The sequence below is a fragment of the Massilia sp. 01N410 genome (genome assembly GCF_056399665.1).
In genome coordinates this window covers 1-57671 of record NZ_JBFTRV010000022.1, presented here as the reverse complement: position 1 = coordinate 57671, position 57671 = coordinate 1, and the positions used below count along the sequence as shown (strand labels likewise).

Annotated in this window: 40 protein-coding genes and 5 pseudogenes (1 of these 45 running past the window's edge); 15 read left to right on the top strand and 30 right to left on the bottom strand. The window is 63.6% G+C overall.

Annotation, left to right across the window (positions count from 1 at the left end):
• From AC1DOP_RS23195 to AC1DOP_RS23155, 9 genes and pseudogenes are all read right to left on the bottom strand, one after another.
• Positions 1-1097 carry the 5' portion of an AAA family ATPase gene (locus AC1DOP_RS23195; protein ID WP_477253613.1) on the bottom strand. The gene continues 112 nt to the left of window position 1, outside the view, so only the first 1097 of its 1209 coding nucleotides appear in the window; it begins with the start codon at positions 1095-1097; its stop codon lies beyond the left edge, outside the window.
• Positions 1097-2764: a right-handed parallel beta-helix repeat-containing protein gene (locus AC1DOP_RS23190; RefSeq protein WP_477253611.1), complete on the bottom strand. Its 1668-nt coding sequence runs from the start codon at positions 2762-2764 to the stop codon at positions 1097-1099. Before AC1DOP_RS23190 ends, AC1DOP_RS23195 begins: the two co-directional genes overlap by 1 nt.
• 38 nt (positions 2765-2802) lie before the next feature.
• Complete coding sequence (locus AC1DOP_RS23185) at positions 2803-3774, bottom strand: hypothetical protein (RefSeq protein ID WP_442124796.1); 972 nt, start codon at positions 3772-3774, stop codon at positions 2803-2805.
• Between the two features lie 109 nt (positions 3775-3883).
• Entirely contained in the window at positions 3884-4876 is a 993-nt protein-coding gene (locus AC1DOP_RS23180; RefSeq protein WP_477253608.1) for a helix-turn-helix domain-containing protein, read from the bottom strand.
• Positions 4877-5103: 227 nt separating this feature from the next.
• A complete protein-coding gene (locus AC1DOP_RS23175; RefSeq protein ID WP_477253606.1) occupies positions 5104-7527 on the bottom strand; it encodes a TonB-dependent receptor in 2424 nt (807 codons plus the stop codon).
• A gap of 90 nt (positions 7528-7617) precedes the next feature.
• Positions 7618-7968, bottom strand: a complete 351-nt coding sequence (locus AC1DOP_RS23170) for a DUF4870 domain-containing protein (protein ID WP_477253604.1) — start codon at positions 7966-7968, stop codon at positions 7618-7620.
• A gap of 85 nt (positions 7969-8053) precedes the next feature.
• Positions 8054-8353 carry a hypothetical protein gene (locus AC1DOP_RS23165; RefSeq protein WP_442124792.1) on the bottom strand — a complete coding sequence of 100 codons (300 nt, stop codon included), beginning with the start codon at positions 8351-8353 and terminating at the stop codon, positions 8054-8056.
• A gap of 76 nt (positions 8354-8429) precedes the next feature.
• Positions 8430-8735 carry a hypothetical protein gene (locus AC1DOP_RS23160; RefSeq protein WP_477253602.1) on the bottom strand — a complete coding sequence of 102 codons (306 nt, stop codon included), beginning with the start codon at positions 8733-8735 and terminating at the stop codon, positions 8430-8432.
• Between the two features lie 193 nt (positions 8736-8928).
• Positions 8929-9904: pseudogene (locus AC1DOP_RS23155) on the bottom strand (IS481 family transposase).
• Between the two features lie 77 nt (positions 9905-9981).
• On the opposite strand from AC1DOP_RS23155, the pseudogene AC1DOP_RS23150 reads away from it, so the two are divergent.
• Positions 9982-11131, top strand: a pseudogene (locus AC1DOP_RS23150) (IS3 family transposase).
• Between the two features lie 15 nt (positions 11132-11146).
• Here AC1DOP_RS23150 and AC1DOP_RS23145 read toward each other — a convergent pair.
• From AC1DOP_RS23145 to AC1DOP_RS23110, 8 genes and pseudogenes are all read right to left on the bottom strand, one after another.
• A complete protein-coding gene (locus AC1DOP_RS23145) occupies positions 11147-11884 on the bottom strand; it encodes a TetR family transcriptional regulator (protein WP_477253600.1) in 738 nt (245 codons plus the stop codon).
• 367 nt (positions 11885-12251) lie between these two features.
• The gene (locus AC1DOP_RS23140) at positions 12252-13172 is read right to left on the bottom strand and encodes a LysR substrate-binding domain-containing protein (RefSeq protein WP_477253598.1); all 921 of its coding nucleotides are present in this window, start codon (positions 13170-13172) and stop codon (positions 12252-12254) included.
• Positions 13173-13181: 9 nt separating this feature from the next.
• On the bottom strand, positions 13182-15044 hold the full coding sequence (locus AC1DOP_RS23135; protein ID WP_442124394.1) for a CocE/NonD family hydrolase: 1863 nt from the start codon (positions 15042-15044) through the stop codon (positions 13182-13184).
• Positions 15045-15061: 17 nt separating this feature from the next.
• On the bottom strand, positions 15062-16504 hold the full coding sequence (locus tag AC1DOP_RS23130) for a YfcC family protein (RefSeq protein WP_477253595.1): 1443 nt from the start codon (positions 16502-16504) through the stop codon (positions 15062-15064).
• Positions 16505-16522: 18 nt separating this feature from the next.
• Complete coding sequence (locus AC1DOP_RS23125) at positions 16523-19291, bottom strand: TonB-dependent receptor (RefSeq protein WP_442124396.1); 2769 nt, start codon at positions 19289-19291, stop codon at positions 16523-16525.
• A gap of 251 nt (positions 19292-19542) precedes the next feature.
• A pseudogene (locus tag AC1DOP_RS23120) lies at positions 19543-19716 on the bottom strand (IS3 family transposase); the annotation flags it as partial.
• Between the two features lie 48 nt (positions 19717-19764).
• Complete coding sequence (locus AC1DOP_RS23115) at positions 19765-20130, bottom strand: glyoxalase superfamily protein (protein WP_477253593.1); 366 nt, start codon at positions 20128-20130, stop codon at positions 19765-19767.
• Between the two features lie 287 nt (positions 20131-20417).
• On the bottom strand, positions 20418-21137 hold the full coding sequence (locus tag AC1DOP_RS23110) for a substrate-binding periplasmic protein (RefSeq protein ID WP_477253591.1): 720 nt from the start codon (positions 21135-21137) through the stop codon (positions 20418-20420).
• 320 nt (positions 21138-21457) lie between these two features.
• Here AC1DOP_RS23110 and AC1DOP_RS23105 point away from each other — a divergent pair, with 320 nt between their 5' ends.
• Together AC1DOP_RS23105 and AC1DOP_RS23100 are read left to right on the top strand one after the other, a co-directional pair.
• Entirely contained in the window at positions 21458-24775 is a 3318-nt protein-coding gene (locus AC1DOP_RS23105) for an MHYT domain-containing protein (protein WP_477253589.1), read from the top strand.
• Positions 24772-25782 carry a response regulator gene (locus AC1DOP_RS23100; protein ID WP_442124400.1) on the top strand — a complete coding sequence of 337 codons (1011 nt, stop codon included), beginning with the start codon at positions 24772-24774 and terminating at the stop codon, positions 25780-25782. Before AC1DOP_RS23105 ends, AC1DOP_RS23100 begins: the two co-directional genes overlap by 4 nt.
• 17 nt (positions 25783-25799) lie before the next feature.
• On the opposite strand, the gene AC1DOP_RS23095 is transcribed toward AC1DOP_RS23100, so the two are convergent.
• The 5 genes from AC1DOP_RS23095 to AC1DOP_RS23075 form a co-directional block, all read right to left on the bottom strand.
• A complete protein-coding gene (locus AC1DOP_RS23095; protein WP_442124401.1) occupies positions 25800-26951 on the bottom strand; it encodes a glycosyltransferase family 4 protein in 1152 nt (383 codons plus the stop codon).
• A gap of 26 nt (positions 26952-26977) precedes the next feature.
• Entirely contained in the window at positions 26978-28096 is a 1119-nt protein-coding gene (locus AC1DOP_RS23090) for a glycosyltransferase family 4 protein (RefSeq protein ID WP_477253586.1), read from the bottom strand.
• On the bottom strand, positions 28093-29034 hold the full coding sequence (locus AC1DOP_RS23085) for a GDP-mannose 4,6-dehydratase (protein ID WP_442124403.1): 942 nt from the start codon (positions 29032-29034) through the stop codon (positions 28093-28095). The genes AC1DOP_RS23090 and AC1DOP_RS23085 overlap by 4 nt, the downstream gene beginning before the upstream one ends.
• Position 29035: 1 nt before the next feature.
• The gene (gene gmd, locus AC1DOP_RS23080; protein ID WP_477253584.1) at positions 29036-30079 is read right to left on the bottom strand and encodes a GDP-mannose 4,6-dehydratase; all 1044 of its coding nucleotides are present in this window, start codon (positions 30077-30079) and stop codon (positions 29036-29038) included.
• Between the two features lie 342 nt (positions 30080-30421).
• A complete protein-coding gene (locus AC1DOP_RS23075; protein ID WP_442124405.1) occupies positions 30422-32734 on the bottom strand; it encodes an NADP-dependent malic enzyme in 2313 nt (770 codons plus the stop codon).
• A 178-nt stretch (positions 32735-32912) separates the two neighbouring features.
• Between AC1DOP_RS23075 and thiL the strand changes: the two genes are divergently transcribed.
• Entirely contained in the window at positions 32913-33887 is a 975-nt protein-coding gene (thiL, locus tag AC1DOP_RS23070) for a thiamine-phosphate kinase (RefSeq protein ID WP_477253582.1), read from the top strand.
• 30 nt (positions 33888-33917) lie between these two features.
• Here thiL and AC1DOP_RS23065 read toward each other — a convergent pair whose 3' ends face one another.
• Both AC1DOP_RS23065 and AC1DOP_RS23060 read right to left on the bottom strand, forming a co-directional pair.
• On the bottom strand, positions 33918-36494 hold the full coding sequence (locus AC1DOP_RS23065) for an EAL domain-containing protein (RefSeq protein ID WP_442124407.1): 2577 nt from the start codon (positions 36492-36494) through the stop codon (positions 33918-33920).
• 10 nt (positions 36495-36504) lie between these two features.
• Positions 36505-38511 carry a sensor histidine kinase, YfiR-like protein-associated gene (locus AC1DOP_RS23060; protein ID WP_477253579.1) on the bottom strand — a complete coding sequence of 669 codons (2007 nt, stop codon included), beginning with the start codon at positions 38509-38511 and terminating at the stop codon, positions 36505-36507.
• Between the two features lie 232 nt (positions 38512-38743).
• Here AC1DOP_RS23060 and AC1DOP_RS23055 point away from each other — a divergent pair, with 232 nt between their 5' ends.
• From AC1DOP_RS23055 to AC1DOP_RS23045, 3 genes are read left to right on the top strand one after another with little or no spacing between them, the layout of a single operon-like run.
• Positions 38744-39226, top strand: coding sequence for a CinA family protein (locus AC1DOP_RS23055; protein WP_442124409.1), 483 nt, complete (start codon positions 38744-38746; stop codon positions 39224-39226).
• A 4-nt stretch (positions 39227-39230) separates the two neighbouring features.
• Positions 39231-40154, top strand: coding sequence for a metallophosphoesterase family protein (locus tag AC1DOP_RS23050; protein WP_477253577.1), 924 nt, complete (start codon positions 39231-39233; stop codon positions 40152-40154).
• A 19-nt stretch (positions 40155-40173) separates the two neighbouring features.
• A complete protein-coding gene (locus AC1DOP_RS23045; protein WP_477253575.1) occupies positions 40174-42984 on the top strand; it encodes a M16 family metallopeptidase in 2811 nt (936 codons plus the stop codon).
• A gap of 14 nt (positions 42985-42998) precedes the next feature.
• On the opposite strand, the gene AC1DOP_RS23040 is transcribed toward AC1DOP_RS23045, so the two are convergent.
• Positions 42999-45704, bottom strand: coding sequence for a TonB-dependent receptor plug domain-containing protein (locus AC1DOP_RS23040; protein ID WP_477253573.1), 2706 nt, complete (start codon positions 45702-45704; stop codon positions 42999-43001).
• Between the two features lie 176 nt (positions 45705-45880).
• On the opposite strand from AC1DOP_RS23040, the gene AC1DOP_RS23035 reads away from it, so the two are divergent.
• The 3 genes from AC1DOP_RS23035 to AC1DOP_RS23025 all read left to right on the top strand — a co-directional run bounded on the left by AC1DOP_RS23035 (position 45881) and on the right by AC1DOP_RS23025 (position 49235).
• Positions 45881-47869: a polysaccharide deacetylase family protein gene (locus AC1DOP_RS23035; protein ID WP_477253571.1), complete on the top strand. Its 1989-nt coding sequence runs from the start codon at positions 45881-45883 to the stop codon at positions 47867-47869.
• Between the two features lie 74 nt (positions 47870-47943).
• Entirely contained in the window at positions 47944-48267 is a 324-nt protein-coding gene (locus AC1DOP_RS23030; RefSeq protein ID WP_442124414.1) for an ArsR/SmtB family transcription factor, read from the top strand.
• On the top strand, positions 48264-49235 hold the full coding sequence (locus tag AC1DOP_RS23025) for a cation diffusion facilitator family transporter (RefSeq protein ID WP_477253569.1): 972 nt from the start codon (positions 48264-48266) through the stop codon (positions 49233-49235). Before AC1DOP_RS23030 ends, AC1DOP_RS23025 begins: the two co-directional genes overlap by 4 nt.
• Positions 49236-49266: 31 nt before the next feature.
• On the opposite strand, the gene cysK is transcribed toward AC1DOP_RS23025, so the two are convergent.
• From cysK to tcdA, 3 genes are read right to left on the bottom strand one after another with little or no spacing between them, the layout of a single operon-like run.
• Positions 49267-50199 (bottom strand): cysteine synthase A, encoded by a 933-nt coding sequence (gene cysK / locus AC1DOP_RS23020; RefSeq protein WP_477253567.1) that lies wholly within the window; start codon positions 50197-50199, stop codon positions 49267-49269.
• Positions 50200-50226: 27 nt separating this feature from the next.
• Positions 50227-50733: an FKBP-type peptidyl-prolyl cis-trans isomerase gene (locus AC1DOP_RS23015; RefSeq protein WP_442124417.1), complete on the bottom strand. Its 507-nt coding sequence runs from the start codon at positions 50731-50733 to the stop codon at positions 50227-50229.
• Between the two features lie 36 nt (positions 50734-50769).
• Positions 50770-51699 carry a tRNA cyclic N6-threonylcarbamoyladenosine(37) synthase TcdA gene (gene tcdA, locus AC1DOP_RS23010; protein WP_477253565.1) on the bottom strand — a complete coding sequence of 310 codons (930 nt, stop codon included), beginning with the start codon at positions 51697-51699 and terminating at the stop codon, positions 50770-50772.
• A gap of 102 nt (positions 51700-51801) precedes the next feature.
• On the opposite strand from tcdA, the gene pdxH reads away from it, so the two are divergent.
• Positions 51802-52989, top strand: a complete 1188-nt coding sequence (gene pdxH / locus AC1DOP_RS23005; protein WP_477253563.1) for a pyridoxamine 5'-phosphate oxidase — start codon at positions 51802-51804, stop codon at positions 52987-52989.
• Between the two features lie 45 nt (positions 52990-53034).
• On the top strand, positions 53035-54282 hold the full coding sequence (locus AC1DOP_RS23000; protein ID WP_442124420.1) for a class I SAM-dependent methyltransferase: 1248 nt from the start codon (positions 53035-53037) through the stop codon (positions 54280-54282).
• A gap of 83 nt (positions 54283-54365) precedes the next feature.
• Here AC1DOP_RS23000 and tnpA read toward each other — a convergent pair.
• Positions 54366-54743, bottom strand: a pseudogene (gene tnpA, locus AC1DOP_RS22995) (IS200/IS605 family transposase); the annotation flags it as partial.
• A 21-nt stretch (positions 54744-54764) separates the two neighbouring features.
• Here tnpA and AC1DOP_RS22990 point away from each other — a divergent pair.
• A pseudogene (locus tag AC1DOP_RS22990) lies at positions 54765-55975 on the top strand (RNA-guided endonuclease InsQ/TnpB family protein).
• Between the two features lie 38 nt (positions 55976-56013).
• Here AC1DOP_RS22990 and msrA read toward each other — a convergent pair.
• Entirely contained in the window at positions 56014-56547 is a 534-nt protein-coding gene (msrA, locus tag AC1DOP_RS22985; RefSeq protein ID WP_477253560.1) for a peptide-methionine (S)-S-oxide reductase MsrA, read from the bottom strand.
• Positions 56548-56668: 121 nt separating this feature from the next.
• Here msrA and AC1DOP_RS22980 point away from each other — a divergent pair, with 121 nt between their 5' ends.
• Both AC1DOP_RS22980 and AC1DOP_RS22975 read left to right on the top strand, forming a co-directional pair.
• Positions 56669-57169: a flavin reductase family protein gene (locus tag AC1DOP_RS22980; protein ID WP_477253558.1), complete on the top strand. Its 501-nt coding sequence runs from the start codon at positions 56669-56671 to the stop codon at positions 57167-57169.
• 131 nt (positions 57170-57300) lie between these two features.
• The coding region (locus tag AC1DOP_RS22975) for an acyl-CoA dehydrogenase family protein (protein ID WP_477253556.1) at positions 57301-57671 on the top strand (371 nt) is incomplete at its 3' end.

The window sequence follows — 57671 nt, the reverse complement described above, 5'->3', positions numbered from 1 at the left end:
CGCATGACCCTGGCATTGCCAAAATTCGGATCGCCGGCGGCGAGCAGGCGTTCCGTGATCTGGAGGAGCAAGCCCTCGCCTTCGCTGCTGAGCCGGTAGCCATGCGTATTGGCCAGGCACTGGAAGATATGCGAGAGTTCGAAAGCCGAGTAGTCGTCGAATTCGATATAGCGGGTGAAACGGGATGCGAGGCCCGGGTTCGATTCGACAAATTGCGTCATCCTGTCCGTGTAGCCCGCGACGATGACTGCCAGCCGGTTCCGGTTGTCCTCCATTTCCTTCAGCAAGGTATCGATCGCTTCCGGGCCGAAATCGTTGGTGTTCGCTCCCACGAGCGTGTACGCCTCGTCGATGAACAGCACGCCGCCATACGCTTCTTCGATTTTCGCCTTGGTTCGCTGCGCGGTCTGGCCGATATAACCGGCCACCAGATCGGAACGCTGCACCTCGACCACATGCCCTTTTTCGAGTAGACCGAGTGCGGCATACAGTTCACCGACCAGCCGCGCGACTGTCGTCTTCCCAGTCCCCGGGCTGCCGGTGAAGACCAGGTGCAGCGACACCGGTGTCCAACCCATTCCCGCTTCGCGCCGGCGCTCCTGCGCCCGCACCAGGCTGGCAAGCTTGCGGATCTCGGCCTTCACCGATTTGAGACCGGTAAGGGCATCGAGTTTCGCGAGCAGGCCTTCGAAATTCAGCTCGCCCTGGCGGCCGATGACCGGCAAGTCCTGGTCCCCGAGAATCAGGGGGTCTGCCTGCGGCTGGGTGCGCAGGCGCCCCGCCTGGCGTTCGATCGTGGCGTCGAGATAGCTCCGCACGTCGCGCGCATTGCCAAAGTGCTTGCCCTTTGTACGCACCATCTGTTCGAAGGTATGGTTGGCGCGCATCGTGGCCTCTGCGGTCAGGCGGAACTGGCGCGAAGTGACCATGGAGGCGAATATTTGACAGAGCTCCGCCGCGGCATAGTCGGGAAAATCGATGTAGCGATTGAATCGCGATTTCATCCCCGGATTGGCGTCGAAAAAGGACCGCATTTCCCTTTCGTAGCCCGCGACGATCACCGCCATCGTACCGCGCCGGTCCTCGATTTCCTTCATCAGGGTCGTAATGGCCTCGGACCGAAATCTCGCGGCGAGTCCGGCACATAAAGCGTATATGCCTCATCGATGAAGAGAACGCCATCTTTGGCCGCGTCGACGATCTTGCGGGTCTTTGGCGCGGTCTCGCCGATGTGCTGGCCAACGAGCCCGCTGCGTTCGGTCTCCACGAGCTGTCCCTGCTTGAGGAGGCCCAGGGCCGCAAATATCTTGCCGATGATGCGCGCCACGGTGGTTTTGCCTGTGCCCGGGTTTCCCGTGAAGACCAGGTTCAAGGCGATGACGTTTGCGGCGACGCCCGCCTCTGCGCGACGGCGCTCGGCCTCGACCAGGTCGATCAGCTTCGACACTTCACTCTTCACCGACTCAAGCCCCTGGAGCGCATTGAGTTCGGTCATTGCGACAGCCAGGGCCATATTGTCACGCAAGTCGCAGTGCTGCAGGTCGATGCCGGCTTCGGGATCGCGGCTCAACCTGCCGGCGGCATGGCCGCTGATACGGCAGTTGATGGCTTTGATCTGGGACTTTCCTTCGGCCAGCAGCCCATATCCCTTACCGCCGTTGAGTACGCAATCGAGCAGCTTGAGCTGGGCGGAATCCTCGGTTTCCACGTTCGCGCCGGCAGTGAATTCGATCGACGTTCCGTTGACCGATGCAACGCTCTCGTTCCTCAGCCACAATCCGTTCGAATTGGTGTCGGCGATACGTCCACCCGACATGGTGAGCTTCGCTTTCTCGGTCGCGACCACGGCCGGATATTTGGGCCCGCCACCCAGCAATTCGCAATCCGTGAGCGTGGCCTGGGCGGTTTCACGCACCCAGACCGCGCCCTTGGCGCCGCCGCTTATCCGGCATTTGGACGCCTTGAGGCTCGCTTGCTGCTGAAGCACGAATCCCGTTTCGCGACCGTCGCTGAGGTCGGCGTCCGTGACCTCGACCTGCGCATTGCCTCGCAGGCTCAACGCCACCTGCACCGCTCTTTCGATGTGGAGCGTGTTGATCGACGCGGTCGCATTCCCCTCGACGACGATTCCGCCGCCGGTGGACTTCAGGGCGCGCACGTTGGCCATGACATTCCCGCGCAGGCTCAAGGCAGGTTTTGCCGTGTTGTCGATCGTGACCTGCTCGATCGACAAACCGCCAGTCCCGTCCGCAACGATGGCGCCGCCAGCCAGGATCACGCCTTTCATCTCCGCGTTCGCATGCTGTAGCGACAGGGTGTCGCCGTTCGCACCATCCCAGCGTACGTTGTGCATGTGCAGGCTTGCAGGCTTGCCTGCTGCGCCGACGGCCCGGATCTCGCCTTTGCCGTGGCCCTGCCGGATCGAGATCCGGCCATTGGACCTTACTGTCAGCACGACGTCGGGGGTGAAGATGCAATGCTCGAAGTTCGCCTCGCACCCTTCCAGTACGAGGACTGTCGACGCGATCGTTACCTCGCGGAAGGCTACCTGTGCAGCGCCGCCGATCTTGATCGGATCTCGCAGGACCACGGATTCGCCGGGTGCGCGGGGCGCAAGTGTGATGGATTTGTCGAGGTTCAGTTCCGTGCCGGACTGCCGATGTTCGGATGCGATGCTCAGCGTCTCTCCAGACTCGACCTTGAGCAGCGCTTCGCTCAAGGTCTTGGGGGAGAACAGGCCATAGCCGACTTTTCGAATGCGCATGGGTTGGTAAGCGAGAGCGTATTTCAAGGACGAAGAAATCAGTCTTTCTGGGGGAAGAATTCCCTCTGAGCCGCCAGCAAGGAGGTATGTGCCATCGGCTCTTCCTTCATCCGGTCGACAGTGAAGAGGATGCGCCTGGACTTGGGATCCTCTACCGCGAGCCCATCGACGACGAAAAATGTCACGTAATCGGAATTACCCATCCCGGCATTCGATCCAACGACATGTCCAAGATAATAAGTCGGCAATTGGACCATGTTCCCATTGCCATACTTCGACTGTTCCCTCAACGGTGCCAATGCCGCCTCGATTGCGCGAGCTTCGGCTTCGCTTTTCGGCGTATAGAAATGCGAACCGGTATTGCTGTATTCGCCGCCAATAAACGTTGCGCCCCAGGTCTGGCGGGGATGGTTTTTCCCGTGCGGCTTCTCCCATGCGAACGACGATGTATCGGGTATGCCGAAGTTGATTTCGAAACGGTTTTTTTCCGCGTCATACCGGCCCAGACTGACCATTTGCTGGTTTTCGTTCTCTTTCGAGAAATAGAATGCATGGAGTTTTTTCTCCTGCGCCTCGCGGTAAGCTTTTTCCAAAGCCGGCTTTTGCTGCTTCACGATATCCGCACGCTTGAAGCTGTCCTGCTCTGCACGGTACTCTTCAAGGTAGTCATAGGCGAGCAGGGCGTCATCCCGTTTCGCGCCGGACCAGAACAGCTGGCGATACTTGTAGGCTTCGGCGGCGATGGCTTCGTCACCCGAGACCCTGAAACCACTCGAGACATTCTTGACCTGATACTGATCGAACGGACGCAGGGGTTCACGTGCCAGCAGGACATTTCCGTAATCGTCACGCCGGATTTTTTCGCTCGAAACCACGGCCGAGCTTTCGGGCTTTGCTTGATTGTTTTCTTTTTTGGCGCATCCCGACGCCAGGGCAAGGGTCAGGCCGATGCCGACGAAGAGATAGCCGGTACGAATTCGAATAGCGGATTGTGCAGATTCAGGAAACATGTCATTGATTGCATGGTTATCGATATGCAATCATATGAAGCGAACAATCCCGCTACAATAGAACACATGTCCCATGCCATCGTGGAACATGCGGCAGCGGCAGCTTGTCTCAGGCTGGAGCAGCCATTGCCGCGGCCAGGGCTGTCTTGTTCGACACGCCGAGCTTGCGATAGACCGAATGAAGCTGGTTCCTCACGGTGGCCGGCGCCACGTCGATCAGTTTTGCAATTTCCTTGTATTGCATTCCGCGCACAGCGAGCATGGCAACGCGCGATTCGGCGGCGGTAAGACCAGCGCTCCTGTTTTCGATCTTATTTATTTTCAGGCAAAGCATCCCATTCAATATTTCGGCACGAATTGCAATTTTCTTTCCGACGAATACTTTTGCACTGGCCGACTCAAGCGCGTCCATCAGGGGGCGCGGCAGGAAAGGTGGACTCCATTCCCGCCATTCGGTCTGCAGCAATTGACTCGTCTCGTCGTCGACGAAATACACCTGTCCCATCAACGAGCTGAGAACCATCGCGCTGGATGCCGGCACACTTGCCGCAGCCGATTTGAAACGCCGGTTGATCTCCCTGGCCTGTATGAAATGGGGAATAAAAACATTGGCATCTTCTTCCTGCTGGGCCGTATAGCCGTTCCGGCTGTTGGACCGCCACAAGCCCAGTGTCGGCACGGCGCAACCGAATGTTTTTTCAGACACAAAAGCAAGGGAATGGGCGGTTTCGTATTTGCGGCAATACGAGAGCACATGCGGGTCGCGTGCGGTTGCTGCGATGTCGGCGACGACGCTCCGGCCACGCTGCCGAAATGCACTGACCAGCGTATCGTCCTGACTGGTCAGGGCGCCATTTTGCGCCAGGGCCTCCTGCCCCACTGCCGCGCTACGGTCTTGAAACCGTTCGATCGGCGTCGACTCGAGATACAGGGTCTGGACGACAATCTTGCCGGTTGCCGCGACCTGCAGGTCGGCCAGGGCGCAGGCATCGAAGGCGACCACTTGTTTCATTTCCTGCAGCGCAGATTTGTTGAATTCCGCCAGACTGCAGTCCTGTGCGCGCTCATAGATGCCAATCAGTGATTTATTAAGCGCATGCATTTCGGCTCATTGACCCGGACAGTGTTTGTTACTGATCCCGAACGACTACGACGTCGTATCTTGGCAGTCCTGAAAAACTATTTCACTAAAAACAAGTGAAGATAATAATTCAATAATATCATTCTTGCTAGTAGATCATGCTCATTGCCTGCAAGTAGATATCACGGAGCCGCCCACCCGTAAATGGCAGCCATTGGAAGAGCATCGGTTTGCTCGGCCGGCGGGATCTACAGGCGCCCGCGCAACTCGAGCGCGATCGTGCGCGGCCTGGTGGCGTAGGCATAGGGTGAGCCGACCACCGCGCCCAGCGTGCTGACCGTCAGATACTGCTTGTTGGTCAGATTGTTCACGACCAGGCCCACGCCCCAGTTGCCGGATGCTGCCGACCAGCCAAGGCGTGCATTGACCTTCTCGCGCGCCACGCCGGCACTGCCGCCAATCGTGCAGGTGCCTTGGGCTGTGGTGTCGGCATTGCAGCGCTGTTTGCCGATGTAGCCGAGCATCGTGTTGAAATCCGCCGTCCCTCCCCACAGCGGCCAGCGCGCGCCGGTGCCGACACTGGCGCTCAGGCGCGGTGCGCCGGCTGGCTGGCCGTCCAGCCTGACGCCGGTCGGTGACACGTAATGCGCATACGTCTGGTCGAGGTAGGCCAGCGTGCCGGTCAGGCGCCAGATGTGGCTGAGCCGCCACTGCGCCCCCAGTTCGGCACCGGTGGCGCGCTGATCGCTGTTGACGACCTGGTAGCTGGGCACGCCGGCCGAGGCATTGGAGGGCACCAGGGTCAGGCTTTGCAGCTTGGTGAAATCGTAATGGAAGACCGAGGCGTCGTAGGACAGGCCCAGCGATCGCACCTGGCCTTTGATGCCGATTTCGGAATTCGTCACCAGCTCCTCGTCATAATGCCCATTCACGCCCACGGCGTCGAAGCCGCCCGCCAGATAGCCCTTGCTCCATGACGCATACGCCATGTGGTCTGGCGCCAACCGGCGGTCCAGCACGAGGCGCGGGCTGAAATTCCGCCAGCTTTTCGATGACGCGAACGGCATCGTGCTCGAGACCGCGTTGTTGAACTCGACATTGCGTGCGACGACTGCCTGCAACGATGACGCCTGTTGCGGCGTCAGCAGCCGCGTCGCGACCGCGGTCGAAAATAGCTTCGCCTGTTGCAAAACGGCGAGGCGGGCATCGAGTTCGGGAGCAGTACGCGGCGGGTTGTACCAGCTGAACCGTTTATCGTCGCGCGTGAAGCGGCCGCCGAAGCTTAGCCTGGTGGTCGGACCGATGCGCCAGATCGCATCGCCGTACACCGCCCAGGCACGATATGCGCCTTTGTCGTGGATGCTCTCGCGCCATGGCAGCCCGGCCAGGCTCAGCCCCTTCAGCGCCGTGTTGCCGGTAGCGGCGCCAAGGCCTTGGGACAAGCTGGTCAAGGTGGCATACGGCGCGATGCCGGCGGCGTGGCTGATCAGTGTATCCAGTGAACTGGTGGTCACATCGACGTTTTCCATCTCGGTGACGCGCTCGCGGTAGGCGCTGACGCCAGCCACCCAATCGAGCACGCTCGTCTGGCCATTGAGCTTCAACTCCTGTTGCCAGGTCGAGTTCGACTCGATATTTCCGGTGCCGAGATAAGCGGCCGGATTCGCCGAAGCGTCGTTATCCATCCAGTTCTGGGTGTTGAAATGGCGGTAGGCGCTCATGCTGCTTAGCGTCGCGAAGCGTAATGGCACCGTGACGCGCAAGGTGACGCCATCGAAGGTGCGCGACTGCAGGCTTGGCGAAGCGTCGTTGAACAACGGCTGCTTGAACAGGTCGGCCGGGGCTGCCGGTCGTCCGAAGTCGATCTTCCCGGCGTTCAGGGAAAACACTGGCGGCCCGGATTCGCGCATCACTTCGTGTTCCCAACCGAGGATGGCGTCGACGTCGTCGCCCTTCCAGCGCAGTGCGACGCGCAGGCCCCGGTCGCCGTCGTCGCCCATGCGCCTGCCGTCGTAGTTGTTACGGACCCAGCCGTCGTCCTGCTGGCCGATCGCCGAGATGCGCAGCGCCAGTCCTTTGGCCAAAGGCGTGTTGTAGACCGCTTCCGCAAAGATGGCACCGCGCGGGCCGCCCCGTACCAGGCCGGTGGCTTCGCGCCGGTCGACCGGATCGTTGCTGACGATGAGAATCGCACCGGCCGCCGCATTGCGCCCGAACAGCGTGCCCTGCGGTCCTTTCAGAACTTCCACCCGCTTGATGTCGTTGAAGTTCAGGACCGAGCCGCCGGTCTTGCCGGTGTAGACGCCATCGATGTAGATACCCACCGGCGAATCCGTACCGATACCGAAGTCCTGCGTACCGATACCGCGCAGGTAGATCATCGGGCGGGTCGATTGCGCCATGTCGACCGACAGTCCGGGCACGAAGGCGTCCATATCCGCCAGGTTGCTCACGCCGACGTCCCTGAGCGTATCGCCCGCCAGCGTCTGCATGGCAATCGGCACATCCTGGATCTGCTGGCTGCGGCTCTGGGCGGTCACGGTCACCACAGGCGTGCCGTCCTGGGCGTGAACGATGTTCGGCGCGGCCGTGGTCATGCCGAGGGCGGCGAGCGCGCGGCCGACTACAAGGACGACCCTGCGTAAGGGCACGCGCCGTTGACTCGACTTCACTGGATTCCTACGTTTGGTTTAATAATGAAAACTTAATATTTCAAGTTTCATATCATACCATCGGAAAGACAGCAAAATCTATTGCATTGCCTAGGCCTTGACGAAGCGAATGGTCAAGGGATAACGGTAATCGACGCCATTGCTTGCCTTCACCGCCGCCATGATCGACAGGATCAGATTGGCCAGCATGACAAACCAGATGAGGAAGAGACCAATCAATATGAACGACAGCACGAAACACATGAAATAAGCGATCATCAGAGTCAACTGAAAATTCAGGGCTTCGCGTGCATGATGAACGGTGAATTCATCATCCGACCCTTTCTTGATCAGGTAAACGACGAGCGGGGCAAGCCAGCTGAAAAAAAGGCCGCCGATATGGACCAGGATCGCAACCGTTTTATCCTGGCGAACGACACTGGAAGCTGCTGTATTTTGCATACGAATCCTCGTTATAGTCTTCTGTTATTGTTCGAATCTTTCGGGCGTGACACGCGTCGGATACCGCCCGATTCCCGCGACCCGGTCAGTTCGTAATCACCCATCCGTCGCTGGCCTTCACGAATCGCGCGGGCACGATCTTTTTTCCGCCCTTGCCGCTGAGTTCGATATCGCAACGATAGGCATTGTCACCGTCGTCCTTGCAGCCGATTTTTTTCACCTCGGGCACCTCCGATTGGAAAGAGCCACCAAAACCGATATTCGCCATCTGGCGATTGCTGTCTTCGACGGATTTCTTGACCGCCTTGTTCATGTCGCTTTCGGATGGCCCCTTCCCGCATCCAGCCAGGGAAATTGCCGCCACAAGTACAAGCATTTTCTTCATCGAGTTCTCCTACCAGGATTGGCCGAGTCATTGATCGGCGGCTTCCGAAACCATCAGTACATTGACCGCTTTGATATCAGGCTTTCGGCGTGCAGGTCGGCGGATTGACGATCCCGGCGCTCAACAGATTCCCGCCGTTGAGCGTGCAGGAATACTCCTTCTTGCCGCCCACCCTCACCACGACAAAGGTATTGGTGCCTTCGGTGCGGCGATTGATCAGGGTGACCGCGTCGGGGCTGTAGCCGAGCGTTCCCGCCACTTTCGACTGGATCTCGCTGTCGGAGATGAAATTCGTCTTTTCAGCGATGGTCGAGCATGCCGAAAGCATTGCGAGCATCGCGAGGATGCCTGCCGATCGACGGATGGTCGGAGACTGGTGCATTCGAATATCCTTAAAATTGAATGGTGACGATTCAGCGCGTGCGCGACCTGCGGTTCTTTATCAGAAAAATCATGGCGCAAAGCGCTGGCTGCTTGTCGGATTATAAATTTCCGATCTCGGCGAGCATATAGAACACATGTCCTAAATGGTCGTGATCTTGCGCCGCTATTCCCGGACACAGCCTGATGCTTAGTTAGCTGTCGAGTCCCGTTTGATCATAGACGCATTTGACGAATAACTCGGGCCGCTTTTGTTGCCATTCCTTGAGAGCGAGGATAGGCGTTTCGCTGCCGATGGCGCGTTGTGGAATATGGTGGTTGTACAGCTTCAGACAGTTCAGCAAAGTGGCCTGCAGGTCGGCCCGGCTATCGAAACGGGTCTGCTGCAGCAATTCATTGATGCGCCCGTTGAAGCGCTCAACCATGCCATTGGTTTGCGGGTGGCGCGGCGGCGCCAGGCGATGTTCGGCGGGCAGAGCTGCGTAGGCGACGTCGAAAGCATGCTTGCCGCTGGGTTTCTTGTCTTTGGTGGCGAAACGGTCAGTAAATTGCGAGCCGTTGTCGGTGAGGATCTTGCGGATCTTGATGGGCGAAGCCAACTTGAGCCGACGCAGGAAATCGACGCTGCTCGCCTCGGTCATGTCGCCGTAGATGTGCATGAAAACTCAGCGCGTCGCACGGTCGATGGCGGCGAACAGGTAACGTCGCGAGGTCTCGTCCGGCATCTGCGGTAGGTACTTGATGTCGATGTGGATGAAACCGGGTTCGTAGTCCTTAAAGGTCTTCTTCGGCGTGATCTTCTCTCCCTCGGCCGTCGCAATCAAGTCCGTCAGGCGACATGCCTTCACGCTTTAGCAGGCGCGCAATGCCCGCGCGTGAGACGGACGGATTGATGTACTGCTTGGTAATGAACAGCAGGTCGTCGAGCGGCAGGAAGAGCGACTCGCGCAGTGCCAGGACAATGGATTCCTGGGCTTGGCTCAAGGTCGTATGCAGCGTGTGAGCGCGGTGCGAGCGATCCTGTACGTCATCGCGTCCCAACCACTTCTGTGCAATGGCTCGCGTGATGTTGAAAACCCTGGCGGCTTCTCTGGAAGACAGGCCCGAATCCTTGATCTCCTGGCAGATCTTCGGTGTGGTGCGGGCCTGCGGATGAATGCGTGAACTCATGCTGCCAACTGCTCCTGTGAATCGCCACCACTACGCTAGATACTCCTGAGTCATAATTCTAGCCAAAAGGAGTCAACATGAGTGGAAAGCGGTACACGGAAGAATTCAAGATCGCGGCGGTCAAGCAAGTGACTGATCGTGGACACCCAGCGGCCGAGGTGGCCGAGCGTCTTGGGTGAGCATTCATAGCATTTATGCCTGGACGAAGCTTTACAGCGTCCCCGAGGATGAGCGCAAGGCGCAGGACGCACAGGCCGACGAGGTAAAACGCCTGAAGGCCGAACTCAAGCGCATTACCGAGGAGCGCGACATCTTGCGAAAGGCCGCGGCGTACTTTGCCAAGGCGTCAGGGTAAGGTACGCCTTCATTCATCAGCATCAAGCGATGTTTTCGGTTCAGTGCATGTGCAAGGTGCTGAAACTTCATCCCAGCGGTTACTACGCCTGGCGCGCTAACCCCGAAAGCCTGCGTGCAAAGGAAGATCGGCGACTGCTCGGACACATCAAGCAGTCGTGGCTGGAAAGTGGCGCGGTGTACGGGTATCGCAAGATCTTCGACGATTTGCAAGAACTCGGCGAACGGTGCGGCATCAATCGGGTTCATCGCCTGATGCGCCGCGAAGGGATTCGATCTCAAACTGGTTACGCCAAGCGCAAGTACAAGAACGGCGGCGCGCCGTGCGTCGTGGCGCAGAATCATTTGCAGCGCCAATTCGATGTGATCGAGCCAAACAAAGTCTGGGTAACGGACATCACGTACCTGCGCACTTACGAAGGCTGGCTTTATCTGGCCGTGGTGATCGATTTGTTTTCACGCCAGGTCATCGGTTGGTCAATGAGTTCGCGTAGCGACAAAGAGCTGGCAATGAGTGCTTTATTGATGGCGGTATGGCGTCGAAAGCCGACAGCCGCAGTGCTGGTACATTCCGATCAAGGAAGTCAATTCAGCAGTTACGACTGGCGCGACTTCCTCGAATCACACAACCTGGTGCAGAGCATGAGCAGGCGCGGTAACTGTCACGGCAATGCAGTCGCCGAGAGCTTTTTCCAACTGCTGAAGCGAGAGCGGGTTCGCCGCAAGGTCTATGCTACGCGCGATGAAGCCAGGCAGGACGTCTTTGACTACATCGAGATGTTCTACAATCCGAAGCGGCGCCACAGCTTCAATGAACGGCTGTCGTCAGTCGAGTTTGAAAAGCGGCATTTTTTTCGGCTGCAGAGTATCTAGGAAAATGGTGGCGATTCAGTGCCCATCCGCACTGTGCGCCACAACGGCGCCTCCAACCAGCTGAAAATCAAGGCAACCGCATATCAATTCCGTTGGGCCAAGGCTCCTGGTGGAACGGATTACGAGGTTTGCAGGTCGCACGGATCGCAAGCCTTTGAGGTAGGGGTCGATCAGAATCTCTCCATGCCTTAGCAAGTCGAAGGATGCGCGGTTAAAAATCCACATTCTTATCATCCCGTCGATCATCAGCCAGACCGCAATCGATATCGCATCGGGATTTACCCTTTCGCTCAGAAATCCCTTTTCTCTAGCCTGGATGATGCGCCGCTTAACCTGCCGGGTCCAACTGTCAACATGCATCGCGTAGCGATCAAATTTGCGCTTGGTGCCCGAAGCGAAGATATCGCTGACATATCCAACCTCTAAAATCTCCGATGCTCTTGGGTCGCTTGCAATTCTTCTGAGAATCCCAAAGATATAAGCACGTAGGTCTGCAAGCGGATCGCCAGAGTCAAGCTCGGCCAATATCTGTAGCGCTTTTTCAGATGGTGTCGTTAATCGCTCTACTACCGCGTCATAAACTCCTAGCTTGTTCGAAAAATGCCAGCAAACGGTACTACGTGTTACGTTCGCAGCGTTGGCAACGTCTTGCAAGGAGATTCTATCCACTCCGTTTTGAACAAATAGCTTTTCTGCGACATCAAGAATATGCTCGCTAGTTGCAGCCGATTCCGCTCTGGTTTTACGAGGCATTGTGTTCACCGCTAACAGCAACCTGACCAACCAGCTCGAGATAGACTGCCCAAGAACCGTCATCGCCGCGATGAGGACACGAGGGCAATAAATTCAGTGCGTACGTGATAACCATTCGATGAACTCCGGTATGTTGATCGAGAAATCGTTATAGATACCATGGGAGGGTCGGCAGCGATAAGCTGATGCTGCAGGAGTATGCAGCCATGCACGGGTGACATAGCCTGTCATACTCGGAGTTTGAAAACCCGAATAAACATCAAGCGCATGCGAGCGGGCTACGTGGCTGATCAGGCCTGAAGCCGCGCAACGTCGATAGTTGCTCCAGTGAGAGGCCGAAACGTAGGGGCTGTGCCAGTCGTCCTCGTTAAGGTAACGAGTTCTGCTCGTTCGCGAAATGCGCCTTCGTTATTTCCAGGAACGCTCGTGTCAACCGGCTGGGTTGCGCATAGGCTGAGGTGACGAACGAGTAGTCGTTGCTGAGCTGCGGCTCGAAAGGCAACACGAGGCCTCCGTTCCGCAAGTAGGGCTTCGCCAGCATCTCGTTAACCAGCGCGACACCAAGGCCGCGTTCAGCCAATGCACAGGCTGAGCCCACAGTATGCGTTTCCAGCCGTACCTCTGGTCGAACACCGGAGCGCGTAAACTCAGCCTCGATCTGCGCGCGCGAAGTTCGCCCCAGTCCGAGAAGGATCAAGGGGTGGCCACGCAAGAGTTGCGGTGTCAGCACGCGCCGGTCACTAAGAGGATGACCCGAGGAGAGAACGCAGACGGTTGCGCTCGTGACAATGTGCTCGAAATGCAGATCTGAACGCCCAAGAGGTAGTTTAACGAAGCCGCAATCGGCTGCGCGCGTGGCGATCATTGCTTTGGACGTCTCGATGCTGCGCGAATCGATCGACAAGCGTACCCTGGGAAAGCGGTCGAGGAAAGCGCTGACGATATCTGGAAGCACGCCTTCCGAGAAGCTGGGTGGCGCTACCACTTTGAGCTGCCCTACCCGATAGTCGGCGATATCACGTATCAGTGTATAAACGCGCTCGACGCTGCCCACCGACTGGTCGACCTCGTCAAACAGAAGTGTGCCGTCCTGGGTTGGCACTAACTTTCCATGGTCACGATAGAACAGCTCGAAACCGATCTGTTGCTCCAGTTGGGCCAGCATCCGGCTGACTGCCGGCTGACTCATCCCCATGCGCCGCGCGGCTTCCGTCACCGAACCGCACGACACGATCTCGTGGAAAGCCCGCAGGGACCTGAAGCTGATATCGTCCCTCAGGTTGCCCACATCCGCTCCTCAAATCGTGGGATCGCGGACCACCCTTTCGGAAGGAATGACAGGAAGGATAACGGACGATGGCCGGCCGTGCCCAACGAACACGCAATTACGCGCCACCACGGGAGTCGACACGATGCCGGCCGGCGCACCGGTGTTAGGATTGACGTCGAAGTGCGGGAAATTACTGCTTGAGATATCGACTCGGATACGATGTCCCGCAGCGAACAGGTTGCTCGTAGGATAAGACGGGATCTCAATTTGGTAGACGGCATCAGGTTCCAGCAAGGTCGGATGTTCGAACGAGTCACGAAAGCGCATCCGCAGTATGCCATGCGTCAAATTTATGGCGCAACCTTCCGGGAAGTCCTCATTGGGCGGATAGACGTCTAGCACCTTGATCGTGAAGTCGGTATCGAAAGCCGACGACGACACCCACAATTTGACGACAATCTGACCAGTGACTTCCAGCGCCGACTCCAAAGGGGCAGTCTGGAATACCAAGACGTCCTGACGATCCGCCAAGGGGCCGAAGGGAGATGTGGCACCGAATATTCCAGGATCTGTTCGCTGATCGAACGCGCCAGCGAACATCACGGGTGCACCGGAAGCAATCGCCCCTCCAATTGTCGGGACCGGATTGCACGGGTCGAAATCATATTCCAGAGCATCGCATTCGTTTCTCGGCAACTCCTCAGCCAGGACCCCATTGCCATGCAAGTATACCTCCGTATGCGTAGTTCCCGGCAGTGGCCAATCTGCTTCGTCGCGCCAGCGACCGCCGTGTTGCAGGCGGCCGGCGTTATCCTTGCGCCCGCTGCCTCCGCCCATGACGAAGATCTTGACGGCTTGCGGCAGGTACTCTGCCGTTTCTGCCTCGCCGCGCAGATGACGGTCGAACCAGGCAAGACGCAACGCAACGTAATCCGGTGCGATGTTATCGTCGAGCGTTGCGGCCGGCCCGAAATCCACACCGCCAGCAAACGTCACGGAACGCTGACCGTGGGTCCAGGGCCCGAGTACCAGCTTTACCGGCGACTTCTTCAGGCGAGACAATCCAATGTAGTTTTCAGTGGCCGTCAGCGCGTATGGGTCGAACCAGCTGCACATGTGGACCATTGGAACATCGGCCCACTCCGCATAGTGCGCCTGCGCGCACAGAGCTGGACTACGCCAGGATTCGTCGAACACTTCACTGCGCCATTGCTGTAGTACATATTCTTCGTATTCGGGAGCGGCTGCGACCGGCGAGCGGCCCTCGGACCATGGAGTTACACCAATCCAATCGCGGATATCTTGGGCTTCCAGCGCCGCCTTGCGTGCAGGATCGCTGGCAGTGTCAGGCGCGAGCTTGGCATGCTTGAATGCCCAGGTAAGTTGCTTGAGCTCGAATGCGCCCCCTTGGCGGATCCCACTGTGGAATGCGCTAGAAAATCCGCCAGAGTCGAGAAACATCGCAGCCAGGCCCGGCGGCGCCAACGCGGCCATGGCGCTTTGCGCGTGCGCGCCGTAGGACAAGCCAAGGGTACCGATCCTGCCATTGCACCACGGTTGCTGCATTAGCCACTCGATGGTGTCGAAGCCATCCTCGCTTTCATTGGCGTACTTGGTAAAGTCGCCTTCCGATGCGTAGCGTCCACGGCAATCCTGGATCACATAAACGTAGCCGGCGCGCGCGAATTTCTCTGCAATCTCTGGCTTCGAGCGCGCGACCGGGTCTGCCTTGCTGCGGTCGGCATGGTTGGTACCCAGTTTGTTATACGGCGTGCGTTCAAGAAGTACCGGATGGCATCCGCTACCGTCATCCGGGAAATAAATGTCGGCTGCAAGGCGGCAGCCATCGCGCATCACAACAGGTAGGTTGTGCAAAATCTTTCCGTTCACAGCTTCTTCCTGCTAACTCAGTAGTCGATGAGCACGGCGATCATGACCGCCGCGGTTGAAAGTGCAGTGAACACGCAGAACACCGGGAGCACGAAGCGGAACCAGGTGCTGTAAGGGATATTCGCTGTTGCCAGGTAAGCCAGCAACATGCCCGAAGTGGGCGCAAACATATTCACCAGGCCGTTACCCAACAAGAAGGCGAGAACGGTAGTCTGACCGCTGACGCCGACGCTGTGCGCGATCGGCGCCAGGATCGGAATGCTCAAAGCTGCCTTGGCCGAGGTCGAAGGAATCAGCAGGGTCAGGAACATTTCGAACAACATTACCAACGGTGCCACGATCACCGGCGGCAACATGGCTACATGGTGCGAGGCGAAAGCAATGATGGTGTCGAGGATCATCCCGTCACGTAGAACCAGCTCGACACCGCGGGCCATGCTAACCAGCAGCGCCGCCAGCATCATCGACTTCATGCCGTCCACGAAAGCGTGCGCGCCTTCTCGCGGCGACATCCCGGCAGTAGCGCCTATCAGCAGTGCGCTGACAACGAACAGCGATGCGAATTGTGCATCGCGCCATCCGAAGTTGGCCGATCCGACTACCAGCAACAGAATAGTGGCGGCCACGACCAGCAGTACAGCGAGATGGCGAAGCGATAGTGCGCGGTGATCGCAGTGCACTTGCACCTTGCCCACCTGTCTCCCCATTCGCAGCACTACCGCGATCGCAATGGCGAGAAACACAGCCCAGATCGCAAAACGGAGGCCGGCGCCGCTGAATGCCGGCGCGCCGACGATCGGCTGAGCGATCAGCAAGGCCACCGGATTCGTAACCGATGCAAGATAGCCGACCTTTGCGGCGAGCGTCAGCATCGCAAAACCGAACAGCTTGCTGCGCCCCATGCGTTCGGCAAGCGCAATGACGATCGGGATGATCAGGAGGTATTCCGAGATCAAGCCGAGGAAGGTGCTGCCCGCAGATATTGCAATCATGACGACCGGGGTAACGATACCGACCCGGCCCCCTGTTAAGGAAAGCAGCCGTTCGATGCCGGCGTCAAGCGCGCCGGACGTACGCAGGACGCCGAACATGCCCCCCAACAGCAGGATCATGAAAATCAGGTTGGACGATTTGACCAGGCCCTCTGGTATCGCAGTCACGAGTGCGACCGGAGAAACCGGCCGGGCGGCAGTCGGTGCCACGGCTTTCGGCTCCTTGCCGCCATCCTCGGCCTTTTTCGATGCCGGGGGTGGCAGCAAAGCGTTACCATTCAGCGCTTTCGGCAACTCCCGGTAAGTTCCGGGAAGGACGAGCCCGTTTGGCGCGCCGCCTTTGCGCTCGAATTGGCCAGATGGGATCATCCATGTCAGAGCGATTGCCACGGCGAGCGCCGCGAACATCATCATGACCGGATCGAGCGCCCAACGTCGCGTTGCTTTGTATTGTGTACCGTGGTTCATGGACGTCCAGTCTGTTTCTTAGAACTTGCTCGATATCTTCGCGTACATGTACCGGCCGCGTACATCGTAGGTATACATATCGAAGTTAATCGGATTGTTGGCGGCCGATGCAGGCGGCTGTTTATCGAAGACGTTGTCGATACCGAGCGCGAAGGTCACATTCTGGCCGGGCAGGGTGTAGCCCAGCTGAAGGTCGTTATACGTGACAGCGCCGACCGTCCCGCCATTGATGGCATTGCCCGGCAAGTCGGCAGTGTGGCCGATGTAACGCGCTTTCCAGCTTGCCGTCCAGTTCGCTGCGATATAGCGGATCGATGCCTGACCTTTCAAGCGCGGGAAGGTCGAGCGCGGCAGGTCCGATTTACCGGCCCGGTCGTCGATGACCACGGATCCGTCCGGTTGCGGAACGTACGAACGGTAGCGCTCAAGATAGGACAGGTCGAGCGCGGAGTCGATCTTGCCGCCAGCCACCGGGACTACATAGCGAGCAGTCGCGTCAATGCCCGACACTTCGATGCGCGACAGATTGACCACTGCCTGGGTCAGCTGCTGCACTTCGCCAGTAGGGGCACGAACGACCAGATTACAGAAATTGCCCGTCTGTGCGCACGATTGCAGGATCTGGGTCGCGGTTTGCGAAGCAATGGCGTCCTTCACCTTGATCAGGAATTTGTCCGCGGTCAGGCTAAATCCGTTCAACACGCCCGGCGTCCAGGACAGCCCAAGGCTGTAGGTGTCAGCAGTTTCTGGCTTCAGGAAGCGGTTGCCCGCAGTGATGCCGCGGGTGAGACCGCCGTTGTATTGGCTCTGGTTGTAGCTGGAAGGAACGCCCGCACAGCCAGGCAGACCTGCGCCGCCACCGTTGCAAGGATCGACGGTCGGGAAGTTTGTCTGGCGCTGCCCCTGGTACAGCTCGAGGATCGAGGGAGCACGGAAACCTTGCGAATAAGTGCCACGCACCAGCAGCGATTTCACCGGACGGTACAGGATGCCGAGCTTGCTGGTCGCCTTGCCGCCCACGGTAGAGTAACGTGAATAACGCACTGCCCCGTCCAGCTCCAATTTTTCGATACCCGGCAGATCCGACAGGATCGGTGCGCTCAGCTCGGCATAAGCTTCGTGCAGGTCGTAGCTGCCGCGCGTCAGGTCGCGGGCGGAGGCGGTGGTCGGTGCCTGTGCTACGCCGTTGACTAGTGGAAGAACGCTCGACAATTGGTTGGCGAAAGCATCAGGCAGATCTTCTGCGCCTTCCCGGCGATACTCATAGCCAGTTGCCAGGCCCAGCGAGCCACCGGGCAGTTCCATCAGGGTGCGGGTCGCGTTGAAAGCCAGGTCGGTTTGCTTCGTGCTGTTTTCATCATGGCCGTTGAAGCGGATGTAGTCGGCCATGGCAGGCGTGATAGCGCCGAAGATATTCAGGGGCACGCATCCCGACGCGCTCGCACAAGCTGCGGCCGGGCCGAGCGCGCGGTAGACGTTCTCCATATTGATCTGGTTATAGGCATCGAACGTAGCCCGTACCTTCGAATGGGACAACGTGGCATCCCAATCCCACCGACCGAAGAGGTCCACACTACCGTCCAGGCCAACCAGCAAACGCGACGTGTCTACATGCTGGACGTTGTCGCGGTTGCCCACCTCCACCGGAACACGCTGGATGCGGAAGGTCGAACCGGAAAAGCCGAGCGCATTCGCCGCCGGCACCCCATTGGCGATACCGAATGCGTTATAGGCCTGGTCGCTGGGAATACTAAAGCCATTGCTGCCACGGATATCCAGCGGATAGGGTGCGAACAGCTGGCTCGACCTGCGCGTCGAATACATGGCCTCGACGTGGGCACTGACGTTTTCGTTGATACGGTAGGTCAGGCGGCCAAACAAGCCACTGGTCCTGCTCGGGCCGGTAGCATAAATGCCTTGGGTTTGCGTATTGTAATAATCGTCCGGCAGTGCGGCCCGGTGAAAGCTGTCGTCCGCATTTGCAGCGTTTCCGATCGACGTGACGCCAGAGTTCCGGGTAATAGCGTTAGCAGCGTTGGACGCAAAGCCAGCCGGCGTGCCGAAGTACTTGTTGTTCGAAAGGCCAGGCAGAACGTACAGGCCTTGCGGGCTGGTTGGCGGCGCAGTCAAGGGGGCCAGTGCCGTACGGCTGATGTCGCGGTCCGCGGTCAGGATCGGTTTCGAATCGTTGAAGCTGGCCGACAGGAAGACAGAGGCATCGTCGAATTTCTTTCCCCAATTGATGAAGCCATTGTAGTTGCGGTTGTCGCCGCGCGAGGTTTCGCCGACGCGAAAATCGGTCTGAAAGCCATTGAGACGGCGCTTGGTGTGAATGTTCACCACGCCCGCGATCGCATCGGCGCCGTAGATCGCTGAGGCGCCATCCTTCAGCACTTCGATGTTGTCGATGATGCCGAGCGGGATCGAGTTGAGATCGACGAAGTCGCGGAAGCCCCGGCCTCCTGCCGCACTGGGCCAGCGATGACCGTCTACCAGTACCAGTGTCCGGTTGCCGCTGCCTTCGGCACTGCCAAGATAGCGCAGGTTGATGGAGCTGACGCCGAACGACGTGCCCTGGGTGCCGTTGGAATTCAAACTCACGCCAGTGTTCGGCAGGCTCTGCAGCATGTCGCCAACAGAGGTCGGAGCGGCAAACTTGATGTCGTCGCCTGTCATCGTCACCATTGGCCCGACCGTGTCTGCGTCACGTCGTGCGATACGACTGCCTGTAACCTTCACGACTTCAATTTTTCCAACCGGTTGCGCCGGCTGGACATTTTCCTGCACGGGTACGGTCCCTGCCACCTGCGCTGAGGTAGTCCCTACAACCGTTACCCCAAGGATGGTTGCCGCACAAACTGACCAGTGACTTCTTGGCTTCATTACGATGTCTCCACTGTTGTCTTTTCCCGCCAAACTATTGTTCAGCACCAAGTATTGAAGAGTATGGACAACCAATAACAACATCAACCTTATGGCAAGATTTCATAAGGCCATGCAAGTTTGGTATGAAGATCAAAAGATCGCAAAGGGAGCCCTCAGCAGACGAGCAAGGGCTTTAGAGGTGAATGGCCACGGCTTTTCCAGGAACTCGAGAGCCGTTGAAAATACTGCTTTTCGTACTCTACCGGCGGCAGATCGTTGCTGAAACCATGTCGGCGCTTCGGATTGTCGAATATCTCGATATAGTCAAAGACATCCTGCCTTGCATCCGGATCCGGTTCTGTTGGCCAAAATTCACATTTATTCTGGCCAGGTACTTAACCCGCCTGCTCCACCAACGCAATACACACCCCGCTCGGATCGATGATCGAGAACTCTCGCGTGCCCCACGGCCGTGTGCCGAGCGCGCCGTTCGGATGCACGCAGCCGGCCGCCTGGCAGCGCTCATACAACGCATCGACGCCGTCGACGACGATCCGCAGGCTGGTCTGGTCGGCCAGGTACTTGTCTTCATTGAAAAACAGGTTCAGCCAGGCCGAATCGCGTCCGACGATCGCGAATCGGGCCGGTTCGGCGTCGCGGTAATCGAGTTCGAAGCCGAATGCGTCGCGATAGAAGCGAATGGCTTCTTCGACGTCGCGGGCAGGAATCAGGGGTGACACACGCAGGAAACGGGTGGCCATCGGAGCCTCATGTCAGGAGCCGGCCGGGATGCCGGCTGATCGTCCACGATACCCCTGGGTTATCGGATGGTCAACAAAGCTAAACGACCTGCTCCTGAAAAGGCCGCGCTGCCGCCGTGGCTCAGCGCTCCCGTACGCGGCAGGGCGTCGCGCAGGGACAGCATGCGAAGGGAGCCAAGCGAGAAACGGTCGGTCGGAATGAGGGATGCCGTCACAACTTCCTCTGCGGTTCAGTTGCAGGTTTTCCATCATACATAAACGACTCGTGTCGGGTCGCACGCGGAAACTCAGCGTTGCGCCGGCATGCCGATCGCGTCGTAGCGGTGCGGGATCTGCTGCAGGGTGCCGTCGCGCTCCATCGATTCGAAGGCCGCGTTCATGCGCGCCGTCAGGGCGTCGGGCACGCCGCGGTTGCAGGCCAGGTAGACGCGGATGCGGTTGAAGACCAGCACCGGCACGATCTTGTCGCCATAGCCCAGGCGCGACAGGGTGGCGCTGCCGCGCCGGAAGCTGGCGGCCCAGAGGTCGATGCGGTCCGCCATCAGCTTGCGTGGATTGAGCAGGTCGTTCGGCGCCGGGTCGACGTCGAAGCCGCGCGTGCGCAGGTATTGGTCACGGGCGTCGCCGTTATACGTGCCGATGCGGTATTTGCGCGCCTCCTCCAGGCTGTCCAGATGCAGCTTGCGGTCGGCGCGCGCCATCAGGACCCATTCGGCCTCGCCGATCGGTCCGATCCACTTGAACAGGGCTTCGCGCTCGGGCGTGCGGGTGGTGGAGAACACGCAGGTGTCGTCGTGCTCGAGTGCCGCGGTGTAGGCGCGCTTCCATGGCAGCAGCTCGATCGTGTGATCGATGCGGGCGCGCGTCATGATCTCGCGCACGGTGTCGGCGCCGATGCCGATCACGCGCGGCCCGTCCTGCATGCTGTGCGGCGCCGCGGCCTCGGTGGTGAGATGCAGACGCGGTACCGGCTGTGCCTGCGATGCGGCATAGCCAAGGGCAAGCATTGCGGAAACAATGATTGTGTCGATTCGCATAGCGCACCCGATGCCAACGCTGCCGTCTGGCAGCGACCTGTGCAACTAGCATACCAGCAACATCCGGCCTGCGGCAATTCATAACAACTCGACAATTTTCGTCAAATTGGTGGTGCCAACGCGACAGGATTTGCTACTGATCCTTCACTATCTACTTGTACCATAACATTTTCCTGTGAGAAAGTGACATACTTGCGTGCCCATTGACAACAATCGCCGTCATTTTCATCAAATTTATGCTGTTTTCATTGTTTAACGTGCCCGACGATCCGTCCCTGCTGAGTTACGGGATGTATACGCCTGGCCTGGTGATCCTGTCGGTGCTGGTGGCCATCTTCGCTTCCTGGATGGCGCTGCTGATCGCCGGCCAGGCGGCCGCCAACCGCAGCCAGCGCTGGATCGTGCTCGGCACCGGCAGCATGGCGCTGGGTACCGGCGTGTGGGCGATGCACTTCATCGGCATGCTGGCCTTCGACCTGTGCACCGACGTCGACTACGATCCGGTCGCCACCATCATCTCGGGCGTGCCGAGCATCTTCGCGTCGCTTGCCGCGCTGTGGCTGATCGCGCGCGAGCGCCTGGGCGGCTGGGGCCTGCTGGCGGGCGGCGTAGTGGTCGGCGCCGGCATCGGCACCATGCACTACGCCGGCATGGCGGGCATGCGGATGGGCCTCGAACTGCATTACAACCTGCCGATGTTCCTGCTGTCGATCGTGGTCGCGGTGGTGCTGGCGACGCTGGCGTTGTGGGTGCGTTTCGGCCTGTCCAGCCTGTCGCACCGCCTCAGCGAGAGCCGCCGCATCTTCCTGGCCGCCGTCGTGATGGGCTGCGCCATCGCCGGCATGCACTATACCGGCATGGAAGCCGCGCGCTTCGTCGGCCGCGCCGCCCAGACCACCCACAAGGCGCAATCCGATACCTTCCTGGCGCTGGCGATCAGCCTGATCACGGTCGCCTTCACCATCTTCGTGCTGGGCGGGAACGGCCTGCTGCGCTACCGCCAGTTGTTCCGCGAACTGTCGCGCAGCGAAGCCTGGATGCGCGCCCTCCTGACCACCACGGTGGACGGCGTGGTCACCGTCGACCGTTCCGGCACCATCCTCGAATTCAATGCCTCGGCCGAGCGCATCTACGGCTGGACGCGCGAGGAAATCCTCGGCCAGCACATCCGCGTCCTGATCGGCGACGAGGAAGCCTCGGCCCAGGTCGGCCTGCTGCGCACGCTGCAGACCGGCGAAATCTCGGCTGGCGCCCAGAGCGCCGACGTCACCGGCCGCCGCAAGGACGGCAGCATCGTGCCGATCCGGCGCGCGGTCGGCCATGCGCGCCTGGACGACAAGGAGCTGTTCGTCTGCTTCATCACCGACATCAGCGAGCGCCGCGCGATGGAACAGGCGCTGCGCGCCAGCGAGCAGCAGTTCCGTTCCCTGATCGGCAATATTCCCGGCATTTCCTACCGCAGCCTGCTGGAAGGCGACCGCCCACTGGTCTTCATCAGCGACGCCGTCGAGCGCATCACCGGCTACCGCGGCAGTGACTTCGTGCCGACGCAGCCCGGCAAGCCGGCGCGCCGCAGCTTCGACGCCCTGATTCATGCCGCCGACCGCGTGCGCGTGCTGGAGGCGATCGAGACGGCGCTGCGCGACGACCATCCCTACCTGGTCGAGTACCGCCTGCTGCACGCCGACGGCAGCGTCCACTGGCTGTGGGAAAACGGCACCGGCGTACGCAACGACGCCGGCGATCTGCACTGGCTGGACGGCGTGATCCTCGACATCACCGAGCGCCGCCAGATGGAAGACGCGCTGCGCGAGGCGAAGGAGAACGCCGAGCAGGCCGCCGCGGCGCGCGCCAGCTTCGTGGCCAATATGAGCCACGAGATCCGCACGCCGATGAACTCGATCCTCGGCTTCACCGATGTGCTGCTCGACGGCGAGCTGGCGCCCGAGCAGCGGCGTCACCTCGATACGATCCGCAGCGCCGGCCGTGCGCTGCTGCGCCTGCTGAACGAGATCCTCGACACCGCCAAGCTGGAGAAAGGCGCGGTCGAGCTCGAGCAGAACGACTACAACCTGCTGTCGCTGATCGACGAACTGTCGTCGACCCTGGCGGCGAATGCGCGCGCCAAGGGCCTGCACGTCGACATCCACTACGACCCTGCCCTGCCGACCTGCCTGCGCGGCGACGAGCTGCGCGTGCGCCAGGTGCTGACCAACCTGCTCGACAACGCGATCAAGTTCACAGAAAAGGGCAGCGTCACCCTGCGCGCCTCGCTGCTGGACGAACAGCTGCACTTCGAGATCAGGGACACCGGCATCGGCATCGCGCCGGAGCGCCTGCAGGCGATCTTCGATCCCTTCACCCAGGCCGACGCCTCGATGACGCGCCGCTTCGGCGGCACCGGCCTGGGCACCACGATCAGCAAGCAGCTGGTCGAGCTCATGGGCGGCAGGATCTGGGCCGAGAGCGAACAGGCCAAGGGCACGACCTTCCACGTGGTGCTGCCGCTGCTGCTGGCGCGCTTCGCGCCGCAGCAGCCGCGCGTGCGCACCCCGGCCGCCCTGCCGCCGCTGCGTGTGCTGGTAGCCGACGACGTGCCGCAGAACCAGGAACTGCTGCAGCTGCTGCTGGCGCGCCGCGGCCACACCATGACCGCCGCCGGCGACGGCGTCCAGGTGGTCGAGCTGGCCGCGCGCGAAGCCTTCGACGTGATCCTGATGGACTTCCAGATGCCGACCATCGACGGCCTCGCGGCGACGCGCCTGATCCGCCAGCAGGCCGAAGCCGCCGGCCGCCCGCGCGTGCCGGTGATCGCGATGACCGCCAGCGTGCTGCCCGAACATCGCCGCGCCAGCGTCGACGCCGGCATGGACGGCTTCGCCAGCAAGCCGGTCGACTGGTTCGCGCTGTCGCACGAGATCGCACGCGTGCTGGGCCTGGGCAACTTTCATCCGGACCCGGACCTGCCGGTCCAGGAACGCATGATTCTGAACCGCCAGGCCGGCCTGCGCCGCTGGAGCCACAAGGAAGACGCCTATCTGGAGGCGCTGGCGCATTTCGAAAGCCAGCACGCCGGGCTGGTCCAGGCACTGGCGGCTCAGGCTTCCAGCGCCGACTACCGCGCCTTACGCATGCTGGCGCACCGGGTGCGCGGCGTCGCCGCCAACCTCGGCCTGGAGCTGCTGGCCGATGCCCTCGGCAAGCTGGAAGGCCTGGTCGACGGCGACAGCGGCAAGCTCTATCCGGGCGCCGAGGATACCCTGCGCGATTCCCTGACCCGGCTTGAAGCGTTGCTCGACGGCGGCCTGGCGGAGATCCGCGCCGCGCAGCCGGCCCCGTCGGCCGCCAAGGCGAAGGCCGTCCATCCGGGCTTCGACCTGGAACGCGCCAAGCGCGCCGGCAATGTCCTGCGCGAAGCCCTGCGCCGCGGCGGACTGGACGACGCCGCCTCGGCCGGCCTGGCGGCAGCGCTGAGCGGCCATCCGCTCGCCGCACGCGCGGCCCAGGTCCACGCGGCGATCGCCGATTTTGATTTTGATTTGGCCCTGCAGCAGCTCGACGCTGTGCTGGGCGCCATCGACGACATGGCACAGGAGATGTCCGAATGAGTACCGTCACCCTTCCGCTGATCCTTGCGGTCGACGACGAAGCAAGCAACCTGCAACTGCTGCGCCAGATTTTGCAGGACCATTACCGCCTGCGCTTCGCCAAGGACGGCCCGCGCGCACTCGAACTGGTGCGCGAGGAATGTCCCGACCTGATCCTGCTGGACGTCATGATGCCGGGCATGAGCGGCTACGAAGTCTGCGCCGCCCTGAAGGCCGATCCGCGCACGGCCAGTGTCCCGGTGATCTTCGTGACCGCGCTGACCGACACCGACGACGAGCTGGAAGGCTTCGAAGCCGGCGCGGTCGACTACATCACCAAGCCGGTCAGCCCGCCGATCGTGCGTGCGCGCGTGCGCACCCACCTGTCGCTGGTGCGCATGGAAGAGCTGCGCGCGACGCGCCTGGAAATCGTCCAGCGCCTCGGCCTGGCCGCCGAGTACAAGGACAACGAGACCGGCCTGCACGTGATCCGCATGAGCCACTTCTCGCGCATCCTCGGCCTGGCGGCCGGCATGGGCGAGAACGAAGCCGACGACCTGCTGCACGCGGCGCCGATGCACGACGTCGGCAAGATCGGCATCCCCGACCGCATCCTGCAGAAACCCGGGCCGCTCGACCCCGACGAATGGAAGATCATGCAAAGCCACGCCGCCATCGGCGCCGAGATCATCGGCGAGCACCCGAGCGGCATGCTGGCGCTGGCGCGCAACATCGCCCTCACCCACCACGAGAAATGGGACGGCAGCGGCTATCCGAAGGGGCTGGCGGGCGAAGCGATTCCGCTGGAAGGAAGGATTACGGCGATCGCCGACGTGTTCGACGCCCTGACCTCGGTGCGTCCGTACAAGAAAGCCTGGAGCGAAGAGGAAGCGCTGGCCTTCCTGGTCGAGCAGAAGGGCAAGCACTTCGATCCGGCCCTGGTGGACCTGTTCATCGGCCAGATACCGGCGATCCGGGCGATCCGGCAGCGCTGGGCGGAAGATACGCAGGATCTGAAAGCGGCCTGATTGACCACCCGCGAACGTCACCCCAGCCGCGTCGCCGGCCTCAACCCCACCTGCTCCCGCCGCGCCACCAGTTCCTGGTACAGGCTCACATACCCGTCCGCCATCTGCTCGGCGGTGAACAGCTGCCAGTAGCGCGCCTCGGCGCGGCGTCCCATCTCGCTGGCCAGTTGCGGATCGTCCCACAGGGTGCGCATCGCTTCGCGCAGGGCTTCGTGGTCGGAGGGCGGCACCACCAGGCCGGTCTGCTGGTGGATGTTGATGTAGGTGGTGCCGGTGCCGATCTCGCTCGAGATCATCGGCTTGCCGAACATCGCGCCTTCGAGCAGCGAGATGCCGAAGGCTTCCGAGCGCAGGTGCGAGGGGAAGGACACCGCATAGCACAGCTTGAGCAGGGCAACCTTGTCCATGTCGTCCAGCTTACCGACGAACATCACGTTCTTCAGGCCCAGGCGCTCGGCGTGGGCCTTCAGCTCCTGCTCGATCGGGCCGGCGCCGACGATCACCACCGGGTAATCGGTACCCGCCACCGCATCCAGCAGGATGTGCAGCCCCTTGTAGTAGCGCAGCACGCCGACGAACAGGAAGAATTTCGGGCCGACCTTGGCTCGCCAGTGGTCCAGCAGCGCCTCATCCGGCTCCGGATAGCTGGACTTGTCGAGGCCGAAGGTGATCACGCGGGTCTTGTCGCGGTAGCGGTCCAGCACCGTGGACGAACCCAGGTAGTTGGGCGACGTCGCCACGATCGCGTCGACGCTCTGCAGGAAACGGTTCTGCAGCGGCTGGTAAAAGCGCAGCAGGGCCTTCTGGCGCACGATGTCGGAATGGTAGGTCACCACGCTGGGCTTGTTCACGCGCGCCAGGAAGTGGGCCAGGTCCATGAAGGGCCAGGGGAAATGGTAGTGCACGACGTCGGCATCAAGCGCCATGCGCGCCAGCTCGGAAATCGCCTGCAGCGACACCCCGTTCGATGCCAGCTCGAAGTTCTGCGGCACCCGGTGCACCATATGCCCTTCGAACTCGAAAGGCCGGAGGTCGGTCTCGCGCGACAGCGACAGCACCTGGTTGGTCACCCCCAGCCGCCCGGTTCCGACGCACATCTGGCGGATGACCTGTTCGATCCCGCCCACCGAATCGGGATAGTAGGTCTTGTAGAAGTGAAGGATACGCATGGCTAAATTGCTAGAGCACTGAATCTTTAGATAAGTGAACGGTAGACGGCGGCGGTCTGGCGCGCCGTCGCACGCCAGGTCAGCTGGGCCGCGCGGGCGCGCCCGGCGGTGATGCAGCGCGCCCGCAGCGAGGGCTCGCGCACCAGGGCCAGCATGGCCTCGCCGATCGCCTTGACGTCGAGCGGATCGACTTCGAGCGCCGCCCCGGCCGACACCTCGGGCAGCGAGGTCACGTTCGAGGTCACCACCGGCACACCCGATGCGAAGGCTTCGAGCACGGGAATCCCGAAGCCTTCGTACAGCGAGGGAAACACGAACACGCCGGCGCCGGCATACACGTGGCGCAGCTGGGCGTCGTCCGTCAGGCGGTTCAGCCAGATCACGCCGGCGCCGTCCGCCACCTTGGCGGCGATCCGGCGCAGCAGCTCTTCCGAACGGGCGCCGGCATTGCCGACGATGACCAGCTGGCGCTCGTCGCGCACCGCCCGCGGCAGCGCGAGCCAGGCTTCCAGCAGGCGCTCGACGTTCTTGCGCGGCTGCAGCGTGCCGACGAACAGGAAGTAGCCGGGCCGCAGTCCGCAGGCCTGCAGCGTGGCCGCCACTTCGCCCGGCGCCGGCGGTTCCAGCCATTCCTCGTCGACGCCGTTCGGCACCACCGAGATACGGCGTTCGTCGACGCCGAAGCAGTCGACCAGTTCCTCGACCGCATACTGCGACACGGCGATCACGTGGTCGGCCTTCTGCGCCGCCTTGCGCTGCAGCCAGTTCTTCATTCCGCGCAGGCGCGGATTGCACCATTCGGGATGCTTGATCGGCAGTGCGTCGTGCAGGGTCGCCACCACCGGGCAATCCATCCGCGCCACGCGGTAGTCGGTCGCGTGGAAGACGTCGGCCGGCATGTGGATGCGGTGCGCGCTCGGCGTCAGCAGGTCGATCAGGGTGGCGCGCCCGAAGGATTGCGGCAGCGCCCGGCCCTCGCTGGGCGGGATCTTCCCTTCCGGCCAGGAGAACGGCAACACCTCGCAGCCGGCAGCCGGCAGGTGGCGCAGCAGGGCCCGGGTGTACACCCCGATGCCGTCCAGCCGCCCGCCAGTGAAGCCCGGTTCGATCATGGTCGTTCCCAGGCCGACTCTCACTCCACTCACGCCGTGTACATCCAGCGCAGCGTGTCAAGCAGCGGGGTCGGCTCGACCTTGCCGATGACGCCTGCCAGCTTGGCGTTGCTGCCGGTGAGCGTCAGCACCTCGTTGGCGCGCACGAAGGCGGGATTGACGTGCACTTCGATGCGGTAGCCGGCGATCTCGCTCATCATGTCGATCAGGCTTTCCAGCGAATGCGGCTGGCCCGAGCAGACGTTGAAGGCTTCGCCGGCGGGCGCCGCCGCCAGCAGCCGGCGGTAGCTCCTGGCCACCATGCGCACGTCGGAAAAGTCGCGCGCGATCGCCAGGTTGCCCAGCTCGATGCGGCGCGCTTCCTTGCGGAAGTGGGAGACGATCTTCGGCAGCAGGAAATTCTCGGTCTGGCCGACGCCGGTATAGTTGAACGGACGCGCGATCGTGATCGGCAGCTTGTCCATCCACAGGCGCGCCATGGTTTCCATTGCCAGCTTGCTGACCGCGTAGTCGTTGGCCGGATTCGGCGCCACGCTTTCGTCGATGACGGCCACGTCGGCGTTGCCGTAGATATTGGCGGAAGAAGCCAGCAATACGCTGGACGGCTTGTGCGCGCCGGCCGCCAGCGCTTCCAGCAGGTTGCGGGTGCCGACCACGTTGACGCGGTACATCTGGTCGGCATCGTTATGGGCCACGAAGGCGATGGCGGCCAGGTGCACGACCACGTCCGGCCGCACCTGTTCGACGGCCGCGGCAACCGAGGCGCGGTCGAGCAGGTCGACGGCGAAAATGTCCGGGCCGGTCGGCTCGCCCGGCAGCACGGTGCCGTGGACGTGGTAGCCGGCGGCGCTCAGTTCGCGCGCCATGTAATAACCGGTGAAACCGCGCAGCCCGGTGATCAGGGCGCGCTTGCCCTCGCCTTCGCGCCCTTCGACCATGCCGGCGATCTCGTCCGTGACCATGCGGTTCATGTCAGAACGAGAAACCCAGTTCGTTGCGGCGCAGGTCGGCGTCGACCATCATCTGGCACAGCTGTTCCAGCGTGGTGTGCGCCTTCCAGCCGAGTTCGCGCTCGGCCTTGCCCGGATCGCCGATCAGCAGGTCGACCTCGGCCGGGCGGTAGAACTTGGGCGACACGCGCACCAGCAGCTTGCCGGTACGGCCGCAATGACCGGTCTCGCCCTCGCCCTGGCCCTTCCATTCGACGTCGATGCCGGCGCCGCGGAAGGCCATGGTCACGAAGTCGCGCACGGTCTCGGTGCGGTTGGTGGCCAGCACAAAGGTGTCCGGCTGGTCGGCCTGCAGCATGCGCCACATGCCTTCCACGTATTCGCGCGCATAGCCCCAGTCGCGCTTGGCGTCCAGGTTGCCCAGTTCGAGCACGTCGAGCTTGTTCAGCACGATCTTGGCCACCGAGTCGGTGATCTTGCGGGTCACGAATTCACGGCCGCGCAGCGGCGACTCGTGGTTGAACAGGATGCCGGAACTGCCGAAGATGCCGTAGGATTCGCGGTAGTTGACGGTCATCCAGTGCGCATACAGCTTGGCCACGCCATACGGGCTGCGCGGGTAGAACGGGGTGCTCTCGATCTGCGGCACGGCCTGCACCTTGCCGAACATTTCGGAGGTCGAGGCCTGGTAGAAGCGCGCTTTCGGATGCACGATGCGGATTGCTTCCAGCAGGTTGACGGCGCCCAGACCGGTGATCGAGGCGGTGGTGACCGGCTGCTCGAAGGAGACGCCGACGAAGCTTTGCGCCGCCAGGTTGTAGACTTCGTCCGGGCGGGTCGATTCCAGCAGGCGGATGCTGGAGGAGAGATCGGTCAGGTCGTACTCGACCAGCGACAGGTTCGGGTGGCTCTCGACGCCCAGTTCGGCGATGCGCCAGAAATTGACAGAGCTGGATCGGCGGAAAGTACCTGTCACGTGGTACCCTTTTTCCAGGAGCAACTGCGCAAGATAAGCGCCATCCTGGCCCGTAATGCCGGTAATCAGGGCTCTTTTTGTAGTTTGCATGTTCTAGGTATTTCCAGGTGCTGGTCTGAGGAGGCCACCGCGGCAGGCGGCTGGCGTTTGGGAGAGTCCGGACCAGATAATTCCGACAAACCCCGCATTGTAACAGAGCCAATGCTTGCAGCTTTGCACGGGAGAAAGCGTGCCAAAGACACAACATATACTTGACTATTATCACCTGAAACAGTTGAACCACGTCGCGTGATTACGCATTGTTACGTCTGCCTCAAGGTTCATTACAAGTTCGTCAAATGTACGGAACTTCTACATTTGGACGACAACCATAGGGGAACACCCATGAAAAAAGGCCGCGAACGGCCTTTTTTGTCCCGAGAATGTTAAATCTCAGCGTGCGGATACGGCGTCCACAACGCACAACGCCGTCATGTTGACGATCCGGCGTACGGTGGCCGACGGCGTCAGGATGTGCACCGGACGCGCGCAGCCCAGCAGCACCGGACCGACGGCGATGCCGTTGCCGGCCGCGGTCTTGAGCAGGTTGTAGGCGATGTTGGCGGCGTCGATGTTCGGCATCACCACCAGGTTGGCGTCGCCCTTCAGCGTCGATTGCGGCATGATCTTGGCGCGCAGCTTCGAATCCAGCGCGGCGTCGCCGTGCATCTCGCCGTCGACTTCCAGGTTCGGGGCCTTCTGCTGCACCAGCGCCAGCGCGGCGCGCATCTTCTGCGCCGACTCGCTGTTCGATGTACCGAAGTTCGAGTGCGACAGCAGCGCCGCGCGCGGCGTGATGCCGAAACGCTCCAGCTCCTCGGCCGCCATGATCGTGATCTCGGCCAGCTCTTCCGCCGTCGGGTTCTCGTTGACGTGGGTGTCGACCATCGCCAGCTGGCGTTCCTCGGTGATGACGAAGTTCATCGCCGCGTAGACGTTGGCGCCCGGGCGCAGGCCCAGCACCTTGTCGATGAATTCCAGGTGGGCGTGGGTGGTGCCGTAGGTGCCGCAGATCATGCCGTCGGCATCGCCCTTGTGGACCATCATGGCACCGATCAGGGTATGGCGGCGGCGCATCGCCAGCTTGGCCATGTCCTGGGTCACGCCCTTGCGCATCACCATCTGGTGGTAGGTCTGCCAGTAGTCGCGGTAGCGCTCGTCGAAGTCCGGGTTGATGACGTCGAAGTGCTGGCCGGGCTTCAGGCGCAGGCCGAACTTTTCGATGCGCTGTTCCAGCACGGCCGGGCGGCCGACCAGGATCGGGCGCGCCAGGCCTTCGTCCACCACCACCTGCACCGCGCGCAGCACGCGCTCGTCCTCGCCTTCGGCGTAGACGATGCGCTTGAGCTCGGCCGGGGCGCTCTTGGCGACCTGGAACAGCGGCTTCATGAAGGAACCGCTGCGGTACACGAACTGCTCCAGGCTCTCGGCGTAGGCGGCCAGGTCGGCGATCGGACGGGTGGCGACGCCGCCATCCATCGCGGCCTTCGCCACCGCCGGTGCGATATGGGTCAGCAGGCGCGGGTCGAAGGGCATCGGGATCAGGTATTCCGGCCCGAAGGACAGGTTGGCGATGCCATAGGCCGAGGCCACGATGTCCGACTGCTCGGCATGGGCCAGCTCGGCGATCGCATGCACCACCGCGATTTCCATCTCGCGCGTGATGGTGCTCGCGCCGCAGTCCAGGGCGCCGCGGAACATGTAGGGGAAGCAGAGGACGTTGTTGACCTGGTTCGGGTAGTCCGAGCGGCCGGTCGCGATGATCACGTCGCTGCGCACGGCCTTCGCATCTTCCGGCAGGATCTCCGGGTTCGGGTTGGCCAGCGCCAGGATCAGCGGATTCGGCGCCATCTTCGCCACCATCTCCGGCTTCAGCACGCCGCCGGCGGACAGGCCCAGGAAGATGTCGGCGTCCGGAATCACCTCGGCCAGGCTGCGGTGCGGCGTGTCCTGGGCGAAACGCTCCTTGTCCGGGTCCATCAGTTCGGTGCGGCCTTTATAGACCACGCCGGCCAGGTCGGTCACGAAGATGTTCTCGATCGGGAAGCCGAGGTCGACGATCAGGTCGAGGCAGGCCAGCGCCGCCGCGCCCGCGCCCGACACCACCAGCTTGCACTGCTTGAGATCCTTGCCGACCACCTTCAGGCCGTTCAGGATGGCGGCGCCGACGATGATCGCGGTGCCGTGCTGGTCGTCGTGGAAGACCGGAATCTTCATGCGCTCGCGCAGCTTGCGCTCGATGTAGAAGCACTCCGGCGCCTTGATGTCTTCCAGGTTCACGCCGCCGAAAGTCGGTTCCAGTGCGGCGATCACGTCGATCAGCTTGTCCGGATCGGTCTCGTTGATCTCGATGTCGAAGACGTCGATGCCGGCGAACTTCTTGAACAGCACGCCCTTGCCTTCCATGACCGGCTTCGAAGCCAGCGGGCCGATATTGCCCAGGCCGAGGACGGCGGTGCCGTTCGAGATCACGGCGACCAGGTTGCCGCGCGCCGTGTATTTATAGGAGTTGGCCGGATCCTTGACGATCTCCTCGCAGGGAGCGGCCACGCCCGGCGAATAGGCCAGCGCCAGGTCGCGCTGGTTCAGCAGCTGCTTGGTGGCGGTGACGGAAATCTTGCCGGGGCGGGGAATCTGGTGATACTCGAGCGCTGCAGCACGCAGTTGTTGGCGTAATTCTTCTTTTTTGTCGATTGACGAATCCATGCTTTGCAGGCCTTCCTGAACTGTACTGGGACTGGGGGACTTTGATTTTATCAGAGGGAATCCTCTAATCGTGTAGGTATTTCTACCGACAGCCTTGCCAAAAAGTTGTACATACAGCGGCCGCCAGTATGCCAGGCAGACGTATTCCGGGCTGCCGGGCCGGATTACAATCCCGCCCATGCTCTCCGAATTCGACCTCATCAAACAGTATTTCACCCGTAAGGGGCGCCCTGACGCCTCCGGCCGCACCGTGCTCGGCGTCGGCGACGACTGCGCCCTGCTGGCGCCCACGCCCGGCATGCAGCTGGCGGTGTCGTCCGACATGCTGGTCGAGGGCCGGCACTTCCTGGCCGGCGCCGATGCTTTCGACCTCGGCCACAAATCCCTGGCCGTAAACCTGTCGGACCTGGCCGCGATGGGCGCCGCACCGCTCGGCTTCACCCTGGCGCTGGCCCTGCCCGCCGCCGATCCCGCCTGGCTGGACGGCTTTTCGCGCGGCCTGTTCGCGCTGGCCGATGCCCACGGCTGCGAACTGGTCGGCGGCGATACCACCAAGGGGCCGCTGAACATCTGCATCACGATCTTCGGCGAGCTGGCGCCCGGTACGGCGCTGCGGCGCGACGCCGCCCGTCCCGGCGACGACATCTGGATCTCCGGTACCCTGGGCGATGCCCGCCTGGCGCTGGCGGATTCCCTGGACGAGCTCGCGCTGGACGAGGCGGACCGGCGGCAGGCGGCGCCGCGCCTGCACGCGCCCTCGCCGCGCGTGGCCCTCGGCCGGCTGCTGGCCGGCGAGCGGCTGGCGCATGCGGCGCTGGACATCTCGGACGGCCTGGTCGGCGACCTCGGCCACATCCTCGCGGCCTCGGAGGTGGGCGCGCTGCTGGACGTCGACGCGCTGCCGGCCGGACCGACGCTGGCGCGCCAGGCGCTCGACCTGCGGCGGCGCTTCACGGCGGCGGGCGGAGACGATTACGAACTGTGCTTCACGGCGCCGGCCGCGAACCGGGATGCGATCCTGGCGGCCGGGCAGCGTTCGGGCACGCCGGTCACGCGCGTGGGACGTATCGAGACCGAGCCTGGACTGCGCCTGGTGGATGGCGGCGGCGCACCGCTGGCCCTGAATCTGCACGGCTGGGACCACTTCGCGTAGGGTGGACTCGGAGAGTCCAGCCTACCCGGTTCAGGCCACCTGCTCGTCGCGCGGCTTCTTGCGGTCGTCATACGGCCCATGCGTCAGCCAGTACTGGCGAAAGGCCAGGCGCACATTGTCGCGCAGCTCGTTGTCGTTCCAGGGCTTGGTATAGAAGCGGTAGATGGCGCCGCGGTTGATCGAATCGAGCACCGTGTCCACGCCGACATAGCCTGACAGGATGATGCGGATGGTGTCCGGATACATCTCCTTCACCTTGCTCAGGAATTCGATCCCGCTCATCGCCGGCATGCGCTGGTCGCACAGGATCACCTGCACGTGGTACAGCGCCAGCAGCTCGAAGCCCTCGGCCGGCGTGGCCGCCGTCAGCACCCGGTAGTTATCGCGCCGGAACAGGCGGTGCAGGCTTGCGAGCACGTTGACGTCGTCGTCCACCACCAGCAGGGTCTGGACGTTGCGATCGTCCGGCGCCGGGCGGGTCGGCTGGGCGCGGTTCTCGAGCACCAACTTGCCCAGCTCGCCGGCGCCAAGCGCGCGAGAGAAATGGAAGCCCTGGATCTCGTCGCAGAAATGACGCCGCAACAGCGCCATCTGGGCGCGCGATTCCACGCCCTCCGCGATCACCTGCATGTGCAGGCTGTGCGCCATGCTGATGATGGCCAGTGCGATCGCGGCATCGTCCGGATTGGTCGTGATGTCGCGCACGAAGGCGATGTCGATCTTCAGCTTGTCGATCGGGAAGCGCTTCAGGTAGGCCAGGCTCGAATAGCCGGTGCCGAAGTCGTCGATCGCGATGCGGATGCCGAGCGCCTTCAGGCTCTCCAGCACCTCGATCGTGTGCTCGGCATTGCTCATCAGCGCGCTCTCGGTCAGCTCCAGTTCCAGCAGCCCCGGCTCGACCTTGTGCTTCTGGAGCGCCGCGCGGATGTCGCCCTCGAGGTCGCCCTCGACGAACTGGCGGCTCGACACGTTCACCGCCACCCGCACGTCGCGCACGCCCTGCCGGTTCCAGGCGGCGATCTGGCGGCAGGCTTCGTCGATGATCCAGGAGCCGACCCGCACCACCATCCCGGTCTCTTCCATGATGGGCACGAACTCGGCCGGGTAGACCAGGCCGAAGCCGGGACGGCGCCAGCGCAGCAGCGCCTCGACCCCGCTGACCCTTCCGGTGTTGAGGTCGAGCTTGGGCTGGTAGTGCAGTTCGAACTGCTCGCCGTCGATCGCCCCGCGCAAGGCCAGCTCGAGGTCCAGGCGCGCCAGCACCTGCACGTTCATGCCGGAGGTGAAGAAGCGGTAGCCGTCGCGTCCCGCTTCACGGGCGCGCACCATGGCGACGTCGGCGTACTTGACCAGGGTGCCCGGGTCGGTGGCGTCGTCCGGGTACATGGCGATGCCGATGCTGGCCGTCAGCGCGGCCTGCTGGCCGTTCAGGTCGAACGGCGCGCGCAGCGCTTCGCGCACCTCGTTGGCGACGGCGACCGCCTCCTCTTCCTGCTGCTCGCGCGTCATGGTGAGGATCAGCGCGAACTCGTCGCCGCCCAGGCGTCCGACGGTGTCGCGCAGGCGCACGCAGCGCACCAGGCGGGTGCTGAACTGGCGCAGCAGCTCGTCGCCCAGCGCCGGGCCGAGCGAATCGTTGATGATCTTGAAGCGGTCGAGGGTGATGAACAGCACCGCGATGCGCCAGTTCTTGTCCTGGGCCAGTTCGATGGCGTCGCGCAGAGTGTGGAAGAACAGGGTGCGGTTCGGCAGGCCGGTCAGGCTGTCGTAGTTCGACATGTGCTTCAGGCGCTGGGCCGCGTGCAGGCGTTCGCTGATGTCGCGCGCCACCGCGATCAGCATGCGCATCTCGTCCAGCCGCTGCAGCTGCCAGCTGATCTCGACCGGCACCGCGCCCTGCCCGTCGGCGCGCAGCAGGTCGGTCTCGACGATGTCGTGCTCGCGCGGCGCCGAACCGGGGTCCGAGTAGCGTTCCAGCTGGGCCCGCTCGGCCAGGCCCAGCGCCACCGGATCGATGCGCAGCAGCGCCTCGCGCGAAAAGCCCAGCATGCGGCAGGCGCCGTCGCTGACGTCGACCATCGCCATGTTGCGGGCGTCGACCAGGAAGATGGCGTCGGCGGTGGCGTCCATCGCGCCGCGGAAGCGCTGCAGCTCGGCGGTGCGTTCCCTCACCTTGCGCTCCAGGCGGGCGCCGTGCTCGCGCGACTCCTTGTGGAACAGGCGTACTTCCAGCAGGTTGCGGATGCGGGTCAGCACCTCGACGGTGTCGAAAGGCTTGCCGATGAAGTCTCTCGCCCCGGCCTCGAGCGCGGCCAGCTTCTTGTCCGGCTCGGCCGTCACCACCAGCACCGGCAGCCAGGATTCGCGCTCCATCGGCTTCAGCGCTTCCATCACCTGGAAGCCGTCCATGTGCGGCATCTGCAGGTCGAGGATGATCAGGTCGAAGCGATGCTGCAGGTGCAGCGTGGCCACCTGGCGCGGATCGGTGGTGCTGGCGACCTGTTCGTAGCCGCTGGTCTTGAGCAGGAATTCGAGCAGCTGCACGTTGACCGGTTCGTCATCGACGATCAGGATGCTCGCGCGCCGGATATCCGAAGGCGAAATCATGGAGATGACCTCATGGGGCTGTCCTTTCTTCCGGGGCGCGCTGGGTAAGCACGCCGTCTATGGCCGCATTCAACTGTTCGATGTCGATCGGCTTGGTGAGGTAGCGGGCGAAACCCGCCGACAGGCCGCGCTCGATATCGCGCGGCATGGCGTTGGCGGTGAGGGCGATGGCCGGGATGTGCGCGGTGCCCGGATCGCGCCGCAGCTGGGCCAGCACCTCGAAGCCGCTCATGCCCGGCAGGTTCAGGTCCATCAGGATGACCGCCGGGCGGTGCGTATGCGCCAGCGCCAGACCGGCATGGCCGTCCGGTGCGCTCAGGAGGCGCAGGTCGGCGCGGAAGGCCACGATCTCCTGCACCAGCCGCAGGTTGGCGGGATTATCCTCGATATACAGGATCAGGCGCGGCGCCGCGCTGTCCGGTGCGACCGCGGCCTGGCCGGCCTCCTGCTGGGCCGGCGCCGCCAGCTGGGCCAGTGGCGCCGCGGCCGACAGCTCGATCCAGAAGGTGCTGCCCACGCCCGGGGTGCTGGCGGCGCCGATCTCGCCCTTCATCAGCTCGACCAGGCGCTTGGTGAAGACCAGGCCGATGCCGGTGCCTTCCTGGGTGCCGTTCTCCTGGCCGAGGCGGTTAAAGGGCTGGAACAGCGCGGCCACCTGCTCCGGGCGCAGCCCCATGCCGGTATCGACCACCGACAGGCGCAGCCGATCCGGTGCGTGGGCGGCGCACGCCACGCTCACCGTGCCGCCCTCGCGGTTGTACTTGACCGCGTTCGACAGCAGGTTCAGCAGCACCTGCTTGAGGCGGGTGCGGTCGGCCTGGACCAGGGCCACGGCACTTTCGGGATCGCCGGCCGCAGGGAACTGCACGCGGATCCCGCGCGCCGCCGCCAGCGGCTCGATCATGCTGCGGCACTCGGCCAGGATCTCGGCCAGGCCGACCGGCTCCATCGACAGGGTCAGCGCGCCCGCCTCGACCTTGGCCAGGTCGAGGATCTCGTTGATCAGGGTGAGCAGGTGGCGGCCCGACTTCAGGATGTGACCGGAGAATTCCTTCTTCTGCTCGGGCGTGGTCGGCATATTGTCGGCGGCCAGGATCTGGGCGAAGCCGAGGATGGCGTTGAGCGGCGTGCGCAGCTCGTGGCTCATCGACGACAGGAAGGCCGACTTGGCCTGGTTGGCGTTGCGCGCCTCCTCGATCGCCAGCTCCAGCTCGGAATTGGCCAGCTCCAGCTGCATGGTGCGCTCCTGCACGCGCTGCTCCAGTCTCTCGTTCAGGCGCATCACTTCCTGCTTCGAGCCTTCCAGGGCCAGGGTGCGCTGCTCGATCTCGGTCAGCATCGCATTGAAGGAATCGACCAGGGCGGCCGCCTCGTCCTCGCTGATACGCGGCGCGCGGCGCGAATAGTCGCGCTTTTCCACCACCTCGCGCGCGATGGTGGTGATGGCGTCGATCGGGGTCGTGATCGTGTGGCCGAGCCGGCGCACCAGCAGCCAGGTTGTCAGCAACGCCAGCAGGGTGGTGGCGATACAGATCAGCAGATAGTCGCGTACCCGGCCCATCAGCTGGTTGGCGGAGCGCAGGTAGACCGTACCCAGCGTCTCGCCGTTCTCGACGATGGGTTTGTACAGCACCAGGTCGTCGCCGTCCCTGGTATACGGTTTGATTTTTTTCCCGGTCCTGCGCGGATGCGGCGGGAAGGTTCCGCTCTCGCCCGGCGCCAGGTAGGACGCGAACAGCGCCCCGCTCTGGTCGTAGATGGCGGCCGCGCGCACCGAGGGCCGCGAACGCAGCAGGGCCAGGTTCTCGCGGGCCAGGCGCGGATCGTCGAAAGCCAGCGCCGCCGACGTCATGTGCCCGACCAGTTCGGCCTGGGTCGAGAGGTCGTTCAGCAGCGCGTGCTGGTAGCCGCGGAGGTCATAGGCGACCACCGTGCCGACCGATACCGCCAGCGCCGCCAGCGTGGTCGACATCACGATGGTAACCAGCTTGGTACGGATCGAGCGCTGGCCGATCATGCCGCCTCGGCCATGCGCGAACGTTCGAACGGCATGTCAGTCCTACATCAAGAAGTGAGCGCTACCGGGACGAGCCCGGCAGGCGTGCAGGATAGCAGCAGCCCCAAAGATGATGTCGCACGGAACGACAGCAAATATTTTTCCGTTAACGTTTTAGCGCGCACCGGACCGATGCGCGCTAGAATGGTCCGGCGCACTTCAAAAGTAAACGCCAATGGATACGGGAGACGATATGCAGAACGATATTCTTGAACTTGCGGCCAGGGTCGGCAAACTGCTCGAAACGAAGAACCTGCTGCTGGCCACCGCCGAGTCCTGCACCGGGGGCGGCGTGTCCCAGGCGATCACCGAGATCCCCGGCTCGACCGGCTGGTTCGAGTGCGGCTTCGTCACCTATTCGAACGCGTCCAAGACCGAGATGCTGGACGTGCCGGCCGCGCTGATCGCCCAGTTCGGGTCCGTCAGCGTGGAGGTGGCCGGCGCCATGGCCGAAGGCGCGGTGGCCAACAGCAATGCGGACGTGGCCGTGTCCACCACCGGCATCGCCGGCCCGACCGGCGCGGTGCCGGGCAAGCCGGTCGGCACCGTCTGCTTCGGCTGGTCGAAGGGCGGCACCACCTACACCGAGCGCCTGGTGTTCTCGGGCGACCGCCGCGCGGTGCGCGAACAGACGGTGGCGCACGCCCTGGCCGGGCTGCTGCGCTTCCTCGAATAAGGAGATGCCGGCCCTCGCCCTGCGACTAGGCCTGGCGGCCGGCAGCCTGCTGCTGGCCGCTTCCGCGTCTGCCGGCACTGCTACCAGCAACGGCGCCGGCACCGGCACCGACGTCACCGTGTATGCGGCCGGCGACATCGCCCGCTGTCCCTACCCCGACCCCGCATATTCGCGCGCGGCCGATACCGCCCGCACCGTCGCCGCCGGCCTCGCCGCCGACCCCGAGGCCGTGGTGCTGACCCTGGGCGACCATACCTATCCCTACGGCCGCGCCGGGGAATTCACCGACTGCTACGACCCGACCTGGGGCGCATTCAAGAACCGCACCTGGCCGGCGCCCGGCAATCACGAGTACTACACGCCGAAGGCCGCGCCCTACTTCGCCTACTTCGGCGAGCGCGCCGGACGCGGCTACTACAGCCTGGCGCTGGGCAGCTGGCATATCGTTTCGCTGGACAGCAACCTGGCCCCGGCCGAGCATGCCGCCCAACTGGAGTGGCTGCGCGCCGACCTGGCCGCCCATCCGGCCCGGTGCACGCTGGCCTTCTGGCACCATCCGCTGTACAGCTCGGGCGGCCACGGCAGCATCCCGAAGATGCGCGACGCATGGCGCCTGCTGCAGGAAGCCGGCGCCGAGCTGGTGCTGTCCGGCCATGACCACGACTACGAACGCTTCGCGCCCCAGGACGCCGACGGCCGCCTCGACCGCGCCCACGGCATGCGCCAGTTCGTGGTCGGCACCGGCGGCGCTTACCCGACGCCGTTCCTGCTCACGGTCGATAACAGCGAGATGCGCGACAGCGGCCGCACCGGCGTGCTGCGCCTGCGCCTGCTGGACGGCCGCTACGAATGGGAATTCCTGGAGTCGGACCGCCTCACCACGCTGGGCCTGCCCGAGCCCGACCGCGGCAGCGATGCCTGCCACTGATTGCCCCCACGGAGGTTTCATGAACATGCGCCTGCCGTCGCTCCTGCTGCCCCTGGCCACGGTGCTGGCCATCGCCGTTGCGCCGGCGGCCGCCCAGAATCCGCCGCCGGCCACCGCCCTGCCGCAGATCGCGTACGAGAAAACCACGCTGCCGAACGGCCTGGAGCTGATCCTGATCGAGGACCACCGCCTGCCCATCGTCGCCGTGAACATCTGGTACCACGTGGGGCCGGCCAACGAGGCGCCGGGGCTGACCGGCTTCGCCCACCTGTTCGAGCACATGATGTTCGCCGCCACCCGGCACATCCCGCGCGGAGAAGCGGACCGCCTGCTGGAAGCCGCCGGCGCCACCGACAGCAACGGCAGCACGGATTACGACCGCACCAATTACTACGACACCGTGCCCTCGAATCAGCTGGAGCTGGCGCTGTGGGTGCATGCCGACCGCATGGGCTACCTGCTCGACGTGCTCGACCAGGCCGCGCTGTCGAACCAGCAGGACGTGGTGCGCAACGAGCGCCGCCAGAGCGTCGAGAACCGCCCCTACGGCATCGTCGAGGAAGCGCTGAACCACGCGCTGTTCCCGAAGAACCACCCCTACTATGCCTCGGTGATCGGCTCCCACGCCGACATCCAGAACGCCAGGCTGGCCGACGTGCGCGACTTCTTCACCCGCTACTACGGCCCGAACAACGCCAGCATCGTGATCGCCGGCGACATCGACAAGGCGAAGACGCGCGCCCTGGTGACGAAATATTTCGGGACCTTCAAACGCAGCGCGCCGGTGGCGAGACCGGACGTGGCAACGCCGCCGATCACGCGCGAGCGCCGCCTGACCGTGGCCGACCGGATCGAACTGTCGCGCGTCTACATGGCCTGGCTGACGCCGCCCGCCTACCAGCCGGGAGACGCCGAGCTGGCCGTCACGGCCCAGATCCTGGCCGGCGGCAAGGCCGGTCGGCTGTACAAATCGCTGGTCTACGAACGCCAGATCGCCCAGGACACGTCCGCCGCGCAGAATTCGAACGCCCTCGCCTCGACCTTCGTGATCGACGTCACCGCCCGGCCCGGCATTGAGGCCGCCGCCCTGGAAACGGCGATCGACGCCGAATTAAAAGCGCTGCGCGACGACGGTCCTTCCGACCAGGAAGTCGAACGGGCCCGCAACACGATCGAGACGGCAATGCTGACCTCGATCGAGAAGCTGGGCGGCGCCGGCCTGGCGAACCAGGTCAACCAGTACAACCAGTACACCGGCGATCCGGGCTACCTGCCGAAGGACATCGCGCGCCTGCGCCGCGTCAGCGCCGCCGACGTGCAGCGGGTGGCGCGCAGCTGGCTGCAGCCGAATGCGCGGGTGGTGGCGGCGGCCGTGCCGGGCAAGCCGGAACTGGGACCGGATCCGGCCGCACAGCCGGCGAAAGCGGGAGCGAAGACGGTCGCCGCGACCGGCATCAACCGCGACGAAGCCTGGCGCCGCCAGCCGCCGAAGCCGGGGCCGGCGCCGAAGTTCACGCTGCCGCGCGGCGATGGCTTCCAGCTGCCGAACGGCCTGCGCGTGATCCACCACTACAATCCGGCGCTGCCGCTGGTGGCGGCCGAGCTGGTGGTCAAGAGCGGCTCCGACGCCAATCCGGACCACGAGCCCGGCCTGTCCGGCTTCACCGCCCAGATGCTGCAGGAAGGGACGGCCACCCGCAGCGCGCCGCGCATCGCCGACGAGATCGCCCAACTGGGCGCCTTCCTCGGCAGCGCCAGCAGCACGGATTCGTCCACGGTCTCGCTGCTGTCGCTGCGCTCGACCTTTCCGCAGGCGCTGGAGGTATTGGCCGACGTGGTCCAGCATCCGGCCTTCCCCACCGCCGAAGTCGAGCGCCAGCGCGCCGCCCGCATCGGCGCGCTGACCCAGCAGCGCGACAACCCGGAGGCGGTGGCGGCCGTGGCCAGTGCCGGCGCGCTGTACGGCGCCAAACACCCCTACGGCTACGGCCAGCTCGGCACCGAGCAGGCAATCCGCGCCGTCACCCGCGACGACCTGTTCCAGTTCTGGCGCCGCCACTACGTGCCCGCCAACGCGGCCCTGATCGTCTCCGGCGACATCACCCTGGACGACCTGCGCGCCCTGGCGACCGCGCGCTTCGGCGGCTGGCCGCGCGTGCTGCCGTCGCCGGTGCGGATGGGCGATCCGGAAGGCACGCGTGCCCGCCTGGTGATGGTCGACAAACCGGGCGCCCCGCAGACCGCGCTGCGCCTGACCCAGCTGGCCACGAACCGCAAGACGCCCGATTATCCGACCCTGCAGGTGATGAACGCGGCGCTCGGCGGCCTCTTCTCGAGCCGCATCAACCTCAACCTGCGCGAAGACAAGGGCTACAGCTACGGCGTGTTCTCGAACTTCCGCTACGACCGCACGCAGGGCCCCTTCATCATCGCCGGCAGCGTGCGCACCGACGCCACCGGCGCCTCGATTTCCGAGATCTTCAAGGAAGTGCGCGCGATCCGCGCCATGGCCCTGCCGCCGGCTGAACTGGCGGGCGCGCGCGACTCGCAGGTGTATTCGCTGCCGGGCCAGTTCGAGACCAACAGCGCGATCGGCGCCAGCCTCGCCGAGACCTGGATCTTCGACCTGCCGCAGGATTACTGGCAGACCCTGCCCGAGCAGTTCCGCCGCGTCACCGCGCCCCAGGTGCAGGCGGCCGCCGGCAAATATCTGGCGCCGGAGCAGATGAAGGTGATCGCGGTCGGCGATAAAGCGAAGGTGCTGCCGCAGCTGAAGGACCTGGGGCTGGGGCAGCCGGAGTTGCGGGACGCCGATGGGCAGCTGCCCTGAGGCGCCCCGCCTGCTTACGAACCGAAGTGGTGGTTCAGCTCGAGCCAGACCTGGCGGCCTGCCGGGCTGTAGCTGCCGACCGGGTAGTAGGGCCAGCCGCCGGTGGCATCCATCTTGATGTGGTTGAACAGGTTGTTCACCATCGCCGACACCGTGGTGCGCTGGTTCAGCCGGTAGACCACGCTGGCGTTGACCAGGGTGGTCGGCGACAGCCAGGCCTCCCCTGCGCCATTCGGGATCTTGCCGTAGCGCTGAAGGAACAGGGTGTTGGTCCAGTCGCCCGCCTTCCAGCTCACGCTCGCGTTCAGCTTGTCGCGCCAGTCGGCGTTGCCGAGGTCGTGCAGGTCGTCGTTGAGCGGATCGCCGGCGAACTGGCGCGATTCCTGGGCCAGCGTCTTCGAGTAGTTCAGCCTGGTGGTGAAGCTGCCGTAGCCGGCAGTCCGCAGGACGTACTTGGCCGCCAGGTCGATGCCGCTGACCCTGGTGGATGCCGCGTTGATCGGATTGACCAGGATCCGCCTGATCTCGCCCGGCCGGTTCAATGCATTGTCCGGATAGCGGACGATGCGGGCGATGGCGTCGGCGCAGGTCGGCGAGGTCAGGTCGCCGGCGATGCGGCAGTCGGCTTCGTCACGCAGCAGCTTGTCGGCGCTCAGGTTGGTGACCAGGTCGTCGATGCTGATCTTCCAGTAGTCCAGCGAGACGTCGAAGTCCGCGCTCGGCGACCACACCGCGCCCAGGCCGGTCGAGCGGCCCTTCTCGGAACGCAGGTCGCGGCTGCCGGTCTGCACGTAATCCGCGCCCGGCGAATAGTTCGCGTAGTCGCAGCCGGACACCGGCTGGCCGGCTTTCGCGCAGCGGTAATAGTCGGTGGTGGACGCGTAGTAGCCGCTGCCGCGCGCCTGGTAGATGTAGTTCATGTCGGGCGCGCGGAAGCTGGTCGCATGGTTCGCGCGCAGCAGCAGCTGCGTGACCGGCCGCCATTCGAGCCCGCCGTTATAGGTGAACTTGCCGTCGTTGCGGCCGGCGAAGCTGTAGCGGTCGTAGCGGCCGGCCAGCGTAGCGGCCAGGGTCTTCGCGATCGGGATGCTGGCCTCGGCGCCGACGGCAAAGCGCTTGCGGGTCCCGGCCGCACCGTCGGACGGCACCAGGGTATTGAAGTAGCCCTGGTTGATGCGCGCGTCGGGCACGGCGGAGAAGCCCTGCTTGCCCAGCTCGGCCACCGTCGCCACCTTGACCGGGCCGGCCGGCAGGCTGAAGACGTCGCCGTTGGCGGTCAGGCTCAGGGTGTTGGTCCACGACTTGTCGTCGCTGACCGACTCGCCGTAGACGGTGTCGAATTCGGCCGGGGTCAGCCGCCTCGTGAGGCGCGCCGGATCGGGCGCATGGATGGCGATGCCGTCCGCGTTGACGCCCTGCTGCGGGCCGAGGAAGAAGCTGTCGATATTGGCCAGCGCGCGCGGCGTGTGGTTCTGGCTCTTGTACAGCGAAGCGGTGTAGCCAACTTCATAGCTCCACGAGGTTTGCGGGACCTCGCCGCGCAGGCCGAAGGACAGCGAGCTGGCCTGGTCGTCCCAGCTACGGTTGTAGCGGTTCACGCCGCCCATTTCTTCCGGCGAGATGGTGCGGCTCCAGGCCTCGTAGGCGCTGGTATTCCGGTTCCAGAAATAGCTGTCGGTGGCCGAGCGCGAGGTCCACGACGGGCCACGCGTGTTGTTGCTGCTGCGGTTCTGGCCATACAACGCTTCCGCGAACAGCGTGGTGGTCGGCGACAGCTCGTAGTTGGCGCTGCCGAACAGGTTCTGGCTGCTGTTCTTCGTCTGCGTGGTCCAGTAGGTCGGGCCGACTTTCGGGCTGGCGCAGTAGCTGCCCGCCTTGGCCGTGTACTTGACGGTACTGCCGCCGAACAGGTCGCCGATCGACTGGCAGGCATCGCCCAGGTCCACGTACTTGCCGGTGCCGATGTTCTTGCGGCCCATGACCAGGGTCGGCGCCACGCCGGTCCTGCTGGCCATGAAGTCGCGGTCCGCGCTCCACAGCGGATCGCGCTCGAGCAGCTCCACGCTGAACAGGGTATTGAGCTTGTCGAAGCTGTGGCCGCCGGTGACCTGCACGCGCTTGTCGCTGCCGCCGCCGCGCGTGGTGGTGCCGGCCTTGAGGTTGACGTCGACACCCTCGGCCTGCTTTTTCAGGATGATGTTGACCACGCCGGCGATCGCATCCGAGCCGTAGACCGCCGATGCGCCGCCGGAGAGGATCTCGATGCGCTCCACCACGCTCGACGGGATGTTCGCGAGGTTGGTGAAGTTGACCGTGCCTTCGTAGGCGATCGGGAAGTCCGCCAGGCGCCGGCCGTTCAGCAGCACCAGCGTATGGTTCGGTCCCAGGCCGCGCAGGCTGATGGCATTGGCCGATGGCGTATGGGTATTGCCGAAGTCGGCGCCCTGCACGAAGCCGCTGTTCTGCGACTGGTTGGTAAGCGCATCGAAGACGTTCTTGTAGCCTTGCCTGGTGATGTCCTCGCCGGTGATCACGGTGACGGCCGAGGGGCCTTCGAGGCTGGCGCGTGGAATGCGCGAGCCGGTGATCACCACGGCCGGCGCCGCCGTTGCCGGGGTCGCCACCGCGTCCTGTGCCTGCGCCCGGGTAAGGCCGGCCATGCCGCAGAGCAGCGCGATCGCGCCCGCGGCCAGCGGTTTCAATTTAAATCGTGTTTGCATTGAAGGGTCCTTGTTGATGGGGGCGCCACCTTAACAATTCCCTATTGGAAATAGAACGAAGCATTTCTCAGATGCTTATGCACTATTTCAGTGCGCCGCCAATGCGCTGTAATGAAGCGGTAATGTTGAACCCACCAGCTGACTGCTAATCTAATTTGGCAGACAGGAGCGACGATATGGTCAGCCGGCGTGAGATCCTTATCCTGGGCGGCTCGATGCTGTTGTCCGCATGCGGCGGCGGCGGCCCCAGTGGTACCAGCAGCAGCACCACGTCCGGCACAAACGGGCCTCCCGTTGCCGGACCGTATGGCGTGCCCATCGCCAACTGGTCCGGGGCATTGCAGTCCAGCGGCGATGTGCAGGTGGCCGCCAGCGACCAGCCATCGGCTTTGCCGTCCAGCATGGCCCTGCGTCTCGGCTGGGCCTCCTCTCCCACCAGCGCACAGCAGGGCGTGCTGGCGGCGGCGCAGGGCTATGTGCCGCCCGGCGCGCAACCCGGCTTCTCGGTGGCGATCTGGGCACGCAACCCGGGCAAGCGCACGCTGGCCTTCCGGCTGCGGCTACTCGACGGCAGCGGCCAGCACCTGCTCACGTGGAACTGCGCGGCCGACCCGCTCGATCGGTGGGTCCTGCTCACCATATCGCCAAGCCAATTGGCGGGAACGAGCTGGAACGCCGGCCACGATGCCGTCGGCGCCGTCCGCCTCGAGCAGCAGGACGACACCCCCGAAGGAGCGTGGCAGCCGGGCGACCATCTGCTGTTTGGCGACATCTACGCCGCTGTGCCGGGCCAGGCCCTGTTCGCGATCACCTTCGACGACGGCTTCGATTCCCAGCGCAACGCGCCGCCCGTCTTCATGCCGCCCGGCAGCCGCGTCACCCGCACCGACAATGGCGTGTTCGTCACCGCCGGGCGGCACACGGTGGTGGTCGGCGCCCCCATCGTGTTCCCGTCGATTGCGCCGTCCGGACTGGCGCCGGGAACACGCTACTGGGTGCGCTCGATTCCGGCGCCGGATGCCTTCACGCTCGCCGCCGACGCCGCGCTGTCGACCGCGGTGGCCAGCAGCGGCTTTACCGGCGATGCGCCGTTCAGCATCGACGACGGCCCGCCACGCAGCGGCCAGCAGATCGTCGAAAGCTACGGCTTCAAGGGCAGTCTCTTCCTCGTGCCGGGCTGGCTGGGCACCTCGGGCATCCACGGTTACGGCAAACTCCCGAACAGCTTCATGAGCGTGGCCGACGCGCAGGCGATGCATGCCGCGGGCTGGTCGGTGGGCTCGCATACGTTTTCGCATCCGTCCAGCGCCGAGAACGCGGGTCTGCGCCTGCTCGGTCCCTACGGCTATTTCCTGAGCAATCCGGTCGATGCCCTGCCGGCCCAGTATGTGCGGGCCTGGGGCCTGAATGCATCGTTCCGGCGCCGTGCCGTCGGCGCCGCGGCCGGCAGCAATGTGGTGAGCTTCGAGAATCCGCACCGCTTCCTGATCAATATGCCGATCGTCTTCGTCGACGACGCGCCGTCCGGTTTCGTCCCGGGCATCACCTACTATTGCCAGAGCATTCCCAGTGCGCTCACGGCCACCTTCGCCAGCGACCAGGGCAGCCTGGATGCCACCGTGACGGTGAAGGCCGACTGGACCGGGCTCGGCCAATACCGTTATCCTGGCGCGGTCCTCGACGACAGCGCCATCTACCAGGACATCATGGCCGGGATCGCCGGCCTGGAAGCACTGGGCATCACGAGCGGGGCAAAGTTCTTCGCCCTGCCGCAAGGCGCCGCCGACATCTACGTGCGCTCGGCCTGCATGCGTAGCGGCCTGAAATGGATCCGCGGCACCTCCGACCACGCCCACACCATCGCGGCCGGCTACCCGACCGGCGGCGGCCTGTCCAACATCGCCAACACGCCCGGCGGATGGCTGGCGCAGCCGGACTGCATCCAGACCGACAACCCGGACCAGCCCTCGATCCAGCAGATCGTGGCCTATATCGACGACGGCATCGCCCAGCATGCCTGCGGCTGCTCCTACCACCACATGGTGGGCGGCGCCACCACGTCCAACCTGGAAAACATGTGCGCCGCCCTGAGGACGCGCGCCGACCAGGGCCTCGTCAAGGTCGTGACGCTCGACGAGATGGACGCGCTGCTGCAACGCCATTGAGCCGCCGGGGCAAATAAAGCTTGCACCGGCCTGACTCTGCGATTAACATGTGAACACCTATTCACATGTTAAAGATGAGCACGCCACCCGACATCGACAATCTGGTCGACGAACTCGCCGACCTGTTCCACCTGCTGGGCGATCCGACCCGGCTGCGCATCGTGCTGGCCTGCCTGGCGCAGCCGATCGCGGTGGGCGACATCGCCGCCCAGCTGGAACTGTCCAGTTCCCTGGTCAGCCACCACCTGCGCCTGCTGCGCGCGGCCCGCATCGTCAAGGCCGAACGCCAGGGCAAGCAGGTGTTCTACACGGCTGCCGATGCCCACATCAGCGGGCTGCTCGCCAACATGTTCGAACACATCGCCGAACCCGACTCTGCAACAGGACTGGACACATGAGCCTTCACCACCATCACGACCACGGCCACGGGCACGGTCATCACCATCCCGCCCCGAGCGACGCCGGCCGCGCCTTCAAGCTGGCGATCGGCCTGAACATGGCTTTCGTCGTGATCGAATTCGTCTACGGCTTCATCGCGAATTCGACCGCCCTGATGGCCGACGCCGGCCACAACCTGTCCGACGTGCTGGGCCTGGTGCTGGCCTTGGGCGCGGCGCTGCTGGCGAAGGCCGCGCCGACGCGCCGCTTCACCTACGGCCTGCGCGGCTCCTCGATCCTGGCGGCGCTGTTCAATGCCCTGCTGCTGATGCTGGCCTGCGGCGCCATCGCCTGGGAGGCGGTGCTGCGCTTCGCCCATCCGGAACCGGTGGCCGGCACCACGGTGTCGATCGTGGCCGCGGTCGGGGTCCTCGTCAACGGCTTCTCGGCCTGGTTGTTCATGTCCGGCAGCAAGGACGACATCAATGTGCGCGGCGCCTACCTGCACATGGCCGCCGACGCCGCGCTGTCGCTGGGCGTGGTGGTGGCGGGCCTGGTCGTGATGTACACGGGCTGGTCCTGGCTCGACCCGGCGGTCAGCCTGGTGATCGTGGTGATCATCGTGGCCGGCACCTGGTCGCTGACCAAGGAATCGACGCAGATGGTGCTGGCGGGCGTGCCGGCCAGCGTGGACCTGCCGCGGGTCACGGAGTTCCTGAAGTCACGCGACGGCGTGACCGAGGTGCATGACGTGCACATCTGGGCGATGAGCACCACCGAGACGGCGCTGACCGCCCACCTGGTGATGCCGGGCGGGTATCCGGGCGATGCCGTGCTCGACGGGATCGTCGGGGAATTGCGCAAGGATTTCGCGATTCATCACTGCACGCTGCAGGTGGAGGAAGGGACGACGAATCATGGCAGCTGCGCGCTACATGGGGAGCATGACCATGACCATGATCACGATCACGCCCACCACGCACATTGAAATTCCGTGGGCACTGGGTGCCCACGCAGAATTACCCGGCCAGGTTCGCGTACAGAGCGGTGCTCAAATACCGCTCGCCAAACGAAGGAATGATGGTAACGATCAGCTTGCCCGCATTCTCCGGCCGCTTCGCCACCTGCATCGCCACCCATAGCGCCGCACCCGACGAGATGCCGACCAGCAGGCCCTCTTCGCGGGCCGCCGCGCGCGCGGTCTCGAAGGCGTCCTCGTTCCTGACGGTGACGACTTCGTCGTAGGCCTTCGTATTCAGTACCTGGGGAATGAAGCCGGCGCCGATGCCCTGGATCGGATGCGGTCCCTTGGTGCCCTTCGACAGGATGGGCGAGGCTTCCGGTTCCACGGCAATCGCCTGGAAGCCGGGCTTGCGCTGCTTGATGACTTCGGCCACGCCGGTGATGGTGCCGCCGGTGCCGACGCCCGCCACCAGGATGTCGACCTTGCCGTCGGTGTCGCGCCAGATCTCCTCGGCCGTGGTGCGGCGGTGGATTTCCGGGTTGGCGGGATTGTTGAACTGCTGGGGCATGAAGCAGCGCGGATCGCTGGCCACGATCTCCTCGGCGCGGCGGATCGCGCCCAGCATGCCCTCGGGGCCGGGCGTCAGCACCAGCTCGGCGCCATAGGCGCGCAACAGCATGCGGCGCTCGTTGCTCATGGTTTCGGGCATCACCAGGCGGCAGCGGTAGCCGCGCGCCGCGCACACCATCGCCAGCGCGATGCCGGTGTTGCCGCTGGTGGGTTCGACGATGATGGTGTCGGGGCCGATCTTGCCGGCCTGCTCGGCCGCCTCGATCATGGCCCAGCCGATCCGGTCCTTGACGCTGTGGGCCGGGCTGTAGAACTCGAGCTTGGCGACGATGTCCGCCACGCCTCCCTGGTTGAGGCGCCGGATGCGCACCAGGGGCGTATTACCGATCAGTTCAGTAACGTCGTTCGCGATGCGCATGTTCCCTCCAGGTCAGCTTGGTTTGACTTATTTAACGTCCAGCAGTTCCACGTCGAAGATGAGATCCGCATCCGGCGGAATGCCGCCGGGCGAACCGCGCTTGCCGTAGGCCAGTTCGCTCGGGATGATCAGGGTGCGCTTGCCGCCCACCTTCATGCCGGCCACGCCCTGCTCCCAGCCCTTGATCACCATGCCGGCGCCGAGGCGGAAATCGAGCGGCGAGCGGCCCGGGTTCAGCGAGGAATCGAATTTGCGGCCGCGCTGCTTGGCGGCCATCGGCTTGTAGAGCCAGCCGGTGTAGTTGACCGTGATATTGCTGCCGACGGTGGCTTCCTTGCCCTTGCCGACGACGGTGTCGATGATCTGGATCTGCGGCGCGGCGGACTGCACGGTCGGCTGTGCCGGCGTGTCGGTCGCCTGCTGGGTGCTGCCCGGGTTGGCGGCCGTGGTCTGGGCCTGGGTCTGGGTCGAATCCTGCGCGTTGGCGGCGGTGGCCGCCAACAGCAGGCTCAGGAAGGCGATACGACGGATCATGGAGCCTCTTTCATGGTTCAGTAAAAATAACTGAACCTATGATAACAAGGCCTCCCCGGCTTGCACAGCGTCGTTGGCGGCGGGCGCCGGTTCGGCCACGTGCACCGGCACGACGGCCGGGGCGGCGACGGCATTCGCCGCTTCCGCCAGCTTGCGCAGCATGTGGCCGGCCGCGACCATGCCGAAGGTGGCGGTCACGACCATGCTGGAGCCGAAGCCCGCGCAGTTCAGGCCGGTAATGCTGTTGGCATCGATCGCGCAGGCATCGCCCGCTTCCGGATAGCGCAGCGGTTCCATCGAGAACACGGCGTCGATGTGGTACTTGTTCTTCTCGCCCTTGGCGAAGCCGTACTGGGCGCGCAGGATCTTGCGCACCTTCTTCAGCAAGGGCTCCTGTTCGGTGCGGGCCAGGTCGCGCACTTCGATGCGGGTCGGGTCCGTCTGGCCGCCGGCGCCGCCGATCACGATCAGCGGAATCGCGTGATCGCGGCAATGGGCGATCAGGGCCGCCTTGGCCTTGACGCTGTCGATGGCGTCGAAGACGTAGTCGAATTTGCCGGGCGTAACCATCTGCGGAATATTGTCCGGATCGATGAAGTCCTCGACCAGCTCGACCTCGCAATACGGGTTGATCAGCGCGATGCGCTGCTTCAGGGCCTCGATCTTCGGCATGCCGACGGTGGTCGACAGGGCCTGGATCTGGCGGTTGATATTCGATTCGGCAACGTTATCGAGGTCGATCAGGGTCAGGCGGCCGACCGCGCTGCGCGCCAGCGCCTCGACGATCCAGGAGCCGACGCCGCCGACGCCGATCACGCAAACGTGCGCCTTGCGAAAGCGTTCCAGTGCACGCTCACCGTAGAGGCGGGCGATGCCGCCGAAGCGGCGCTCGAAATCGATCTCATCGCCAGATTCGTCGATGCGTCCTTCGGCGGGCGCAAGAAGAGAGGTGGGAATAGTCGTCATGATTGCCGTATTCTACCGGACGGGATCGCGTGCATTGCTCTAAAATAACTTTAGGTCAATCATTTTCTTAGGCTCCTTTACGCCTCCGCAACAGTCACCATCATGAACGAGCTTCTCCACGATACCGCCCCCGATTTCGACCAGCCGGTCGCCGTGCTCAAGCATTGCCACGGACGCATCCGCAAGCAGCTTGCCACCCTGGAAAAACTGCTGGTCCACCTGCCCGAACACGGCGCCGACCAGCAGGCCCGCCAGGCCGCCGGCGCGGTACTGAAGTATTTCGAGAAGGCCGCCCACCTGCACCACGAGGACGAGGAACAGGACCTGATCCCGATGCTGCGCGCCGTCGCCCAGGGAGAAGACGCCGCCACCCTGCAGGCGCTGGCCCCGGTCATCCTGCAGGACCACAAGGACATGGACGCCATGTGGCAGGACCTGCACGAGCAGCTCACCGCCATCGCCGATGGCAGCGGCACCCAGCTCTCGAACAGCACCGTGCAGCGCTTCAGCCAGCGCTACCTGAACCATATGGAGTGCGAGGAAAGCACGATGGCGCCGATGGCCGTGCGCCTGTTCAGCCCGCAGCAGATGGCCCAGCTGGGCCAGGCCATGCAGCGCCGCCGCGGGATCTTGCCGCCGGCCGCCGCCATCGGCGAACGGGTGGCCGACCTGCGCAAGGATTACGGCCAGGCCAGCCTCGACGAGAGCGAGGTCGCCGACGATCCGATCCGGCAGTTCACCCGCTGGTTCGAGGAAGCGCTGAAGGCCGAGGTCAACGAGCCGAACGCGATGGGCGTGTCGACCGTGGACGAGCAAGGCCGGCCGAGCTCGCGCATCGTGCTGGTCAAGCAGTTCGACGAACGGGGTTTTACCTGGTACACGAACTACGACAGCCAGAAAGGAAAGCAACTGAACGGCAATCCTTTTGCAGCTCTGCTATTCTTTTGGAGCGAACTTGAACGGCAGGTGCGGATCGAAGGCAGAGTCGAACGCACTTCCGCCGAAGAGAGCGACAAATACTTCAACAGCCGACCCCTGAAGAGCCGGCTGTCGGCGATCGCGTCCCATCAGAGTGCGCCGATCGCAAGCCGCGCAGACCTCGAACACAACTACGAGGACGTCGCGCGACAGTATGGCGAAGCGCCACAGCGGCCACAACACTGGGGTGGTTTTCGTCTGGTGCCGGAACGCATCGAGTTCTGGCAGGGGCGGCGTTCACGCTTCCACGACCGTGTCGTGTACACGCGGCAGGAAGACGGCGGCTGGACGCGGCAACGTTTGCAACCGTAAAGCCGGCTGCGAAGCTGGCAATATGTACGTGCCGGAGGTATTCGCGTGTTCGACCAGCTGAAGTTATCCGCCTGGACCACAGGCATCCGCAACAAGTACAACCTGCCGCTGCGCGTGGAATTATGGAATGGCGAGCAGGTTGATCTTTCGTCCGAACAACCACGCGTGAAGATTCGCGTGCCGAGCCCCGGGGGCCTGCGCTACCTGCTGTCCCCGACCCTCGACAACCTGGGCGAAGCCTATGTCGAAGGCGCGCTCGAGATCGAAGGGCGAGCGGCTGACATGATCCAGATCGGCAACTCCCTGGCCGAATCGACCGGCAAGCCGGCGCGCAGCAGCCGCGTCGCCAGCGCGCTGCGCATGGTCTCGCAGCACACCCGTGAAAAGGACGCCGAGGCGATCCGCTACCACTACGACGTCTCGAACGAGTTCTACCAGGAATTCCTCGACCCATCGATGGTGTATTCCTGCGCCTATTTCGAGAACGGCGACGAAGACCTGGCCACGGCCCAGACCAAGAAGATCGACCACATCCTGACCAAGATCGGCGTGCAGCCGGGTCATACCCTGCTCGACATCGGCTGCGGCTGGGGTGCGCTGGTGCTGCGTGCGGCGCAGCAATTCGGCGCACGATGCGTCGGCGTCACGCTGTCGGAAAAGCAGTTCGAGCTGGCGCGCGAGCGCGTGGCACGGGCCGGGCTGCAGGACCGGATCGAGATCCGCCTGCAGGACTACCGGGACGTCGACGGCTGTTTTGATCGTATCACCAGCGTCGGCATGTTCGAACACGTGGGCGTGCAGAACCTGCCCGAATACTTCGGCCGCATCAACAAGCTGCTGGCCCCGGGCGGCGTGGTGATGAACCACGGCATCACGACCACCGACGTCGACCAGCGTGCAAGCCCCTACGGCGGCGGCGAGTTCATTGACCGCTACGTATTCCCGCACGGCGAGCTGGCCCACCTGTCGACCGTGATCCGCACCATGCAGGAAGGCGGGCTCGAGGTGCGCGACGTGGAAAACCTGCGCCGCCACTATGCGCGCACCTGCGAGATCTGGACCGACAACTTCGAGAACAACGCCGACCGCATCCGCCGGCTGGCCGATCCGAAGACCTTCCGCATCTGGCACGTCTACCTGGCCGGCTGCGCCTATGCCTTCGCCCACGACTGGATCAGCCTGTACCAGATCGTGTGCGGCAAGGCGGGCCAGGAACCGGCCCAGATCCCGTGGTCGCGCCGCTACATGTACGACGGCAGCGGGGCTATCGACATGCTATCGACCCGGCATTGATCCCGTGCGCGGCAAACCCCGTCCTTGAGGGCGGGGGCAAGCGCGCGGACGGCGCAGCCGTCCCTGCGGTCAGGCTGACCTTTTCGCTGCGGTTCGATGTATTGCCGGATGACGGCGATCGTAGCCCCGCCACAGCTGTCGGCAAAGCAGGATGGCGACCACAGTGCGCCACCCCATAGCTTGCTTCGAATGCTGGGGTAATTCTTCTTTTTGATCACGCGGCCGGAAACACCTTTCAGGCTGTTCACCAGGCTGGACACGGCTATTTTCGGTGGGTAGTTCACCAGCGGGTGAAACATGATCATCCTCGCCATCGAACTCCGCAAGCTCGGCCTCGAAGTCCTGGCAGACGCCGGCAAAGATGCCGCGCAGCTCGGCAAGCACCTCTGCCGTGAAGGCATTGGTACGTGCATCAGAAAGACGCAGTGTCGCCCTTGACGGATCTCGTTGTCCGGGGTCATGGACCAACTATCGTCGACGTTATGGAACGTCTACAAGCCTTTCAGTTTCAGCTAATGCCAACCGGCGGGCAGGCGCACGCCATGCGGCGCTTCGCCGGTGCGCGCCGGTTCGTGTACAACCGGTCGCTCGCACTGCAGAAGGAAAACCATGCCGCGGGCAACAAGTTCATCGGCTATGTGGCGATGGCGAAGCAGCTGACCGGCTGGCGGAACAGTTCGCAGACCCCATGGCTGAAGGACGCTCCCTGCCACGTCCTGCAACAGGCGTTGAGAGACCTGGACCGGGCCTTCACGAATTTCTTTGGCAAGCGGGCGGCCTTCCCTTCCTTCAAGCGCAAGGGTCGCAATTCCGCTACCCGGACCCGAAACAGTTCAAGCTCGACCAGGCTAATGCACGCATCTTCCTGCCCAAGCTGGGCTGGCTGCGCTACCGTAACAGCCGGCCGGTGCTGGGTGAGCTGCGCAACGTCACCGTCAGGCTGTCGGCTGGAAAATGGTTCGCGTCCATCCAGACGCGGCGCGAGGTCGAAGCGCCGGTGCCTGTCGCGACAACGGCCGTCGGTATCGACGTTGGCATTGCCCGCTTCGCCACCATGAGCGATGGCGGCTACCTCGATCCGGTGAACAGTTTCGGCCGGCACCGGCAGTGCCTGGCGCGTTACCAGCGCCGCATGGGCCGCATGGTCAAGTTCAGCAACAACTGGAAAAAGGCCAAAGCACGAATCCAGAAGCTTCATGCCCGGATCGCGAACGTGCGCCGGGATTTCCTGCACAAGGCGACGACGGCGATCAGCAAGAACCACGCGCTCGTCTGTATCGAAGATCTGCTTGTCAGGAACATGTCCAGGTCTGCCAGGGGCTCGTCCGACGCCCCCGGCAGGCGTGTCGCCCAGAAGTCCGGCCTGAACCGCGCCATCCTCGACCAAGGATGGGGCAAATTCCGGCGCCAGCTCGAATACAAGGTGCCGTGGACGGGCTGCACGCTGCTCGCCGTCCCGCCTCAGGACACGAGCCGCACCTGCCCGTGCTGTGCTCATGTGGCCAAAGAAAACCGGGTGACGCAAGCATGGTTCAAATGCGTCAACTGCGGATACGGCAACCATGCCGACGTGGTCGGCGCGATGAATATTTTAGAGCGAGGGCATCGCTTGTTAGCCTGTGGAGAGTCGGCGCAGTCGGGCCGCTCGATGAAGCAGGAACCCGCCGAAGCGACTACGCGCAGCTCCGCGTAGCGCCGTAGGAATCTCCGTCCTTTAGGGCGGAGAGGATGTCAACACTTCAAACGTTCCGCAAACGTCTTGCGGAACTTCGCCACCTTGGGCGCCACCACGAAGGCGCAGTAGCCCTGCAGGGGGTGCTGCGCGAAGTAATTCTGGTGGTAGTCCTCGGCCTTGTACCAGGTCTCGGCCGGCAGCACCTGGGTGATGATGGGCGCGTCCCAGACCGCCGCCATTTCCGCCATCACCTTGCGCGCCGTCGCGTCCTGCTCGGGCGAGGTGGTGAAGATGACCGAACGGTACTGGGTGCCGACGTCGTTGCCCTGGCGGTTCGGGGTCGTCGGATCGTGGATGGTGAAAAAGATTTCCAGGATGTCGCGGTAGCTGATCACGCTCGGGTCGAACTCCAGGCGCACGACTTCCGCATGCCCGGTGGTGCCGGCGCACACTTGTTCATAAGTCGGGCCGGAGGTGCTGCCGCCCATATAGCCGGACTCCACCCGGGTCACGCCGCGCGCCTCCAGGTACACGGCTTCCAGGCACCAGAAACAGCCGCCGCCCAGGATCGCCACTTCGGTTTGGCTCATACTCGGTCCTCGGGAAATAAGGGATTTTTCATGGCTTCACTGTAAACGAAAGTGCACGCCCGTGCATGCCGGCTCCGGAGCGGCTCCGGGCGGCCGGGTCATTGATGGCATAATGGCGAAAATGAACACCAGATCCCCCCGCGCCACCGAGCGCGGTTTCGATTCCGCGCATTTTCGCCAGGCCCTGTCCCAGTTTGCGACAGGCGTCACCGTCATTACGACCCGCCTTGCAGACGGCAGTTTCCGCGGCCTGACCGCCAGTTCCTTCAATTCCGTCTCGCTGGAGCCGCCGCTGGTGCTGTGGAGCCTGTCGGGCAAGGCCAACAGCCTGCCCATCTTCAGCGGCAACTCGCATTACGTGATCAACGTGTTGTCCGCCGGCCAGGAAGAACTGGCGCGGCGCTTCTCCCGCCGCAGCGAAAACCCCTTCGCCAGCACCGACTACGAACTCTCGCGCACCGGCCAGCCCATCCTGAAAGGCGTGACCGCCTGGTTCGAATGCCACAACCGCAGCCGCTATCCGGAAGGCGACCACGTGATCTTCGTCGGCGAAGTCGAAGAATGCGCCGTGCATCCCCAGCCGGCCCTGATCTTCCATGGCGGTCAGTTCGGCTCGACATAGGGAGCAGTGGTCAGTGGCGGCGTGCTTTCAGTGAGAAAAGTGAAAATCGCTGTCGCAGTTTCAAAAGCCGCACAAGAACAGGATTTCTATAATGGCTCCATTCCAACAAGACCGACTGAGACAGGAGCCCCATGAGCCGTTCCGATTCGCCCCGCAAAGCCCAATTCCACTGGGATGACCCGCTGCTGCTGAGCCAGCAGCTCACCGACGAAGAGCGCATGGTGCGCGATGCCGCCGCGGCTTACTGCCAGGACAAGCTGCAGCCGCGCATCCTCGAAGCCTTCCGGCACGAAGCCATGGACACGTCCATCTTCCGCGAGATGGGCGAACTCGGCCTGCTGGGCCCGACCATCCCGGAACAGTACGGCGGCCCCGGCCTGAACTATGTGTCGTACGGCCTGATCGCGCGCGAAGTCGAGCGCGTCGATTCCGGCTACCGCTCGATGATGAGCGTGCAATCCTCGCTGGTCATGGTGCCGATCTTTGAATTCGGCAATGAAGA

Coding starts and splice junctions, on each gene's coding strand:
- AC1DOP_RS23190 (WP_477253611.1), bottom strand. CDS start 2,764: ATGCGCATTCGAAAAGTCGGCTATGGCCTGTTCTCCCCCAAGACCTTG.
- AC1DOP_RS23185 (WP_442124796.1), bottom strand. CDS start 3,774: ATGTTTCCTGAATCTGCACAATCCGCTATTCGAATTCGTACCGGCTAT.
- AC1DOP_RS23180 (WP_477253608.1), bottom strand. CDS start 4,876: ATGCATGCGCTTAATAAATCACTGATTGGCATCTATGAGCGCGCACAG.
- AC1DOP_RS23170 (WP_477253604.1), bottom strand. CDS start 7,968: ATGCAAAATACAGCAGCTTCCAGTGTCGTTCGCCAGGATAAAACGGTT.
- AC1DOP_RS23165 (WP_442124792.1), bottom strand. CDS start 8,353: ATGAAGAAAATGCTTGTACTTGTGGCGGCAATTTCCCTGGCTGGATGC.
- AC1DOP_RS23160 (WP_477253602.1), bottom strand. CDS start 8,735: ATGCACCAGTCTCCGACCATCCGTCGATCGGCAGGCATCCTCGCGATG.
- AC1DOP_RS23145 (WP_477253600.1), bottom strand. CDS start 11,884: ATGCCTCGTAAAACCAGAGCGGAATCGGCTGCAACTAGCGAGCATATT.
- AC1DOP_RS23130 (WP_477253595.1), bottom strand. CDS start 16,504: ATGAACCACGGTACACAATACAAAGCAACGCGACGTTGGGCGCTCGAT.
- AC1DOP_RS23115 (WP_477253593.1), bottom strand. CDS start 20,130: ATGGCCACCCGTTTCCTGCGTGTGTCACCCCTGATTCCTGCCCGCGAC.
- AC1DOP_RS23110 (WP_477253591.1), bottom strand. CDS start 21,137: ATGCTTGCCCTTGGCTATGCCGCATCGCAGGCACAGCCGGTACCGCGT.
- AC1DOP_RS23105 (WP_477253589.1), top strand. CDS start 21,458: ATGTATACGCCTGGCCTGGTGATCCTGTCGGTGCTGGTGGCCATCTTC.
- AC1DOP_RS23100 (WP_442124400.1), top strand. CDS start 24,772: ATGAGTACCGTCACCCTTCCGCTGATCCTTGCGGTCGACGACGAAGCA.
- AC1DOP_RS23095 (WP_442124401.1), bottom strand. CDS start 26,951: ATGCGTATCCTTCACTTCTACAAGACCTACTATCCCGATTCGGTGGGC.
- AC1DOP_RS23085 (WP_442124403.1), bottom strand. CDS start 29,034: ATGAACCGCATGGTCACGGACGAGATCGCCGGCATGGTCGAAGGGCGC.
- gmd (WP_477253584.1), bottom strand. CDS start 30,079: ATGCAAACTACAAAAAGAGCCCTGATTACCGGCATTACGGGCCAGGAT.
- AC1DOP_RS23075 (WP_442124405.1), bottom strand. CDS start 32,734: ATGGATTCGTCAATCGACAAAAAAGAAGAATTACGCCAACAACTGCGT.
- thiL (WP_477253582.1), top strand. CDS start 32,913: ATGCTCTCCGAATTCGACCTCATCAAACAGTATTTCACCCGTAAGGGG.
- AC1DOP_RS23065 (WP_442124407.1), bottom strand. CDS start 36,494: ATGATTTCGCCTTCGGATATCCGGCGCGCGAGCATCCTGATCGTCGAT.
- AC1DOP_RS23060 (WP_477253579.1), bottom strand. CDS start 38,511: ATGATCGGCCAGCGCTCGATCCGTACCAAGCTGGTTACCATCGTGATG.
- AC1DOP_RS23055 (WP_442124409.1), top strand. CDS start 38,744: ATGCAGAACGATATTCTTGAACTTGCGGCCAGGGTCGGCAAACTGCTC.
- AC1DOP_RS23050 (WP_477253577.1), top strand. CDS start 39,231: ATGCCGGCCCTCGCCCTGCGACTAGGCCTGGCGGCCGGCAGCCTGCTG.
- AC1DOP_RS23045 (WP_477253575.1), top strand. CDS start 40,174: ATGAACATGCGCCTGCCGTCGCTCCTGCTGCCCCTGGCCACGGTGCTG.
- AC1DOP_RS23040 (WP_477253573.1), bottom strand. CDS start 45,704: ATGCAAACACGATTTAAATTGAAACCGCTGGCCGCGGGCGCGATCGCG.
- AC1DOP_RS23035 (WP_477253571.1), top strand. CDS start 45,881: ATGGTCAGCCGGCGTGAGATCCTTATCCTGGGCGGCTCGATGCTGTTG.
- AC1DOP_RS23030 (WP_442124414.1), top strand. CDS start 47,944: ATGAGCACGCCACCCGACATCGACAATCTGGTCGACGAACTCGCCGAC.
- AC1DOP_RS23025 (WP_477253569.1), top strand. CDS start 48,264: ATGAGCCTTCACCACCATCACGACCACGGCCACGGGCACGGTCATCAC.
- cysK (WP_477253567.1), bottom strand. CDS start 50,199: ATGCGCATCGCGAACGACGTTACTGAACTGATCGGTAATACGCCCCTG.
- AC1DOP_RS23015 (WP_442124417.1), bottom strand. CDS start 50,733: ATGATCCGTCGTATCGCCTTCCTGAGCCTGCTGTTGGCGGCCACCGCC.
- tcdA (WP_477253565.1), bottom strand. CDS start 51,699: ATGACGACTATTCCCACCTCTCTTCTTGCGCCCGCCGAAGGACGCATC.
- pdxH (WP_477253563.1), top strand. CDS start 51,802: ATGAACGAGCTTCTCCACGATACCGCCCCCGATTTCGACCAGCCGGTC.
- msrA (WP_477253560.1), bottom strand. CDS start 56,547: ATGAGCCAAACCGAAGTGGCGATCCTGGGCGGCGGCTGTTTCTGGTGC.
- AC1DOP_RS22980 (WP_477253558.1), top strand. CDS start 56,669: ATGAACACCAGATCCCCCCGCGCCACCGAGCGCGGTTTCGATTCCGCG.